This window comes from Streptomyces sp. NPDC041796 (genome assembly GCF_055590785.1).
This window is the reverse complement of the sequence record NZ_JBVJAH010000022.1, coordinates 1-55,631: the sequence shown is the minus strand read 5'-3', so window position 1 is coordinate 55,631 and position 55,631 is coordinate 1. Positions and strand designations below refer to the sequence as shown.

General features: G+C 72.4%; 52 protein-coding genes (1 of these 52 running past the window's edge). 25 read left to right on the top strand and 27 right to left on the bottom strand.

All coding sequences use genetic code 11. The features are described from left to right. A protein-coding gene (locus tag ACZ6C1_RS32275) for a hypothetical protein (protein ID WP_469245853.1) crosses the window boundary here: on the top strand, window positions 1-628 show its 3' portion. 365 nt of this gene lie to the left of the window's left edge; 628 of the gene's 993 nt are visible here — the last part of the coding sequence; its start codon lies beyond the left edge, outside the window; it ends in the stop codon at window positions 626-628. A 3-nt stretch (window positions 629-631) separates the two neighbouring features. Here the strand turns inward: ACZ6C1_RS32275 and ACZ6C1_RS32270 are convergent, their stop codons facing one another. Both ACZ6C1_RS32270 and ACZ6C1_RS32265 read right to left on the bottom strand, forming a co-directional pair. Further along, window positions 632-3,553, bottom strand: a complete 2,922-nt coding sequence (locus ACZ6C1_RS32270) for an FAD-binding and (Fe-S)-binding domain-containing protein (protein ID WP_469245851.1) — start codon at window positions 3,551-3,553, stop codon at window positions 632-634. 71 nt (window positions 3,554-3,624) lie between these two features. Beyond that, a complete protein-coding gene (locus ACZ6C1_RS32265; RefSeq protein ID WP_469245849.1) occupies window positions 3,625-4,098 on the bottom strand; it encodes a MarR family winged helix-turn-helix transcriptional regulator in 474 nt (157 codons plus the stop codon). A gap of 168 nt (window positions 4,099-4,266) precedes the next feature. Between ACZ6C1_RS32265 and ACZ6C1_RS32260 the strand changes: the two genes are divergently transcribed. Both ACZ6C1_RS32260 and mltG read left to right on the top strand, forming a co-directional pair. Further along, window positions 4,267-6,075, top strand: coding sequence for an ABC transporter ATP-binding protein (locus ACZ6C1_RS32260; protein ID WP_469245848.1), 1,809 nt, complete (start codon window positions 4,267-4,269; stop codon window positions 6,073-6,075). Between the two features lie 367 nt (window positions 6,076-6,442). After that, window positions 6,443-7,300, top strand: coding sequence for an endolytic transglycosylase MltG (gene mltG, locus ACZ6C1_RS32255; protein ID WP_469245846.1), 858 nt, complete (start codon window positions 6,443-6,445; stop codon window positions 7,298-7,300). A gap of 72 nt (window positions 7,301-7,372) precedes the next feature. Here the strand turns inward: mltG and ACZ6C1_RS32250 are convergent, their stop codons facing one another. From ACZ6C1_RS32250 to ACZ6C1_RS32240, 3 genes are read right to left on the bottom strand one after another with little or no spacing between them, the layout of a single operon-like run. Further along, on the bottom strand, window positions 7,373-8,449 hold the full coding sequence (locus ACZ6C1_RS32250) for an FAD-dependent oxidoreductase (RefSeq protein ID WP_469245844.1): 1,077 nt from the start codon (window positions 8,447-8,449) through the stop codon (window positions 7,373-7,375). Window positions 8,450-8,490: 41 nt separating this feature from the next. After that, window positions 8,491-10,020 (bottom strand): L-piperidine-6-carboxylate dehydrogenase, encoded by a 1,530-nt coding sequence (gene amaB, locus ACZ6C1_RS32245; protein WP_469245842.1) that lies wholly within the window; start codon window positions 10,018-10,020, stop codon window positions 8,491-8,493. A gap of 9 nt (window positions 10,021-10,029) precedes the next feature. After that, window positions 10,030-11,094 carry an NAD(P)/FAD-dependent oxidoreductase gene (locus ACZ6C1_RS32240; protein WP_469245840.1) on the bottom strand — a complete coding sequence of 355 codons (1,065 nt, stop codon included), beginning with the start codon at window positions 11,092-11,094 and terminating at the stop codon, window positions 10,030-10,032. A gap of 219 nt (window positions 11,095-11,313) precedes the next feature. On the opposite strand from ACZ6C1_RS32240, the gene ACZ6C1_RS32235 reads away from it, so the two are divergent. Then, window positions 11,314-11,736: a YjbQ family protein gene (locus ACZ6C1_RS32235; protein ID WP_469245838.1), complete on the top strand. Its 423-nt coding sequence runs from the start codon at window positions 11,314-11,316 to the stop codon at window positions 11,734-11,736. Between the two features lie 75 nt (window positions 11,737-11,811). After that, a complete protein-coding gene (locus tag ACZ6C1_RS32230) occupies window positions 11,812-13,032 on the top strand; it encodes a damage-control phosphatase ARMT1 family protein (protein WP_469245836.1) in 1,221 nt (406 codons plus the stop codon). 147 nt (window positions 13,033-13,179) lie between these two features. Here ACZ6C1_RS32230 and ACZ6C1_RS32225 read toward each other — a convergent pair whose 3' ends face one another. Further along, window positions 13,180-13,605, bottom strand: coding sequence for a DUF4259 domain-containing protein (locus ACZ6C1_RS32225; RefSeq protein WP_469245834.1), 426 nt, complete (start codon window positions 13,603-13,605; stop codon window positions 13,180-13,182). Between the two features lie 165 nt (window positions 13,606-13,770). Here ACZ6C1_RS32225 and ACZ6C1_RS32220 point away from each other — a divergent pair, with 165 nt between their 5' ends. After that, on the top strand, window positions 13,771-14,199 hold the full coding sequence (locus tag ACZ6C1_RS32220; RefSeq protein WP_469245832.1) for a VOC family protein: 429 nt from the start codon (window positions 13,771-13,773) through the stop codon (window positions 14,197-14,199). A gap of 47 nt (window positions 14,200-14,246) precedes the next feature. Here the strand turns inward: ACZ6C1_RS32220 and ACZ6C1_RS32215 are convergent, their stop codons facing one another. Further along, window positions 14,247-14,426, bottom strand: a complete 180-nt coding sequence (locus tag ACZ6C1_RS32215) for a hypothetical protein (protein WP_469245830.1) — start codon at window positions 14,424-14,426, stop codon at window positions 14,247-14,249. A 581-nt stretch (window positions 14,427-15,007) separates the two neighbouring features. Here ACZ6C1_RS32215 and ACZ6C1_RS32210 point away from each other — a divergent pair. Beyond that, entirely contained in the window at window positions 15,008-15,439 is a 432-nt protein-coding gene (locus ACZ6C1_RS32210) for a DUF3995 domain-containing protein (RefSeq protein WP_469245829.1), read from the top strand. Between the two features lie 69 nt (window positions 15,440-15,508). Here the strand turns inward: ACZ6C1_RS32210 and ACZ6C1_RS32205 are convergent, their stop codons facing one another. Both ACZ6C1_RS32205 and ACZ6C1_RS32200 read right to left on the bottom strand, forming a co-directional pair. Next, window positions 15,509-16,486 (bottom strand): 2-hydroxyacid dehydrogenase, encoded by a 978-nt coding sequence (locus ACZ6C1_RS32205; protein WP_469245827.1) that lies wholly within the window; start codon window positions 16,484-16,486, stop codon window positions 15,509-15,511. Beyond that, complete coding sequence (locus ACZ6C1_RS32200) at window positions 16,483-17,652, bottom strand: lactate 2-monooxygenase (protein WP_469245826.1); 1,170 nt, start codon at window positions 17,650-17,652, stop codon at window positions 16,483-16,485. Before ACZ6C1_RS32200 ends, ACZ6C1_RS32205 begins: the two co-directional genes overlap by 4 nt. Window positions 17,653-17,756: 104 nt before the next feature. On the opposite strand from ACZ6C1_RS32200, the gene ACZ6C1_RS32195 reads away from it, so the two are divergent. Next, the gene (locus ACZ6C1_RS32195) at window positions 17,757-17,885 is read left to right on the top strand and encodes a hypothetical protein (RefSeq protein WP_469245824.1); all 129 of its coding nucleotides are present in this window, start codon (window positions 17,757-17,759) and stop codon (window positions 17,883-17,885) included. A 34-nt stretch (window positions 17,886-17,919) separates the two neighbouring features. Beyond that, window positions 17,920-19,197 (top strand): GNAT family N-acetyltransferase, encoded by a 1,278-nt coding sequence (locus tag ACZ6C1_RS32190; RefSeq protein ID WP_469245822.1) that lies wholly within the window; start codon window positions 17,920-17,922, stop codon window positions 19,195-19,197. A 3-nt stretch (window positions 19,198-19,200) separates the two neighbouring features. On the opposite strand, the gene ACZ6C1_RS32185 is transcribed toward ACZ6C1_RS32190, so the two are convergent. From ACZ6C1_RS32185 to ACZ6C1_RS32170, 4 genes are all read right to left on the bottom strand, one after another. Continuing rightward, window positions 19,201-19,476, bottom strand: coding sequence for a DUF2087 domain-containing protein (locus ACZ6C1_RS32185; RefSeq protein ID WP_469245820.1), 276 nt, complete (start codon window positions 19,474-19,476; stop codon window positions 19,201-19,203). Between the two features lie 164 nt (window positions 19,477-19,640). Continuing rightward, on the bottom strand, window positions 19,641-20,339 hold the full coding sequence (locus tag ACZ6C1_RS32180; protein WP_469245819.1) for an HAD family hydrolase: 699 nt from the start codon (window positions 20,337-20,339) through the stop codon (window positions 19,641-19,643). Between the two features lie 25 nt (window positions 20,340-20,364). After that, the gene (locus ACZ6C1_RS32175) at window positions 20,365-20,847 is read right to left on the bottom strand and encodes an Lrp/AsnC family transcriptional regulator (RefSeq protein ID WP_469245817.1); all 483 of its coding nucleotides are present in this window, start codon (window positions 20,845-20,847) and stop codon (window positions 20,365-20,367) included. 38 nt (window positions 20,848-20,885) lie between these two features. Continuing rightward, a complete protein-coding gene (locus tag ACZ6C1_RS32170) occupies window positions 20,886-23,270 on the bottom strand; it encodes an MMPL family transporter (protein WP_469245816.1) in 2,385 nt (794 codons plus the stop codon). Between the two features lie 273 nt (window positions 23,271-23,543). On the opposite strand from ACZ6C1_RS32170, the gene ACZ6C1_RS32165 reads away from it, so the two are divergent. Both ACZ6C1_RS32165 and ACZ6C1_RS32160 read left to right on the top strand, forming a co-directional pair. Further along, window positions 23,544-25,061 carry an FUSC family protein gene (locus ACZ6C1_RS32165; protein ID WP_469245814.1) on the top strand — a complete coding sequence of 506 codons (1,518 nt, stop codon included), beginning with the start codon at window positions 23,544-23,546 and terminating at the stop codon, window positions 25,059-25,061. Between the two features lie 80 nt (window positions 25,062-25,141). Continuing rightward, window positions 25,142-26,188 (top strand): lactonase family protein, encoded by a 1,047-nt coding sequence (locus tag ACZ6C1_RS32160; RefSeq protein ID WP_469245812.1) that lies wholly within the window; start codon window positions 25,142-25,144, stop codon window positions 26,186-26,188. A gap of 212 nt (window positions 26,189-26,400) precedes the next feature. Here ACZ6C1_RS32160 and ACZ6C1_RS32155 read toward each other — a convergent pair whose 3' ends face one another. After that, the gene (locus tag ACZ6C1_RS32155; RefSeq protein WP_469245810.1) at window positions 26,401-27,321 is read right to left on the bottom strand and encodes a sirohydrochlorin chelatase; all 921 of its coding nucleotides are present in this window, start codon (window positions 27,319-27,321) and stop codon (window positions 26,401-26,403) included. A 70-nt stretch (window positions 27,322-27,391) separates the two neighbouring features. Next, window positions 27,392-28,393: an N-acetylglucosamine kinase gene (locus ACZ6C1_RS32150; RefSeq protein ID WP_469245808.1), complete on the bottom strand. Its 1,002-nt coding sequence runs from the start codon at window positions 28,391-28,393 to the stop codon at window positions 27,392-27,394. 182 nt (window positions 28,394-28,575) lie between these two features. Here ACZ6C1_RS32150 and ACZ6C1_RS32145 point away from each other — a divergent pair, with 182 nt between their 5' ends. After that, on the top strand, window positions 28,576-29,253 hold the full coding sequence (locus tag ACZ6C1_RS32145) for a uracil-DNA glycosylase (RefSeq protein WP_469245806.1): 678 nt from the start codon (window positions 28,576-28,578) through the stop codon (window positions 29,251-29,253). A 124-nt stretch (window positions 29,254-29,377) separates the two neighbouring features. Here ACZ6C1_RS32145 and ACZ6C1_RS32140 read toward each other — a convergent pair whose 3' ends face one another. After that, window positions 29,378-29,674 carry a hypothetical protein gene (locus tag ACZ6C1_RS32140; protein ID WP_469245804.1) on the bottom strand — a complete coding sequence of 99 codons (297 nt, stop codon included), beginning with the start codon at window positions 29,672-29,674 and terminating at the stop codon, window positions 29,378-29,380. Window positions 29,675-29,885: 211 nt separating this feature from the next. On the opposite strand from ACZ6C1_RS32140, the gene ACZ6C1_RS32135 reads away from it, so the two are divergent. Both ACZ6C1_RS32135 and polX read left to right on the top strand, forming a co-directional pair. Then, window positions 29,886-30,887, top strand: a complete 1,002-nt coding sequence (locus tag ACZ6C1_RS32135) for a M28 family peptidase (RefSeq protein WP_469245802.1) — start codon at window positions 29,886-29,888, stop codon at window positions 30,885-30,887. Between the two features lie 60 nt (window positions 30,888-30,947). Beyond that, window positions 30,948-32,684 (top strand): DNA polymerase/3'-5' exonuclease PolX, encoded by a 1,737-nt coding sequence (gene polX, locus ACZ6C1_RS32130; protein WP_469245800.1) that lies wholly within the window; start codon window positions 30,948-30,950, stop codon window positions 32,682-32,684. 6 nt (window positions 32,685-32,690) lie between these two features. Here polX and ACZ6C1_RS32125 read toward each other — a convergent pair whose 3' ends face one another. Both ACZ6C1_RS32125 and ACZ6C1_RS32120 read right to left on the bottom strand, forming a co-directional pair. Further along, window positions 32,691-33,776 (bottom strand): WD40/YVTN/BNR-like repeat-containing protein, encoded by a 1,086-nt coding sequence (locus ACZ6C1_RS32125; RefSeq protein ID WP_469245798.1) that lies wholly within the window; start codon window positions 33,774-33,776, stop codon window positions 32,691-32,693. A 90-nt stretch (window positions 33,777-33,866) separates the two neighbouring features. Further along, window positions 33,867-34,949 carry an NADH:flavin oxidoreductase/NADH oxidase gene (locus ACZ6C1_RS32120; protein WP_469245796.1) on the bottom strand — a complete coding sequence of 361 codons (1,083 nt, stop codon included), beginning with the start codon at window positions 34,947-34,949 and terminating at the stop codon, window positions 33,867-33,869. Window positions 34,950-35,068: 119 nt separating this feature from the next. On the opposite strand from ACZ6C1_RS32120, the gene ACZ6C1_RS32115 reads away from it, so the two are divergent. Then, window positions 35,069-35,419: an ArsR/SmtB family transcription factor gene (locus ACZ6C1_RS32115; RefSeq protein WP_469245794.1), complete on the top strand. Its 351-nt coding sequence runs from the start codon at window positions 35,069-35,071 to the stop codon at window positions 35,417-35,419. Between the two features lie 12 nt (window positions 35,420-35,431). On the opposite strand, the gene ACZ6C1_RS32110 is transcribed toward ACZ6C1_RS32115, so the two are convergent. Together ACZ6C1_RS32110 and ACZ6C1_RS32105 are read right to left on the bottom strand one after the other, a co-directional pair. After that, on the bottom strand, window positions 35,432-36,778 hold the full coding sequence (locus ACZ6C1_RS32110; protein ID WP_469245792.1) for an FAD-dependent oxidoreductase: 1,347 nt from the start codon (window positions 36,776-36,778) through the stop codon (window positions 35,432-35,434). A 252-nt stretch (window positions 36,779-37,030) separates the two neighbouring features. Next, entirely contained in the window at window positions 37,031-37,690 is a 660-nt protein-coding gene (locus ACZ6C1_RS32105; RefSeq protein ID WP_469245790.1) for a DUF305 domain-containing protein, read from the bottom strand. A gap of 160 nt (window positions 37,691-37,850) precedes the next feature. Here ACZ6C1_RS32105 and ACZ6C1_RS32100 point away from each other — a divergent pair, with 160 nt between their 5' ends. After that, window positions 37,851-39,374 (top strand): LVIVD repeat-containing protein, encoded by a 1,524-nt coding sequence (locus ACZ6C1_RS32100; protein WP_469245788.1) that lies wholly within the window; start codon window positions 37,851-37,853, stop codon window positions 39,372-39,374. On the opposite strand, the gene ACZ6C1_RS32095 is transcribed toward ACZ6C1_RS32100, so the two are convergent. From ACZ6C1_RS32095 to ACZ6C1_RS32080, 4 genes are all read right to left on the bottom strand, one after another. Continuing rightward, on the bottom strand, window positions 39,341-40,000 hold the full coding sequence (locus ACZ6C1_RS32095) for a TetR/AcrR family transcriptional regulator (protein ID WP_469245786.1): 660 nt from the start codon (window positions 39,998-40,000) through the stop codon (window positions 39,341-39,343). The two genes, ACZ6C1_RS32100 and ACZ6C1_RS32095, sit on opposite strands and share 34 nt — an antisense overlap. A 164-nt stretch (window positions 40,001-40,164) precedes the next feature. Further along, a complete protein-coding gene (locus ACZ6C1_RS32090) occupies window positions 40,165-40,857 on the bottom strand; it encodes a phosphatase PAP2 family protein (protein ID WP_469245784.1) in 693 nt (230 codons plus the stop codon). A 150-nt stretch (window positions 40,858-41,007) separates the two neighbouring features. Beyond that, on the bottom strand, window positions 41,008-41,943 hold the full coding sequence (locus ACZ6C1_RS32085) for a M56 family metallopeptidase (protein ID WP_469245782.1): 936 nt from the start codon (window positions 41,941-41,943) through the stop codon (window positions 41,008-41,010). A 117-nt stretch (window positions 41,944-42,060) separates the two neighbouring features. After that, entirely contained in the window at window positions 42,061-42,639 is a 579-nt protein-coding gene (locus ACZ6C1_RS32080) for a DUF5134 domain-containing protein (RefSeq protein ID WP_469245780.1), read from the bottom strand. A gap of 142 nt (window positions 42,640-42,781) precedes the next feature. Between ACZ6C1_RS32080 and ACZ6C1_RS32075 the strand changes: the two genes are divergently transcribed. Beyond that, window positions 42,782-43,348, top strand: a complete 567-nt coding sequence (locus ACZ6C1_RS32075) for a GNAT family N-acetyltransferase (RefSeq protein ID WP_469245778.1) — start codon at window positions 42,782-42,784, stop codon at window positions 43,346-43,348. On the opposite strand, the gene ACZ6C1_RS32070 is transcribed toward ACZ6C1_RS32075, so the two are convergent. Continuing rightward, the gene (locus ACZ6C1_RS32070) at window positions 43,345-46,053 is read right to left on the bottom strand and encodes an ATP-dependent Clp protease ATP-binding subunit (protein WP_469245776.1); all 2,709 of its coding nucleotides are present in this window, start codon (window positions 46,051-46,053) and stop codon (window positions 43,345-43,347) included. The genes ACZ6C1_RS32075 and ACZ6C1_RS32070 overlap by 4 nt on opposite strands. 205 nt (window positions 46,054-46,258) lie before the next feature. Further along, window positions 46,259-46,942: a glycerophosphodiester phosphodiesterase gene (locus ACZ6C1_RS32065; RefSeq protein ID WP_469245935.1), complete on the bottom strand. Its 684-nt coding sequence runs from the start codon at window positions 46,940-46,942 to the stop codon at window positions 46,259-46,261. 492 nt (window positions 46,943-47,434) lie between these two features. Between ACZ6C1_RS32065 and ACZ6C1_RS32060 the strand changes: the two genes are divergently transcribed. From ACZ6C1_RS32060 to ACZ6C1_RS32045, 4 genes are all read left to right on the top strand, one after another. After that, complete coding sequence (locus tag ACZ6C1_RS32060) at window positions 47,435-48,835, top strand: DUF6421 family protein (protein ID WP_469245774.1); 1,401 nt, start codon at window positions 47,435-47,437, stop codon at window positions 48,833-48,835. Window positions 48,836-48,861: 26 nt separating this feature from the next. After that, window positions 48,862-49,626 carry an SDR family NAD(P)-dependent oxidoreductase gene (locus tag ACZ6C1_RS32055; RefSeq protein ID WP_469245932.1) on the top strand — a complete coding sequence of 255 codons (765 nt, stop codon included), beginning with the start codon at window positions 48,862-48,864 and terminating at the stop codon, window positions 49,624-49,626. After that, entirely contained in the window at window positions 49,605-50,696 is a 1,092-nt protein-coding gene (locus tag ACZ6C1_RS32050; protein WP_469245772.1) for a threonine aldolase family protein, read from the top strand. The genes ACZ6C1_RS32055 and ACZ6C1_RS32050 overlap by 22 nt, the downstream gene beginning before the upstream one ends. Window positions 50,697-50,771: 75 nt before the next feature. Continuing rightward, a complete protein-coding gene (locus ACZ6C1_RS32045; RefSeq protein ID WP_469245770.1) occupies window positions 50,772-51,350 on the top strand; it encodes a transglutaminase-like domain-containing protein in 579 nt (192 codons plus the stop codon). A 68-nt stretch (window positions 51,351-51,418) separates the two neighbouring features. On the opposite strand, the gene ACZ6C1_RS32040 is transcribed toward ACZ6C1_RS32045, so the two are convergent. After that, window positions 51,419-52,141, bottom strand: a complete 723-nt coding sequence (locus tag ACZ6C1_RS32040; protein ID WP_469245768.1) for a lysophospholipid acyltransferase family protein — start codon at window positions 52,139-52,141, stop codon at window positions 51,419-51,421. 275 nt (window positions 52,142-52,416) lie between these two features. Here ACZ6C1_RS32040 and ACZ6C1_RS32035 point away from each other — a divergent pair, with 275 nt between their 5' ends. The 4 genes from ACZ6C1_RS32035 (at window position 52,417) to ACZ6C1_RS32020 (ending at window position 55,503) form a co-directional block, all read left to right on the top strand. After that, window positions 52,417-52,737, top strand: coding sequence for a TlpA family protein disulfide reductase (locus ACZ6C1_RS32035; protein ID WP_469245929.1), 321 nt, complete (start codon window positions 52,417-52,419; stop codon window positions 52,735-52,737). Between the two features lie 234 nt (window positions 52,738-52,971). Then, window positions 52,972-53,505: a flavin reductase family protein gene (locus ACZ6C1_RS32030; RefSeq protein WP_469245766.1), complete on the top strand. Its 534-nt coding sequence runs from the start codon at window positions 52,972-52,974 to the stop codon at window positions 53,503-53,505. Between the two features lie 189 nt (window positions 53,506-53,694). Continuing rightward, on the top strand, window positions 53,695-54,480 hold the full coding sequence (locus ACZ6C1_RS32025; RefSeq protein WP_189552074.1) for an electron transfer flavoprotein subunit beta/FixA family protein: 786 nt from the start codon (window positions 53,695-53,697) through the stop codon (window positions 54,478-54,480). A gap of 60 nt (window positions 54,481-54,540) precedes the next feature. After that, window positions 54,541-55,503, top strand: a complete 963-nt coding sequence (locus tag ACZ6C1_RS32020) for an electron transfer flavoprotein subunit alpha/FixB family protein (protein WP_469245764.1) — start codon at window positions 54,541-54,543, stop codon at window positions 55,501-55,503. Window positions 55,504-55,631: the final 128 nt, after the last annotated feature.

The window sequence follows — 55,631 nt, the reverse complement described above, 5'->3', positions numbered from 1 at the left end:
GGCAGACCGGCCCGGGGAGTTCCTCACCGCCTATCGCACCCTGGCGCTGTCCGTCTGGGACGCCTTCGCCCCGCTGTGGCACCAGGCGGACGCACTGCTGGGCCGTGAAGTGGAACGCGTCGGGGTCGCCTCCGTCACCGGCGCGCTCGACACGGTCGTCAACGACCTCGGCGCCCCCGTCCGGTACGCCGACGGCCGGGTCCACCTGCCGCACGCGTGCCCGCAGCACGCCACCGGCCCCGGGCGGCGCCGGTTCGTGCTCGTCCCGCTGGCGTCCGGGTTCGGCGCCTGCACCTACAGCGCCGAGGACCCCGGGCTGCTCTGGATCGGCTACCCGCTGCCGGGGCTGGGCCGGCTCGCGCACCGGTCCACGGAGGGGGACCCGCCGCCCGCACGGGACCGCCTGGACCTCGTGCTGGGCCCGGTCCGCGCCGCGCTCCTGCGCCACGCGCGCCGGCGGCCGTCCGTGTCGGAGGCCGCGCGGCACGCGCACATCACCGTCAGCACCGCCACCTACCACTGCGACCGGCTCGCCCGGTCGGGCCTGCTGCGGCGGCTGCGCCACGGCCGGGAGATCCGCCTGTGCCTCACGGACGACGGCGCGGCCCTGCTCGACCTGCTGGCGTGAGCGTCAGGGGCGCGTCGCGCGGTCCAGTTGCAGCAGCACCGAGTGGTACGGGCGGCCCGTCGCGTGGTGCATGCCGATCTCGCACATGCGGTTGGCGGAGAGGTACGCGTCGAAGGTCCGCGCCGTCACCTCGGCCGCCTCCCGGGCCGTCGCCGATTCCGTCAGCTCCGGGTGCAGCATCCCGCGGTCACCCGCGAAGGCGCAGCAGCCGGCGTCGTCCGGGACGACGACCTCCTCGGAGCACGCCGCCGCGATCAGGGGCAGCCGGTCCTCGTCGCCGAGGTGCCGCATCGCGCACGTGGGGTGGACGACCGCGGAGGCCGCCCTGCGCCGTACGGTCAGGTGCGGCAGGAGTTCGTCGCCGGCCCAGACGACCGAATCCAGCACGGTCAGCTCCGCGTGCAGCTCGCGGTTGCGGCCGCTCAGGTACGGCACCACTTCGCGGGCCAGGCCCAGCGCGCACGAGGAGGCGTCCACGACCAGCGGCAGCCGACCGCCCGCGGTCCAGCCCCAGGCGGCCTCGACGACCCGGTTCGCCATCACCCGGGCGCCCTCCTCGTACCCCTTGGAGTGCCAGATCGTGGCGCAGCACGTGCCCGCCACATCGGGCGGGATCCACACCGGCTTTCCCGCCCGCTCCGACAGTGCGACCACCGCTTGGGGCAGGGACGGCCCCTCGTACCCCTCCGGTTCGCCGAAGATCCGGTTCACACAGGCCGGGTAGTACACGGCGACCGCCCCTGGCCGCTCCGTCGCGGGCAGTTCGGCGGCCGCGCCGGGGATCTCCGGCAGCCACTCGGGCACCAGGTCCCGCCGCACCGTCGTGCGGAGCAGCCCCGTGACCGAGGCGGGCAGCCGGTCGCCGAGCCGACGCCCGGTGGCCACCGCGCGCCGCGCCGAGGCCTCCACCGCCGCGAACCGCCGCGCGGCCAGCGCCGCCATCCGCTCCTCCCGGGCCGAGTGGCGGGCGTGCCGCAGCCGCTTCATCAACGCGCCCGTGTCGATGCCCACCGGGCAGGCGAGCGCGCACGTCGAGTCGCCCGCGCACGTGTCGACCGCGGCGTAGCCGTACGTCGCGAGAAGACTGTCCTCGACGGGCGAACCGGGGCTCTGGCGCATCATCTCGCGGCGCAGCACGATCCGCTGACGGGGTGTCGTCGTCAGGTGCTGGCTGGGACAGGTCGGTTCACAGAAACCGCACTCGATGCACGCGTCGGTGATCGGCTCCACCCGGGGCACCGTCTTCAGGCCGCGCAGGTGGCCCCTCGGGTCGCGGTCGAGGACGATCCGCGGGGCGAGCACCCCCTCGGGGTCGAAGGCCCGCTTCGTTCGCCACATCAGCTCCGTGGCCTGCGGCCCCCACTCCAGCTCCAGGAAGGGCGCGATGTTCCGGCCGGTCGCGTGCTCGGCCTTGAGGGAGCCGTCGAACCGCTCGACGGTCAGCTTGCAGAAGTCGTCCATGAAGGCGGCGTACCGGTCGACGTCGGCCGGGTCGGCCGGGTCGAAGGCCAGCAGGAAGTGCAGGTTTCCGTGGGCCGCGTGCCCGGCGACGGCGGCGTCGAAGCCGTGCTCCGCCTGGAGCGCGAGCAGCGCCTCGCACGCCTCGGCGAGCCGCGACGGAGGCACCGCGAAGTCCTCGGTGATCAGCGTCGTACCCGACGGGCGGCTGCCACCCGCGGCGGCGACGAACGCCTTACGGGCCTTCCAGTAGCCGCCGACCGTGCCCGCGTCCCGGGTGAACTCATTGGTCACCGACGCCACCGGCGCCACCAGCTCGACGTCCCGCAGGACATCCGCCGCCGCCCGCTCGCGGGCCTCCAGCGCCGCCGTGTCGGGGGCCCGGAACTCCACCAGCAGGGCCGTGGTCGGGCCGGGCAGCCGCGCCCAGTCGGCGGGCACCCCGTCCACCCGCACCGAGGCCCGCAGCGTGTTGCCGTCCATCAGCTCGACGGCGACCGCGCCCGCCTCGGTGAAGCGCGGCACGGCGGCCGCGGCGGCCGGCAGCGACGGGAAGAACAGCAGCGCCGCCGCCACCTCGCGGTCCAGCGGCAGGGTGTCGAACACGACGTCCGAGATGAAGCCGAACGTGCCCTGGGAGCCGACCATCAGCCCGCGCAGGATCTCGGCGGGCGTCGCACCGTCCAGGTAGGCGTCCAGCCGGTAGCCGTTGGTGTTCTTGAGCTCGTACTTGGCGCGGATACGGGCCGCCAGTCCCGGGTCCGCCTCGATCTCCGCCTTGATGGCGAGCAGCTCCGCGCAGAGCCCGGGCTCGGCGCGCGCCAGTGCGTCGTCGGCGTCCGGGGCGCCCGTGTCGACGACCGTGCCGGAGGGCAGCACCACGGTGAGGGAGGCGACGGTGCGGTACGAATTGCGGGCCGTGCCGGCCGTCATCCCGGACGCGTTGTTGGCGACGACCCCGCCGATCGTGCAGGCCACTGCGCTCGCCGGGTCGGGGCCCAGCACCCGGCCGTACCGGGCGAGCGTCGCGTTGGCGCGGGCGACGGTGGTGCCGGGGCGAATGCGGGCACGGGCGCCGCCGTCCAGGACCTCGATCCCCGCCCAGTGCCTGCGCACGTCGACCAGGATGTCCTCGCCCTGTGCCTGGCCGTTGAGGCTCGTCCCGGCCGCCCGGAACACCACCTCGCGGCCCTTGGCGTGCGCGTACTCCAGGACGGCCGCGATGTCGTCGACGTCCTCCGGGACCACGACGACATGCGGGACGAAGCGGTAGGGGCTGGCGTCCGATGCGTAGGCGACCAGGTCGGAGAGCTGCCACAGCACCTTCTCGGCACCCAGGAGGGCCCGCAGCTCGTCGCGCAGCCGTCCGGGTGAGCCGTGTGCCAGGAGGTCGGGCACCCGGTCGGGGGAGGGGCCGCGGTGCGCGCCGGGGCGGAGGGCGTCGGGATTCGGCTCCAGCAGCGGCATGTCATGCTCCCCTCGACAGGCAACGCGGTCGTCACGGCACGGGCGTCACCGCCCGGTCGTCACGCGCGGCGTCAGCAGCGGCGCTCCTGACTCGCGTCGGCACTTCCGTCGGCGTTTCCGTCGACCAGGGCGGACAGCAGCCCGCCGAGCACCTCGCGCTGTTCGGCGGTCAATGGAGCCAGGATGTCCTCTGCGGCGGCCCGGCGCGCGACGCGCAGCTGCCGCAGCGTGTCCCGCCCGGCGTCGGTGAGCTCGATCCGCACCACGCGGCGGTTGGCCGGATCGGGGACGCGGCGCACCCGCCCGCTCGCCTCCAGTCCGTCCACGAGGCTGGTCACGGCGCGCGGTACGACCTCGAGGCGGGCGGCGAGATCGGCCATCCGGGGCGGGTGGTCCCAGTGCGCGACCGTGCGCAGCAGACGTGACTGGGCGGGCGTGATGGCTATGTCGGCCGACTCCAGTTGCCGCTTCTGACTGCGGTGGAGGCGCCGCGTCAGCCGGAGCAGTTGCTCGGCCAGCAGGCCGTCGCGGTCGGGGGAGTTCATGACCGGATCGTATCAGGACCATGTTCATTGTGAGGATAGGTAACAATGAGCTATCCTCTCAAAAGGCTCTCGGCGCCTCTCCATGCCTCCGCACACCCCCGAGCGCCTCTCCGGGCCTCCCCGGGCCTCTCCGAGTCGTCTATGTCCGCTGTACCTTCGAAGGAGCCCATGCGCATCCACACCGAGTCCACATGGACACCACCGCCACCCGATCCGGAGCAGCCGCCGGCCCAGATCCGCCGCATCCTCCGGCTCTTCCGTCCCTACCGCGGCCGGCTGGCCGTGGTCGGTCTGCTCGTCGCCGCCTCGTCACTGGTGTCCGTCGCCTCGCCGTTCCTCCTCCGCGAGATCCTCGACACCGCGATCCCGCAGGGGCGCACGGGGCTGCTCACACTGCTCGCCCTCGGCATGATCCTCACCGCCGTGGTGACCGGCGTCTTCGGTGTGCTGCAGACGCTGATCTCCACCACGGTCGGCCAGCGCGTCATGCACGACCTGCGCACCGCCGTCTACGGTCAGCTGCAGCGCATGCCGCTCGCCTTCTTCACCCGCACCCGCACCGGTGAGGTCCAGTCCCGCATCGCCAACGACATCGGCGGGATGCAGGCGACCGTCACCTCCACCGCGACGTCGCTGGTGTCCAACCTGACGGCCGTCGTGGCCACCGTCGTCGCCATGCTGGCGCTCGACTGGCGGCTGACCGTCGTCTCGCTGCTCCTGCTGCCGGTGTTCGTGTGGATCAGCCGCCGGGTCGGCCGGGAGCGCAAGAGGATCACCACGCAGCGGCAGAAGCAGATGGCCGCGATGGCCGCGACCGTCACCGAGTCGCTCTCGGTCAGCGGCATCCTGCTGGGCCGGACGATGGGCCGCGCGGACTCCCTCACCAGGTCCTTCGCCACCGAGTCCGAGCGCCTCGTCGACCTCGAAGTGCGCTCCTCGATGGCCGGCCGGTGGCGGATGTCGACGATAGGGATCGTCATGGCCGCGATGCCCGCCCTGCTCTACTGGGCGGCCGGTCTGGCGTTCCAGTCGGGCGGGCCCGCGATCTCCATCGGTACGCTCGTCGCGTTCGTCTCGCTCCAGCAGGGCCTGTTCCGGCCCGCAGTGAGCCTGCTCTCGACGGGCGTCGAGATCCAGACCTCCCTCGCGCTCTTCCAGCGGATCTTCGAATATCTGGATCTGCCGGTCGACATCACCGAGCCCGAGGAGCCGGTCCGGCTGGAGAAGATCCGTGGCGAAGTCCGCTTCGAGGGCGTCGACTTCCGGTACGACGCGAAGAGCGGCGAGACGCTGAGCGGAATCGACATCGGCGTACCGGCGGGCGGCAGCCTGGCCGTCGTCGGTCCCACCGGCTCCGGCAAGTCCACGCTCAGCTATCTCGTCCCCCGGTTGTACGACGTCACCGGCGGCCGTGTCACGCTCGACGGCGTCGACGTACGGGACCTGGACTTCGACAGCCTCGCCCGCGGGGTGGGGGTGGTCTCCCAGGAGACGTACCTGTTCCACGCCTCCGTCGCCGACAACCTGCGCTTCGCGCGGCCGGACGCCACCGACGAGGAGATCGAGGCGGCCGCGCGAGCGGCACAGATCCACGACCACATCGCCTCCCTGCCCGACGGATACGACACCCTCGTCGGCGAACGCGGCTACCGCTTCTCCGGCGGCGAGAAGCAGCGCCTGGCCATCGCCCGGACCATCCTGCGGGACCCGCCCGTGCTGATCCTGGACGAGGCGACCAGTGCCCTCGACACCCGCACCGAACAGGCCGTGCAGCAGGCGATCGACGCGCTCTCCGCCGGCCGCACCACCATCACCATCGCCCACCGGCTCTCCACCATCCGGGACGCCGACGAGATCGTCGTCCTCGACGCGGGGCGCATCGCCGAGCGCGGTACGCACGAGGAGCTGATGGAGCGGGACGGCCGCTATGCCGCGCTGGTGCGCGGTGACGCGGAGCTGGAGCCGGCCGCGTCCTGAGGGGTCCCGACGCGACGGCGCCGCCGCTCCCTGGGACGGGGGAGCGACGGTGCCGGGGTGGTGCTCGTCAGACGAGCCGGCCGACGAAGTGGAAGACGCCGGCGAGCAGGTCGGTGATGACGTTCATGTGGTGCGTTCTCCTTGTGCCTCCATGCGTGTGTGGGACTGCGCAATCGCGTTCTGTATCCCGTCGCTTGTGCACCGTAGGCATCATGCGCCGCAGCCGGACCGGTCGGCGAAACGGGTGGCGATCATGCGTTCGGGCGAACATCCGAGCCCCTGTTCGCTTGTTCCCCGGGGGTGCGCCCGCTGGTGGCGAATGTCTGAATTGCTGGGTTATGCCGGTGTCTCGGGTTAGCGTGCCCGCATGGTGAACGAGTCCCCGCAGGGCACGCCCCCGCGCAGGCGGCCCCGCATGACGCGCCGTGGCTGGGTGGCCCTGAGCGCAGGCCTGGCCGTCGTTGTGGCCGCAGCGGTACTGGTGCCGTTGCTGCTCCTCAAGGAGCCCCCGGCGCCGCCGCCCCCGGAGAAACCGACGATGCTGCTCATCCCCGAGGGCTGGCGGGCGAGCCAGGTGTACGAAGCGGCCGACAAGGCGCTCAAGGTGGCGCCGGGCACCACCCGGAAGGTCGCCGAGGGCGGCACGCTCAAGCTGCCGGCCGACGCGCTGGGGAACCCGGAGGGGTTCCTCTTCCCCGCCACCTACCCGGTGTACAAGAAGACGACGCCGCGCGGCTTGCTGGACTACATGGTCAGGACCGCCCACGAGCGGTTCGGGGCAAAACGCATCAGCGCCGGCGCCCAGCGCAACGGCGTGAGCCTCTACCAGATGGTGACCATCGCCAGCATCGTTCAGGCCGAGGCCGACACCCCGGAGGACATGGGCAAGGTCGCCCGGGTCGTCCACAACCGGCTCGCCCAGGGCATGGCGCTCCAGATGGACTCCACCCTCAACTACGGGCTCGGCCGCTCCACGATCGACACCTCGCACGCCGACACCCGGATGGACCACCCGTACAACTCGTACAACCGGCAGGGGCTGCCGCCCACGCCCATCGACAACCCCGGCGAGCAGGCCATGCACGCCGCGCTCGACCCCCCGGCCGGCGACTGGCTCTACTTCGTCACCGTGCAGCCCGGCGACACCCGCTTCACCGCCAGCTACGAGGAGCACCAGCGCAACGTCCAGGACTTCAACGCCCACCGGGCGAGCGCCCCGAACTGACCCGCTCCGCCGCCTCCGGGCGCCATCCGCTGAGCGGGCCCGGGCGTGACACCACCCGCCGCCGCCCCGGTGTCAGGCCGGCACCGGGTCCGGCCGGCGCTCCAGCAGCCGGGTGATGTCGCGTACCGCCGCGCGGCCCGCCCTGTTGGCGCCGATCGTGGACGCCGAGGGGCCGTACCCGACGAGGTGGACGCGCTCGTCGCGCACCGCGCGGGTGCCGTCCACACGGATGCCGCCGCCCGGCTCGCGCAGCCGCAGCGGGGCGAGGTGGTCGATGGCCGGGCGGAAGCCGGTCGCCCACAGGATGACGTCGGCGTCGACCGTCCCACGGTCGTCCCAGGCCACGCCCGTCGGGGTGATCCGGTCGAACATCGGCACCCGGTCCAGGATCCCCCGCTCGCGCGCCCGCCGGATCGCGTCGTTCACCGGCAGGCCGGTCACACTGACCACGCTCCTCGGCGGCAGCCCGCGCCGCACCCGCTCCTCCACCAGGGCCACCGCCGCCCGGCCCTCCGCCTCACCGAACGGGCCCTCACGCCAGACCGGCTCCCGGCGCGTCACCCACGTCGTGTCCGCCGCCACCTCGGCGATCTCCATCAGGTGCTGCGTCCCCGACGCCCCACCGCCCACCACGATCACCCGCTGCCCGGCGAAATCCGCGGGCCCCGGGTAGTCCGCCGTGTGCAGCTGCCGCCCGCGGAAGCTCTCCTGGCCCGGGTAGCGCGGCCAGAACGGCCGGTCCCAGGTGCCCGTCGCGTTGATCAGGGCGCGTGTCTCGTACGTCCCCTCCGAGGACTCCACCAGCAGGCGCCCGCCCTCCCCCTCCCGTACGGCCGCGACGTCGACGGGCCGGTGCACCCGCAGCCCGAACCGCTCCTCGTACCGCGCGAAGTACGCGCCGATCACCTCCGAGGACGGGCGGCCGTCGTCGGCGCCGGTCAGCTCCATACCGGGCAGCGCGTGCATCCCGTGGACCTTGCCGTACGTCAGGGACGGCCAGCGGAACTGCCAGGCGCCGCCGGGCCGTGGGGCGTGGTCCAGGACGACGAAGTCCCGGTCCGGCTCCAGCCCGGCGCGCCGCAGGTGGTACGCGGCGGACAGCCCCGCCTGGCCCGCACCGATGACGACCACGTCCACCATGTAGTTCATGTTTCTACTAACACGTGAGGGGTCGTGGATCTTCCCGGCGCCTAGAGGAAGTGCACTCCCTGCGCCAGCGGCAGATCGTTGCCGTAGTTCACCGTGTTCGTCGCCCGCCGCATGTACGCACGCCACGCGTCCGACCCCGACTCCCGGCCGCCGCCGGTCTCCTTCTCCCCGCCGAAAGCCCCACCGATCTCGGCCCCCGACGTGCCGATGTTGACGTTCGCGATACCGCAGTCCGAACCGTCGGCGGCCAGGAACCGCTCCGCCTCACGCTGGTCGCGCGTGAAGATGCTCGACGAAAGCCCCTGCGGGACACCGTTGTGCAGGGAGATCGCCTCCTCCAGAGTGCGGTACGTCAGCACGTACAGGATCGGCGCGAAGGTCTCCCGCCGTACCACCTCGGTCTGCCCCGGCATCCGCACCACCGCCGGCCGGACGTACGACGCCTCCGGCGCCTCGTCGGCCAGCACCCGCTCTCCGCCGGTCACCACCTTGCCGCCGTCCGCCTGCGCCTCCTCCAGCGCCTCCGCCATCGCCCGCCGCGCGCGTTCGCCGATCAGCGGCCCGACCAGGGTCCTGGGCTCGAACGGGTCGCCGACCGGAAGCTGCCCATAGGCGTGGACGACCTTCTCCACCAGGTGGTCGGCCACGTCCTCGTGGACGATCAGCCGGCGCAGCGTCGTGCACCGCTGCCCCGCCGTGCCCGCCGCCGAGAAGACGATGCCCCGCACCGCGAGGTCCAGGTCGGCGGACGGGGTGACCACCGCCGCGTTGTTGCCGCCCAGCTCCAGCAGGCACCGCCCGAACCGCGCGGCCACCCGCGGTGCCACCTCCCGCCCCATCCGTACCGAGCCGGTCGCGCTCACCAGCGCCACCCGAGGGTCGTCGACCAGACGCTCACCCGTCTCCCGCCCGCCGAGTACCAGCCGGTGCACGGCGGCGGGAGCGCCCGAGTCGGCGGCGGCCCGTGCCAGCAGGGCGTCGCACGCCAGCGCCGTGAGCGGCGTCAGCTCGGACGGCTTCCAGACCACGGGGTCGCCGCAGACCAGCGCGACGGCGGTGTTCCAGGCCCACACCGCGACGGGGAAGTTGAACGCCGAGACCACGCCCACCACACCCAGGGGGTGCCAGGTCTCCGACAGCCGGTGGCCGGGCCGCTCGGACGCCATCGTCCGTCCGTACAGCTGACGGGACAGGCCGACCGCGAAGTCGCAGATGTCGATCATCTCCCGCACCTCGCCGAGCGCCTCCGAGCGGATCTTGCCCGCCTCCACGGTGACCAGCTCGGCCAGGTCCTCCTGGTGCGCGGTCAGCAACTCACCCAGCCGTTTGATCAGCGCGCCGCGCACGGGCGCCGGGACCGTGCGCCAGGTCCGGAACGCCCCGGCGGCCGCGCCGACCGCCCGCTCCACGTCGTCGGGCGACGCGGCCGGCAGGCGGCGCAGGACGCCGCCCGTGACCGGCGTACGCGAGACCACCTCGCCCCCGGACGCGGGCGGTTCGGCGCCGCAGCGCAGTAGGGCACCATCGGCGCGGGCGCGGAGTTCGTCGGTGGTGGGCAGGAACGTGGTCATACGGCCTCCTCAGATGATGTGCGCCTCCGAGCACACGCCGGCGGGGTCCCCCTCGAAACGGCCCGCGGACAGCGGCCCCACGTCCACGAACGGCGTACGGCCGAGAAGCAGGTCCCGCACCACCTCGCCGACGGCCGGGGCCTGCAGGAAGCCGTGCCCGGAGAAGCCCGTCGCGTACAGGAACCGGCTGACATCCGGCGCCTCGCCGATCAGCGCGTTGCGGTCGGGCGTCATCTCGTACAGGCCCGCCCAGCCGCCGGTCACCGGCACGTCCACGAGCGCGGGCGCGCGCCGGGCGGCCGCCTCACGGAAGAGATCCAGCCACCCCTCGTCGAACTCCCGCCCGAAACCCGGCTCCTGGCGCGGGTCCGACAGCCCGAGGACGAGGCCACCGGCGCCGTCGCCGTGAAAGTACAGCGTGGAGCCGTAGTCGAGGGTGAACGGCACCCGTGGCGGCGCCGGATCCAGAGGACCGGTCAGGGCGATCTGCCGCCGCAGCGGTGTGACGGGCAGGTCCACCCCGGCCATCGCGCCGACCGCCCCCGACCAGGCGCCCGCCGCGCAGATCACCGCTCCGGTACGGACCGTCCCGGCGGTCGTCCGTACCGCGCGTACCGCACCGCCGGACGTCTCGATCCCGGTCACGGCGCACCGGGTCACGACGCACGCCCCCAACGCGGCGGCGGCCCGGAGGTATCCGTTCACGGCCGCGCCGGGCAGGGCGTACCCGTCGGCGGGGGAGTGGGCGGCGGCCACGATCGACGACGGGTCGACGTACGGGCACAGGGTGTGCGCCTCGTGGGGGCTCAGCAGGCGGCTGGGCACGCCGTACGCGTGCTGCACCTCCATGCCCCGCCGGAAGGTCGCCACCTCGGCCTCGTCCCCGAGGAGGAACAGATACCCGACGCTCTCCAGCCCCACGTCGGCACCGGGACGCTCGCGAAACGCCCGCCACGCCTCCAGGGCGCGCTGCCCCAGCCGTACGTTCACCGGATCCGAGAACTGCGCCCGCACCCCGCCGATCGGCTTCCCCGACGACCCGGACGCCGGCGTGTCCCGCTCGACCAGCAACACCCGTCCGGCCCCCGCCTCGGCGAGATGGAACGCGACGCTCGCCCGACGACACCTCCACCGACGACCACGACATCCACGGCACCGGGCAGCGACCCCCCTCCCGACGGGTCATCGATCACCATGCCCCCATCGTGACGCCGCGGATCCGTCACGTCCACGGCGCCTCGCCTGACACGCCGACTCAAGCAGCGGACACCGACACGGTGTCACCATGGAGGCATGAGCGACGCATTCACCACCCGCACGCTGCGCATCACCACCGGCACCAGGGAAACGGTCCACGACCTGACCGGCGCGTGCGCCTCCTTCCTCCGGGAGGTCGCGGCGGGCCGCGACGGCCTGCTGAACGTCTTTACGCCACACGCCACCACGGGCGTGGCCATCCTGGAGACCGGCGCCGGCAGCGACGACGACCTCCTGGCCGCCCTGCACACCCTGCTCCCCGCCGACGACCGCTGGCAGCACCGCCACGGCAGCCCCGGCCACGGCCGCGACCACGTCCTCCCCGCCCTGATCGCCCCACACGCCACGATCCCGGTCCTCGGCGGCGAGATGGCGCTGGGCACCTGGCAGTCGGTGTGCGTGGTCGACACCAACAAGGACAACCCGGACCGTCAGGTGCGGTTGAGTTTCCTGGGCTGATAGAGCCGGTCAGGCAGCGGGCATGCTCCTCGGGGATCATGGCCACGTGAGCGACATGCGAAGGGCCTGGACACGATGACAGAGAAGTCCTCCCGCGCTTCGGGTGAAGAGGCTGTGAGTGACGCCCGCCCAGTCGGTGCGCCGGTCATCCTGAGCAACGAGCCCGGCTCGTTCGCCTGGGGTGTGCTGGCCAAACGCCACCCTGCTCTCATCCGGCGGGTACGAGACGCCTTCCCGTACGGCCGCCGGCAGCACGAGGCCCTCGACGCCCTGCTGGACGAGATCACCAAGGGTGTGGTCGAGCCGCTCGCCCCCGGGGATCACGAACACGAGCGCTGGACGGACTGGGGGCGGGAGCACATCGGGTGCTCGTGGTACGACGCCCCGTTCCTGTGGGCGGAGAGCTACTTCTACCGCAGGCTCCTCGGCGCGGTCGGGTACTTCGGCACCGGCCCATGGCAGGGAGTGGACCCGTTCGCGCCGTTCAAGCAGGCCGAACTGCGAGGCGACGCGGTGGAGGAGGAGCTGCGGGCCCTCGACGCGCTCGCGAGCGCTCCGGCGGAGGAGCGGGCCACGGCCCTCCTGCACGCCTCGCTCTGGGGCAACCGTGCAGACCTCGGCTTCCGTCTCTCGGCGGGGGAGTCGGCAGTGGCTGACGCCGTGGTTTCGGCGCTGGTCGCCGACGACAGCGCCACGTTGTGGCAGCTCCTGCCCGCCGGTACCCCGGCCACCGTGGCCGTGGTGGCCGACAACGCGGGACGGGAGCTGATCCCCGACCTCGTCCTCATCGACCACCTCCTCGAGCACGGACATGCCGAGCGGGTCCTGCTTTACGTCAAGCCCTACCCGTACTACGTCTCCGACGCGATGACCGCGGACGTGGTCGACTGCCTCCGCCGTCTCATCGAGGCACCCGGCGAAGCGGGCCGGATCGGCGGCCGGCTCTGGAAGGCCATGGCCGAGGGAAGCCTGGAGGTCCGCACCCACCCGTTCTTCTGCGCCCCCCTACCGTACGAGGAGATGCCCGCCGACCTTCGCGCCGAGTTCGCGGGCGCCGCGCTCACCATCCTCAAGGGCGACCTCAACTACCGCCGCCTGGTGGGCGACCGGCTGTGGCACCCCACAACACCCTTCGCCGAACGCACCGCGTACTTCCCCGGGGCCGTCGCGGCGCTCCGAACCCTGAAGTCCGACGTCATCGTCGGCTTGGAGCCGGGAACGCTGGACGCCCTCGAACTGGCCGGGGCTGCTTGGCGTACGAGCGGCACGCACGCGCTGATCCACGTGCGACCGTAGATCCGCGGGGCAGATCCCGCGATCGCCGGGCCGCGCCTGGTCCGTGGTCCCCACGATGGGTGCGCACTGCCATCCCGAAGCCCCGGCCGCGGTGCTGCACTTGGCCGACCGTGATGTGGGCGACGTGGTTCAACAGCATCCTGAAGTTCAGATCAGGCTGAGCTGTTCTCCCGTGGGCGATGGCAGGAGCACGTTCTGCAGGCGCCGGATGTTCGCGCGCCAGGGGCCGCCGCTCGACTCGGCCCAGAGGTCCATCAGTTCGGAAGGCTCGGTCATGACGCGACCGAGGGCCTGGAAGGCGAGATCACGCAGGGCGGTGAGATCAGAAAGGGGCTTTTCCGGGCCGTAGACAGGATCGGCCGGCTCACCCCCGGGGCATTGCGCGGCGACAAGAGCGGCCGCGGCTACGGCTTCCTCGGATTCGGGTGCTTCGAGGTAGTCCGCGGTGTCGATCACACGTGTGAGGGTGCCGCGGATGATACCCACGCGTTCGGCCGGGGCCGCGTCGTCAAGATCGCCGCAATAGTCCGCCGCGGTGTCATTGTCGAAGGGGCCGACATCCCAGGTGCCCATGGTCTCTCCGGATCATGTTGGTGACCGGGACATCCTGACAGAGGCCACTGACAGCAGCGCCAAGTCGATTTCGTGGATGATCCCGGCGCCCTTCCCCTGTCAGTCACGGGAGGGTGGCTGATCAGGGCTGGATCGTGGGTGGAGCGCCGCTGGTAGGGTGCGCCGATGTCAGCGATCAAGCGGTTCCAAGTGACCTTTGACTGCGCCGAACCAGAGCGCCTCGCGCGTTTCTGGTGCGAGGTGCTCGGGTACGTCGTACCGCCGCCGCCGGAGGGGTTTGCCACGTGGGACGACTTCAGGCGTTCGCAGCCACCTGAGCAGCGGGATTCGTGGTTCGCCTGCACAGATCCCTCAGGTGTGGGCCCGCGCCTGTACTTCCAGCGCGTCCCCGAGGGGAAGGCCGCCAAGAACCGGCTGCACCTCGATGTGCGGGTCGGCACCGGACTCGTGGGCGAAGAGCGCCTCGCCGCGCTCGAGGCCGAATGCGCACGACTGGTCCCGCTCGGCGCGGTACACGTGCGAACGCTGTACGACGGGAACGACGCGTGCATCCCGATGCTGGACATCGAGGGCAACGAGTTCTGTATCGACTGAGCGTTCTCCGAGCCGGAGAGGTGGCGAGCCGCCTTCCTTGACAGTCCTCAGGGGGATTCTCGTAGTTCCCTCTCCAGTGCGGTCCAGCGTTCCGCGACCCCTCTGACGGCCGGGTACCTCTCCAGGAGCTCCTCGTCCGCGAGGGTCAGCTCGGTCGCCGCGGTCATCGTGCGGACAGGGGATCCGTCTGAGAGGGGCAGGGCCCTGGCGTGGTCCTCGTTCGGCATCAGACCTCCAGTCGCTCGGGGGCATGCGCCTGGCCTCCCGTGGGGAGCCGGGAGGCGGCGCGGCCCCGCCCAGGCGGGGACGCCGGGGCGGAGCCGAAACGGCTGCCCGTCGGGGGATTCGAGCGCCGCGGCCACAGCATGCACCCGAAATCGGCCACGGGGTAGAGGTCTGGCCGAAAAAGACGGGGGATGCGTTCTGTCACCAGCCGAGCACGGCCCTGGGTGCCCCGGAGACGGCCGTTCTCGGCGGTGCGGGACAGCCGCCGGTGCCCCGGTACCCGCCGTCGTCGGACCGGAAGCGGCATCCAGGTCGTCGTCCTCTCCGCCCTGCCGACCGCGCCCCGGCGCACTGCGCCCCCGAGCCCCTGCGACTGATCGCCGACCGCGTCAACTGCCCCCTGCAAGCCCCGGATTGCTCGCAGGCGCCCAGGCGCGTCACTGGGCACCCCGCATCCGTGTTCCTTTTGCCTGAGCGTAGGATCATGCAAAGGACGCGAAAGGCGAATGTTGCGACCTACCGCGTGTGGCGGGGGCCTTTCTGTACTGGTTCCGCGCACGCCATTGAGTTGAAGGAACCGGATATGGTCCGCACTGTGGCTCCCATGGCTTTAGCGGTTGTCCTCTCGGCAATCGGAGTGTTGCATTTCATTTGGGTGTTCTCCCCTTGGCCGTTCAAAGACGTGGTGACGTTCACCAAGACGATCGGTGGCAGCGACGACGGCGTGATGCCGCCCGGGCCGAGTACCTTCCTGGTGGGTCTGGCGCTGATCGGTGGCGCTGTGCTCACCCTCATGGTCAATGAATCCATCCCGGGGATCGGCCCCGCATGGCTGCGTCTGGTGGGTATGTACGGCCTGGTGGTTGTGCTGCTCGCACGTGGCGTGGGCGGGTACTTCATGAACTCCGGAGCCGCCGTCGAATTCCAGCGGCTGAACACTTACCTGTACTCGCCGTTGTGTGTGGCACTCGCCGCCCTCGGCGGCGTCGTCGCGGTGGCGGCGAGCAGACGTTAGCCCGTGGCCGAGCGGGCGGTTCTCACGTCCTGGTCGGCACGACCGGCCGGCCAGGACGGCTGAGGACCGTTACCCGACGACGTCCCGCGGCGGTTTACCGGCCAGGTGGTCGGCGACGTTCTGGACGGCGGCCAGCGCGATACGGACCACCGTCTCGCGGGTGACGCCCCCGACATGCGGGGACAGGACGACATTCGGGGCCTTGAGGAGGCGCAGCGAGGGCTGGGGCGGTTCGGGGTCGAAGACGTCGATGCCCGCGCCGGCCAGGGCACCGGATCCGAGGGCGTCGGCGAGGGCGTCCTGGTCGATGAGGGCGCCGCGGGCCGTGTTGATGACGAACGCGGTGGGTTTGAGGAGCGCCAGGCGCTCGGCGTCGAGGAGGTGGCGGGTGGCGTCGGTGAGCGGGACGTGGAGCGTGACGTAGTCCGACGTACGGAGCAGTTCGTCGAGCGGGACGTGACGGGCGCCGCCGAGGCGCGCCTCCGTCTCCGGGGAGACGCGCCGCCGTCCGGCGTACAGGACGTTCATGTCGAACGCGACCGCACGGCGGGCGACTTCCGTGCCGATGTGGCCGAGGCCGACGATCCCGAGTGTCTTGCCGGACAGTTCCGTGAGGGACTGCTGGAGGCGCGGCAGCGCCCAGTCGGCGTCGACCAGGGCCGCATGGGCGGGGATCAGCCGCTTGGCGAGGGCCAGCATGAGCGCGAACGTCTGCTCGGCCACGTTCTGCCGCTCCGCGCCGCTGGACCCGATCGTGCAGACGGGGACGCCCCGGTCGCGGGCCGCGTCCACGTCGACGTAGTCGTAACCGTGACTGGCGCACTGGACGAGTTCGAGGTCCGGGGCGGTGGCGATGTGGTCGGCGGTGACCGGTGAGAGGGCGGTGACGACGACGTGCGCCTCACGGAGCGCCGCCGGGTCCTCGTCGGCCGCCTCGACGACCGTGACGCGGGCGTTCTCGGGGAAGACCGAGGCGAGCGCGGCACCGGCGGTGCGGCCGCCGACATGGGGCGGCACGACGGCGAGCACGTTCTTCGGGGCGGTCACGCGGGCTCCTCCACGAGGTCGTCGCGGCTCGGCGTGCCGGGCGTGGAGTGCCCCGACAGGGCGAGCGTCAGGTCGAGTTCGGCGAGCAGGCAGCGGATGACGTGCTCCACGCCCGCCTGTCCGTCGAGGCCGAGCCCGTACGCGTACGGACGCCCCACCAGCACCGCCTCCGCGCCCAGCGCGAGCGCCTTGAAGATGTCGTCACCCGTGCGGATGCCGCTGTCGAACAGCACGGACAGCCGGCCACCGGCGGCCTCGGCGACGCGGGGCAGGGCGTCGGCGGCGGCGACCGAACCGGCCACCTGACGGCCGCCGTGGTTGGACACCACCACGCCGTCCATGCCCGCCTGCGCGGCGCGCCGGGCGTCGTCAGGGTGCAGGACGCCCTTGAGCACGATCGGCCCGTCCCAGTTCTCCCGCAGGAACTCCAGGTCCGGCCACGTCTTGGCCGGGTCCGCGAACATGCCGACGAAGTGCATCACCGCCGCGTTCGGGTCCTCGTGCACGGGCTTGGCCAGACCCGCCCGGAACGCCGGGTCGGTGAAGTAGTTGGCGGTGCCCACACCGTGCAGGAACGGTAGGTACGCCTGGTCCAGGTCGCGCGGCCGCCACGCCAGCAGGGGTGTGTCCAGCGTGACGAACAGCACGGTGAAACCGGCCGCCTTGGCCCGGGTCAGGAACGACCGGGTGACCTCGCGGTCCTTCGCCCAATACAACTGGAACCACCGCTCCGCGTCACCCATCGCCTCCGCGACGTCCTCCATGGGCGTGCTGGAGGCGGACGACAGGGTGAACGGGACGCCCTGCGCCGCGGCGGCCCGCGCGGCGGCCGTCTCCGCGTCCGGATGCATGATCGACAGCACCCCCACGGGTGCCAGCGCCAGCGGCGCGGGCAGCGCGCGGCCCAGCACCTCGACGGACAGGTCCCGCTCGTGCACGTCGCGCAGCATCCGCGGCACGATCCGCCGCCGCTCCAGCGCCGCCCGGTTGGCGGCCGCCGTGCTCCCGCTGCCCGCGCTGCCCGCCACGTACCCGACCGGGCCGGGCCCGAGGCGCCGCTCGGTGAGCTCCTCGAGGCGCGTGAGATCGGTGGGCAGCCGTGGTACGGCGCCGGTCATGCCGTTCAGGTAGATCTCGTACTGGAAGTCCGCCCAGTGTTTCGCCATGCGTGCCGTCACCCTTCGCCCGGAAACCGTGTGCCATCCGGGATCCTCGCGACCGCGCACCCGTCACGTCCACCGTCCTGACGTCCTCGTCTCATCCACGTCCCGTGCCCGTGCACGGTCCCGACGTCCTCGTCGTCATCCACGTCCCGGTCGCCGTCCACGTCCACAACGTCGTAGTCGGCGCCGCTCCCTTGTGCACGGCGGCACAGGACCGGGCACGCCGAGGCCCCTAGCCTCGCCGGAACAGCACAACGAGGGGTGGTACCGGTGAACTGGCTGATCCACGACTACCGCGAAAGCGATCTCGCGGCCGTCGTCCACTTGATCGACACCACGGCCGAGCTCGGGCAGGAGTCCGTGTTCTCACTCGCCGAGTGCATCGGCGCGCTGACGTCCCGACAGCCGGCGGTCGTCGCCGTCCACCAGGGCGCGCCCATCGGGGCGGCACTCGCGTGCGTGGCCGGGGAGCGCGCCTGGGTGATGCGTATCGCCATCTTGCCGGCCTGGCGCGGCAGGGGGCTGGCGAGCGCGCTGCTGGTCGAGCTGGAGCGGCGCCTCGTCGCCGCCCGGGTGGGGCGGATCGCCTACGTCCTGCCCGAGGAGGAACTCGTGGGCGAGGGCCTGCTCAACGCCGGTTACACCCGGCAGCCCGCGGTCGCGTACTTCGAGAAGGTGGAGCCGCTGCACGGGCCCGCCGCCAACCTCCTGGAGGACCTCGGCGGCAGCTTCCTGCCGGGTGACCTGTGGGCCAAGGTCGCCGGCATGGAGGCGGAGAAGGACCTGATCGAGCGGCGTGTGGTCCTGCCGCTCGCCCAGCCCGAACGGGCCGCCCGGCACGGTGTGCGGCCCCCGCGCGCCATCACCCTGTTCGGGCCGCCCGGCACCGGAAAGACCACCTTCGCCCGCGGCATCGCCTCCCGGCTCGGCTGGCCCTTCGTCGAACTGCTGCCGTCCCGGCTGGCCGACGAGGGGAACCTGGCGGCGGCGCTGCGCAGCGCGTTCGCCCGCATCTCGGAGCTGGAGCGGGTGCTCGTCTTCATCGACGAGGTGGAGGAGATCGCCCCCGTACGCACCGAGCCCGCGCAGCCCGGCGGAATGCACGGGGTCACCAACGAACTGCTCAAGCTGATACCCCGGTTCCGCGAGGGCGACGAACGCCTGCTGGTGTGTGCCACCAACTCCATCCGCTCGCTCGACCCGGCGTTCCTGCGCCCCGGCCGGTTCGACTACCTCATCCCGATCGGTACGCCGGACAAGGCGGCGCGCGCCGCGATCTGGTCCCGGTACACCGACGGCCGGTCCGACGTGGACGTGTCCGTCCTGGTGGCCGCCAGCGACCTGTTCACCCCGGCGGACATCGAGCACGCCGCCCGGATCGCCGCCCAGACCGCGTTCGAGCGGGACCTGGGCGACCAGGACCAGGTGCGGACGCCCGGGGCGAGCACCGACGACTACCTGGAGGCCATCGCGCAGTGCCGGCCGACGGTGACGCCGGCGATGATCGAACAGTTCGGCGCGGACATCACCGCGCACGCCCGGTTCTGACGGCTATCCCACCCGCCGGTAGCCGGCGCCGTCCCGCGTGCGGGTGAGCATCCCTCCGACCACCAGGTAGCGGCGCAGCGCGGCACAGTCCTCGTGCACGGTGCGCAGCGCCTCGTTGACCTCGGGCTCCGTATAGGACCGGTCCCGCTCGAACAGGGTCTCTGTGAGGTGGACCAGCAACTGCTCCCGCCGGGCCGGTCTGCGCGGAATGGCGGTCAGCCGCCCATGGGAGAAGAGGGCGGACACGTCGCGCGAGCCGCCCGTTCGGGTTTCAGACATGGCCCGAAGCCTGTCGTGTGCCGCCGACGCGGGCAAAGGGTTTTCGGGCCCCGGTGGGGGCAGGCCGGGCCGGGCCGGTGGAGGCGCAGCGTAGGGCCGGGCCGGGCGGGGCCGGTGGCGGCGGGCGCAGGCGGGGCCCCAGGGCCCGGGGCCCGGTCCGGCGGTCAACGGCTCGGGCCACGCCCTCCCGCCATCACGAAGGCGTACGCCGCCCCGGCCGTGAACTCCGCCTGGCCGCCGCGCACCAGCAGGCCCGCGCCCGCGAACGCGGGGTCGTCGACCGTTCCCGGCACGTACGGCACCGCGATGCACCGCATCCCGGCCGCCTCGGCCGCCGCCGCGCCGGGCGGGGCGTCCTCCAGTACGACGCAGTGCGCCGGCTCCACCCCGAGCCGGCGTGCCGCCTCCAGGAACACGTCGGGCGCGGGCTTGCCGCGTTCGACCTCCTCGGCCGAGACCGTCGTCGCGATGTACGCGTCCAGGCCCGTCCCGCCGAGGACCGCCTCGATCGCCGCCCGTGAGGAACCGGACGCCACGGCCATCGGCACCCCCGCGCGGTGCAGGCGCTCGACGAACGCCCGCATCTGCGGGAACACCTCGGTCGCGGCGCGCGCCAGCTCCAGGTAGTGCCGGTTCTTCCCGGCCAGCAACTCCTCGATCGGGGCGTCGATCCCGTACTCCTCCTTGAGGATCTCCAGCGTCTCGCGGGTCCCGATGCCGATGAAGTCGGTGTGGCGCTCCCATCCGAAGTCCGTGACGCCGTAACGCTCCAGGAGCCGTCGCCCCGCCTCGTAGTAGTTCGGCTCACTGTCGACCAGCGTACCGTCGAGATCGAAGATGACCGCGGCGCGAGAGGTGCTCATGACGCCCAGCATGCCAAGGGCGGGCTCACCGCTGCCCGGCGGAGGCCCGGCCCACCGCCTCCACCAGGGGCAGCAGCCGGTGCGGCACCCGCTCCCGCAGGGCCATCTCCGTACGCGTACGCACCACGCCCGGCAGCTGGATCAGCCGCTGGATGACGTCCTCCAGGTGTCCGTTGTCCCGCGCCACGACCCGGGTGAGGAGATCCCCGCCGCCGGTGATCGAGAACGCCTCGACGATCTCGGGGATGGCGGCGAGCGCGTCGCCCACCTCGTCCAAGTGCCCCTGGGTGACCTCGATGTGCACGAACGCCAGCACCGGATGCCCGAGCGCGGCGGGGGAGAGGGACGGTCCCGTACCGGTGATCACCCCGTCCCGCTCCAGCCGGTCCAGCCGCGCCTGCAGGGTGCCGCGCGCGATACCGAGGATCCGCGCGTACTCGCGCACGCTGGTGCGCGGCTGCTCGATCAGCAGCCGGAGGATGCGGGTGTCCAGCTCGTCCACGGCCATGGTGCCTCGACCCCCTTTTGGTACGGCACTTCCTGGGATCACCGTACCAATGGCTCAGCCTCGTCCCCCTTGCCGCGCAGCCACGCCGGCGACCACCAGTTGGCGGGCCCGGCCAGTTTCATCACGGCGGGCACGAGCAGGCCCCGGACGACGGTCGCGTCGAGGACGGCGGCCAGGGCGAGCCCCACGCCCACGGCCTTCAGGATCACCAGGCCCGAGGTCGCCAGCGCCACCATCACCACCGCCAGAATAGTGGCCGACCAGGTGAAGAGGCGTGCCGTACGGTCCAGCCCGCGGGCGACCGCCGTCACCGTGTCCGCGCCCGCCCGGCGCTCCTCCACGATGCGGGACAGCAGCATGCACTCGTAGTCCATGGACAGGCCGAAGGCGACGCAGAAGGCCACCACCGGGATCTGCACGTCGAGGGAGCCCGTGGTGACGAAGTCGCCCACGAGCCACCGCAGATGTCCCTGCTGGAAGACGAACACCAGCGCGCCGAAGGTCGCGCACAGGCTCAGCGTGTTGAGGACGAGGGCCTTGACGGCCAGGACGGGCCTCCGGGTCAGGCCCAGGACGAGGGCGACCATGGACGCGCCCACCAGGGTCAGGGCGAGGGGGAGCCGGTCGCCCACCGCGCCCCGCACATCGGCGACCTTGGCGCCGAAACCGCCCACCCAGGCGCGCACCGGCGCAGGTACGTCCCTGATGGCCTCGACCCGGTCGGCGTTCGCCGGATCACCGGGCTCGCCGACCGTGGTCACCGACAGGTACACGCCCCGCGGCGCGACCCCGGGCGCCGCGGGTCGCGGTGACGTGCCGTCCCCGGTGGTGCCGGGCGCCGCGGGCCGGGGTGACGTGCCGTCCCCGGTGGTGCCGGGCGGCGTCATGAAGCGGGCGGCCGACGGCGAGGGGCGGGCGACGAGGCGCCCCTCGTGGTAGGCGCCGGTGGCCGTGTCCACCCGTGCCACGCCGTCCACGGCGGAGACCAGGCGCGCGTAACGGTCCAACTGCGCCGCCTGGGACCGGGCGTCGAGGCCCGGCAGCGCGATGGTGGTCGCCCCGACCGGCGAGTGGGGAAAATCGTCCCGCAGCGCCGCGCCGACGCCCCCGGCCGCCGTGCTCGCGGGCAGCACCCGGTCGTCGGACATCGAGAAGCGCACGTCGGCGAACGGAAGGGCCAGCAGCACCAGCAGGCACGTGACCGGGATCCCCGTGAGCAGCGGCCGCCGCATCACCGCCAGAGCGACCCGCCCCCAGCGACCCCGGGTCGCCGCACGGCCGGCCACCGGGCGGCGGCGCCAGCGGGTGAACACGTCCAGACGGTCGAGCCGGTCGCCCAGCAGGGCGAGCACGGCCGGCAGCACGACCAGGCTCCCCACGGCGGCCATGACGGTGACGGCCACCCCCGCGTAGCCGAGGGAGCGCAGCAGCGGGTGCGGGAAGACGAGCAGGGCGGCCATGCTGCACGCGACGGTGCCGGCCGAGAACGCCACCGCCCGGCCGGCGGTGCGCAGCGCCGTCTGCAGGGCCCCGGCGGTCCCCGCGCCCTTCGTACGCTCCTCGCGGTAGCGGGTGACCAGGAAAAGGCTGTAGTCGATCGCCAGGGCGAAGGCCAGCGCGGTCCCGATGTTGAGCGCGTACACCGAGATCTCGGTGACATCGGTGAGCCTTCGCAGCAGGGCCGTGGTGCCGAGCGCGGCGAAGACCCCGACCAGGACGGGCAGCGCCGCGGCCACCAGCGAGCCGAACACCAGCAGAAGGAGGGTCACGGTGACCGGCAGGGCGACCAGCTCGCTCACGCGGGCGTCACGGGACGCCTGACGGGCCACCTCCACCCGCGTCGCCGCCTCGCCGCCGGCCGTCACCCCCAGCGGACCGAACCGGCCCGTCACTCCCGGCACCACCCGCTCGGCGGTTCTGCCGCGCTCGCGGTCACCCCCGCGCAGCCACGCCAGGACCAGCGCGCTCCGCCCGTCCCGCCCGCGCAACGTCGGCGCCGCGGGCCCCGCGGTCCAGTAGGACTGGACGCGTTCGACCCCGGGGTCGGCTGCCAGCCGCCGCTCCACCGCCCGGCCGGCAGCCACGGCGGCGGGGTCGTCCACCCCCCGGCCGGCGGGCGTGTCCGTACGGGCCAGGAGTACCAGCTCCGGCCTGCCGGCCCGGAGGTCGCCGCGGAGGATCTCCTCCGCGCGCATCGACTCCGCCTTGGGCGGCACGACGCCCCCCGAGGACAGCCGACCGGCCACATCGCGTCCCGCCGCCACGGAAAGGATCATCAGCAGCAGGGCGAGGACGGATACGAGACGCCGGTGCCGTAGCGCGAAGGGGACGGGGCCACCGGCGGATCCATGGCTCCCGTCCGGTGGGGACGAGGGGTCCGGGGCCGGGCTCGGGGCCGGGCCGGGTTTCGTCGTGGTCGGCATGTGCGCTCCCCTGACACGGGTTCTGGCGGTCGGCTTGTTTCCCTCTGTTCTTCGTCCTGGGCCGTGCCCCACCTTGAGCTGGCCCAATGGCCCGTCCCAGGCAGCATAGACCCGCGCCGGGCAGGGCCAATGGCCCAGTCTGGATGGGTTGAGTTGAGCCATCGGGCTGGAAAGTGGTGTCATGGGGGCGTCGATGGCGCTGCGGATCCCGCGGCGCCTTTTTCATGCCGGAACGTCGAAAGCGTCCGAAACGAGTGAAAGGGGCGGGAAACTGTGCTGAAGAGGATGTTCGTGGCTCCGGATCCGGGGCGGCTGCGCCTGCGCAGCGCCACCCGGGCCGTCCTCGGCATCAGCGTGGCGGTGGCCGCGTGCGGGCTCGCCGGACACTCCCTCGCGGCGGCCATCACCGGAGGGCTCGCCGCGCTCCTCGCGCTCTTCACCGTCACGGACACCACGGTCCGGGGACAGGCGGTCACCACCGCCCTGCTGCCCCTGGTCGGGTTCCCGGTGCTCGCTCTCGCCGCCGTCCTGCACGACCACCCCGTCGCGCGGGACGCCGCCTTCCTCGCCGTCATGGGAGCCGGCGTCTACGCCCGCCGCTGGGGGCCGCGCGGCCACTCCCTCGGCGTCTTCGCGTTCATGACGTTCTTCGTGACGCAGTTCCTCCACACCCTGCCCGGGCAGCTTCCCGAGCTGTACGCGGCCGTCGCCCTGTCGCTCCTCTCCTCGTCGGCGGTCCGCTTCGGTCTGTGGTGCTACGAGCGCCGCCTGCCTCCGCCCGCCCCCCAGGTACCGGCCGAGGGGCGGGGACTCGCCCGTACCACCACGCGTCAGGCGGTCCAGGCGACCGTCGGCGGCGCGGTGGCGCTGGTGATCGGCCAGATGCTCTCCGGGGAGCGCTGGTACTGGGCCGTCGGAGCCACCTGGTGGATCTTCGTCAACACGGCCTCGCGCGGCGAGACGCTGGTGCGCGGCTTCCGCAGGGTCCTCGGCACGCTGATCGGCATCGTCGTCGGCCTCGTGATCGTCGTCCCGCTGGGCGGCGCGGCCGTCCCCACGGCCGTCCTGGTCGCGGTCTGCGTGTTCGGCATCTTCTACACGGCCGCCGTCTCCTACACCTGGATGATGCTGTCGGTGACGCTCATGGCCGGGGCGCTGTACGGGCTCCTGGGGGTGCTGGACCCGGCCCTGCTGGCGCTGCGGGCCATGGAGACCGGTGTCGGGGCCCTCGGCGCGGTGCTGGCGGTGCTCTTCGTGCTGCCCATCACCACCCATGCCACGACGGACGCCTGGATCCAGCGCGCCCTGCGCTGCGTGCACGTCTGCACCGCCGAGGCCGCCGCGCGGCTGTCCGGCACTCCGGGCGCCGACCCCTCCCCGCACGTCGCCGAACTCGAATCCCTGCTCGGCCGGGTACGGCTCTCCCTGGCCCCGCTCGTGCACCCGCTGAGCCCGCTGCGCGCCCGCAAGGCCCGGGCCCGGCAGGTCCTCGCCCTGCTCGACGCGTGCGCCCGCGAAGTGCGCGGCCTGGCCTCCATCGCGGCGGACCCGGAGGCGTCCCACGACGCCCGCCTGGCCGCCGCGTGCTGGCGCGTGGAAACGGCCGTCGAAGCGCTCACCACCCCGGAGAGGGCCAGGGAGGCCCGCACCGCTCCCGCCGACGCCTCGCCCCACGCCTCGGCCGCCTTGACCGAACCGGCGTTGGCGCACCTCCACAGCCTGGAACGCGCGCTCACCGAGCTCGCCACCCCGCTGCGCACCTCCCCTCGGGAGCCGCTCATCGGCGCGTAACGCCGAACCCCGCGACCATTTGGTCTAGACCTGCTAGCGTCGGGGGCGCATCGAGGTCGGCGGGCGGGGAGGGCAGCGCGGTGGCGGACGCATCACAGCGGGGCGGGCGGCGGGCATACATCGGGTCGTTCACCTCGGCGGGGGGAGCCGGGGTCGTCGCGGCCGCCGTGGACCGGCGTACGGGCGCGATGACGGTGACGGGCGCCTCCGACGAGGTCGCGGACCCCTCCTTCCTGGTGCCCGCACCCGGGGGCGACGTGCTGTACGCGGTCAGCGAGACCGAGGAGGGCGCGGTCGCCGTCTTCGACGTCACGGGCCCCGCGCCCCGGCTGCTCGGCGAACCGGCGCCGGTACGCGGCACGCACCCGACACATCTCGCGCTCGTCCAGCGGCACGTGCTCACCGCCAACTACGGTTCCGGCAGCGTGAGCGCCCTGCCGCTGGGCCCCGGCGGCCTCCCGGGACCCGCCTCGAGCGTGCTGCGGCACCACGGCAACGGCCCGCTTCATGACCGGCAGGCCGGGCCGCACGCCCACCAGGTGGTCCCGGCCCCGGGCGGCCGCTGGGCGCTGAGCGTGGACCTCGGCACCGACTCCGTACGCGTCCTCGCCCTCGACCCCGCGACGGGCGAGCCGGCGCCGCACCGCGAGACGGCACTGAGCCCGGGCAGCGGCCCCCGCCACCTGGTCTTCCACCCCTCGGGCAGCCACGTCTACGTCCTGGCCGAACTGGCCCCCCTGCTCACCGTCTGCCGATGGGACCCGGGCGCGGGCACTCTCGCGCCCGTCGGCGAGACGGCCGTCCCGGCGGCGGAGAGCGTGAACCACCCCTCCGGCATCGCCGCCGCCCCCGACGGGCGGTTCCTGTGGGTGGCGGTGCGCGGTGACGACACCATCGCGGTCCTGGCCCTCGACGAGACCCGCGAACGGCTCCGGGCGGTGACGGCCGTCCCGTGCGGCGGGCACTGGCCCCGAGCCCTCACCCTGGACCCGGAGGGGCGGCGCCTGTACGTGGCCAACGAGCGTTCCGGTGACGTCACCTGGTTCGACATCGACCCGGTGACGGGTGTGCCGAGCCGGTCGGGCGCCATCGAGGCCCCGGCGGCGAGCTGCGTGGCCTTCGGCTGAGGCCCCACTGGAGGGGCGGGCGGCGCACGGGGCCTGTCAGGCCTACCGGGAACGGCCCCGGAAGGGCCCGCGGAACGACCCCCGAACGCCCCCCCGAACGCCCCGCCGAATCGCCTCGGACGGATCAGGACCTACGCGGAAGGGCCCGCGCCGGACGAATCCGGTGCGGGCCCTGCTTCACGTCTCCTCGCGTCACGTCTCCTCGCGTCGCGTCAGCGGACAGGAGCCCCCTGCGGCTGCGGCGCGATGCCCAGCGCCGTCGTGTACTGCGACAGCACCAGCTTGCCGACCGCCGGGTAGGCGCCCAGCGCCTCGGCCACCGGGCAGTCCGCCGCCTTCACGGCGTGGTCCAGCAGACCCTCGGGCAGCTCCGGCCCGATGAGGTACGGCGCCAGCGCGAGCTGCATCGAGCCCGAGCCGCGGAGCTGCTCGGCGACCGCCGCCACCGAACCCTCCTGGTCCAGCGCGGCCGCCATCACCGGCACGGCGAGGCGCGCGGCCAGCAGCATGCCGGTGATCCCGGCCGCCTGCACGGCCTCCTCGCCGCCGACCGTCGCCAGCACGATGCCGTCGGCCGCCGTGGCGACCGTGAACAGCCGCGCCCGGTCCGCACGGGCCAGCCCCGCCTCCGACAGCCGCACGTGCAGCGCCTCCGCGAGCAGCGGGTGGGGGCCCAGGACGTCGGTCAGTTCGGCGGCCGCGCCGCTGTCCGCGACGGCCTGCCGTATCCGGTCCGTCAGGGCGCTGTTCGGCCCGGCCAGGAGCGGCACGACCACGGCGGCCGGGCCCTGGGGCTCGGCGACCTCGCGTCCGGCGGCCCTGGCCAGCTCGTACCGCTCGACACGCAGTGCGGCGGCCCGCTCCAGGACGGCCGACAGCGTGGGGTACTCGGACTCGTCGCCGTCCAGGAAGCCGATCGCGGCCTCCAGGCCGGGCAGCTCGGAACGAGCGATGCTCACGACCTCTTCGGCCAGGCTGCGCACAGCGGCGGAAGGGGCGCCGGGAACGGCGAGAACGAGCGCGGGCGCGCCCTCGGGGGCCGCCACGGGTTCAGGGCGACGGTGCCGCCCGGACTGTCGGGGTCGCGGCATTCGTACAGGCAGGCCGGAAGCGGGCCCAGTGGGGGAGCTCATGGCGCCGCATGCTACTGGCTTTACCTGCTCCGACGCTTGGGTAGGGGGCGGTCAGGCGTCCTCTGTCCGGCTATGTCCGATCAGTCTGCTGCGGGGTGGTTGTCTCCAGCATGCCCGGCTCACGAGGCAGCCGGAGCGTGTCCGTGGCGAGGGCCGCCGCGACGACGAGCGCGCCGTCGACCGGGTCTCCGGCGGCGGCTGTCGTACGGGCGTGCGGCAGGTGCTCCGCCAACTCGGCCCGCAGCGGTACGAGGAGCGGGTCGCCCATCGTGAACAGGCCGCCGGTCAGCGCCACTTCCCGGCCCCCACCCGGGGGACAGACGGCGGCCGCCGCCTCCGCGATGTGCCCGGCCGCCCGCGCCAGGATGCCCGCCGACACCGGGTCGCCCTCCGTACCGCACCGGGCCACCTCGGGGGCGAACGAGGCGAGCACCGCCGGCCGGTCGGCGCGCGGGTAGAGCCGCCCCGGCAGTGTCTCCGGAGGCCCGAACACCGCCTCGACGCGCGCCAGCAGGGCCGCCGAACCGCCGCGCCGCCCGTCATGGGCCCGCAGGGCCGCCTCCAGCCCCGCGCGGCCGATCCACGCTCCGCTGCCGCAGTCCCCCAGGAGGTGCCCCCAGCCGTCCGCGCGGCGCCAGCCGGACAGGTCCGTGCCCAGCGCGATCAGACCGGTGCCCGCCGCGACCACCGCCCCGGGCCGTTGCCCGAGCGCCCCGGCGTACGCGGTGACGGCGTCGGCGGCCAGCGCCAGCCGGCCCACCCTCAGCGAACGGCGCAGCGCCCCCGGCAGCGTGGTGCGCAGGTCGTCGCCGAGCGTCGCCATCCCGGCCGCCCCGACCGCCACCGCCGCGAGCCCGCCGGCACCGGCCCGCCCGAGCAGCTCTTCGGCGGCGGGGACGAGCCGCTCCAGCAGATGCCCCGCGTCGATCCCGCCCGCCCCGGTACGCACCGGATCCCCGAACGCCACGCTGTCGACGACCCGTACGCCGCCCCCGGCCGCGGTCGTCGCGAGTGCGACCCGCAGCCCGGACCCGCCGGAGTCGACACCGAGCACCCACGCTCCGGTGCTCATACGGCACTTCCGGGCCGCACACCCGCTCGGGAACGCCCGCGCGACCTCATACCGGCCTCCAGGGGAAGGGGAGTGACGACGGCGGCAGCCTAGCGGCCGGGATCATGTCGCCGGTGGGCGGACGAGGGGCGCGTCCCACGGGCGTTCGGCGGGCTCCCGATGGGCCGGTAGGGTGACATCCCGTGGCAGCACGACCGTTGAAAGAAATCGTCGAGCCGGGGTGGGCGGACGCCCTGGCCCCGGTGGCCGAACGCATCGCCGGGATGGGCGACTTCCTCCGTACGGAGATCGCCGCCGGGCGCACCTACCTGCCGGCCGGACCGCATGTGCTGCGGGCGTTCCAGCAGCCGTTCCACGAGGTGCGGGTCCTGATCGTCGGACAGGACCCGTACCCGACGCCGGGACATGCGGTGGGGCTGAGCTTCTCCGTGGCGCCCGACGTGCGTCCGCTGCCCGGCAGCCTGGAGAACATCTTCCGGGAGCTGAACTCCGACCTGGGGCTGCCCCGGCCGTCCAACGGGGACCTGACTCCCTGGACGGAGCAGGGGGTGCTGCTGCTCAACAGGGCGCTCACCACCGCGCCGCGCCGGCCGGCCGCGCACCGCGGCAAGGGGTGGGAGGAAGTGACCGAGCAGGCGATCAAGGCCCTGGTGGCACGGGGCAAGCCCTTGGTGTCCGTGCTGTGGGGGCGCGACGCCCGCAACCTCCGTCCGCTGCTCGGTGACCTCCCCGCCATCGAGTCGGCCCACCCGTCCCCCATGTCCGCCGACCGGGGCTTCTTCGGCTCGCGGCCGTTCAGCCGGACGAACGAGCTCCTGGTCCGGCAGGGCTCGCAGCCCATCGACTGGCGGCTGCCGTAACGCGACGCGGGGAACGCGGTTGCCGTAACGCCACGCGACGCGATGCGACCCGACGCGGGGAACCCGCCGTGCCGTAGCGCGACGAGACGCGAGGGTTGCCGTGACGCCACGCGAGGAACGGCTCCTACCGTTCCGGGATGCTCAGCTCGCCGCCGCGGAGGAAGGCCTCCCGCTCCTCGACGACGAACGGGGCCATGGCCTCGCGCCGCCGCATTTCCGCGTCGGACTGCCGCCAGCTGTCGCACGCTTCCCTGGAGTCCCAGAACGACACTCCGGTGACCTCCAGTCCGTCCTCGGACCAGTACGCGAACGCACGGCTCATGCCGTCCGGGTGTGCACCCGGCCGCCAGGCCCGTTCGAACTCCTCCAGGGTGCCCGGCTTGATACGACGGGTCGTCGTCCAGACGAAGTAATCCTCCATCGCAGCGACCTCCTCGGCCTGCTCAGCGGCGCGGCGCTTCGGTGCCGGCGGCCTCCCCCACCACCGTAGGTCCGTGGCGCCGCATCCGCCTGCGTGACCACCGGGGGGAGACATCGGTGAGGAGACATCGGCGGGAAGGGGGGAACCCGGGACAGGGAAGCCGGGAGCGGGAGGCGGTGACGGCGTGCCCCAGGCCCATGGACCCGAGCTCGTGCGCGAGCTGACCCGGCGTGCCGACCCGCAGCGCCTGCGACGGGACGTCGAGTTCCTCGCCGACCGCCCGCGCAGCCGGACCCGCGCCCCCGAGGCCATGCTGCGGGCCGAGGCCCATGTGACGGCCGCACTGGCCGCGGCGGGCTGGCGGACCTCGCGCCGGCCGTTCGACGTGCGGTGGCGGCTGGGCTCCACCGACCGCGGCGGTCACCGTGCGCTACCGCTCGAGTTCCGGCTGCATCCGCGACTGGCCGGCGCGAATCTGCTGGCCGAACCACCCGGGGGCGTGCGCCGCCCCACCGTGGTCGTGGGGGCCCACCTGGACACCGTCGACGGCAGTCCGGGGGCCGATGACAACGCCTCGGGGGTGGCCGCGCTGCTGGAGGTCGCGCGGCTCCTGGGCGGGCTGCCCGAGTCGTCCGCTGTCACCCTCATGGTCTTCGACATGGAGGAACCGGGCTTGATCGGCTCCCGGGTCGCGGCCCGGTGGCTGCGACGCAACCGGAGCGTCGCGGGCATGATCTGCTTGGAGTCGGTCGGCTACTTCACGACGGCGCCCGGGAGTCAGCAGATGCCGGCCGGCTTCGAGCGGGCCTTTCCCCGCGTGGCCGGCGAGGTCCGCTCGGCCGGGCTGCGCGGCGACTTCGCCCTCGTGGTGCACCGGCGCTCGACGCGGGAGGCGGCCGATCTCTGGCGTGCGGCGGCGCGGGCCACACGGCCCGGGCTGTCCTGCGTCACGGTGTGCGACCCGCGTCCCGAGGGCCCACTGGGCGCGCTCGCGGGACTCGTGGTGCCCCCGCTGACCCACCTGGACCGCAGCGACCACGCGGCCTTCTGGAACCTCGGCATTCCGGCCCTGATGGTCACCGATACGGCGAACTTCCGTAACCCCCACTACCACCTGCCGACCGACACCCCGCACACCGTCGACCACCGGCGGCTCGCGGCGGTCGCCGTCGCCACGGCCGCCACCGCCGTGACCTGGCCCGGGCCGCGATGATCCGCCCGCACCGAGGGGTACCGGCGTGCCCGGCCCGCCGCGCCGGAGCACCCTGGAGGTATGCCCCGAACCAACGAAGAGGTCGAAGCGCTGCTCCAGGAGTACGCCGACCTCATCGCCATCACCGGAGGCGACGCCTTCAAGGCGCGCGCGTACGAAAAGGCGGCCCGTGCCATCGGTGGCCACCACGCCGACGTCGCCAAGCTGGACGCCAGGGGCCTCAGGGACATCCCCAATGTCGGCAAGTCGATCGCGGACAAGGTCGTCGAGTACCTCCACTCCGGCCAGGTCTCCACGATCGAGGAGACCAGGGCGTCGATCCCCGCCGGGGTCCGGGAGCTGATCACCATCCCCACGCTCGGGCCCAAGAAGGCCATGGTGCTCCATGAGGAACTGGGCATCACCTCCGTCGACCAGTTGCTCGACGCCATCCACCAGGAGCGGCTCCGTGACCTGAAGGGCTTCGGCGAGAAGACCGAAAAGAACATCCTCCACGGCATCGCGCTGATGCAGAAGGCAGGCGAGGGCCGGATCCTCATCAGCGCCGCCATGGACGTCGCCGAACAGATCGTCGCCGAACTGTCCGCCCTGCCCGGCTGCGCGCGGTGCGCCTACGCCGGGTCGCTGCGCCGCATGAAGGAGACCATCGGGGACATCGACATCCTCGTCGCGGCGGAGAAGTCGGCGCCGTTCATGGCGGCCCTCGGCGCCCTCCCGCACACCGCCGAAGTCATCGCGCACGGCGAGAAGAAGACATCGATCCGCACCACCAAGGGCCTCCAGGTGGATCTGCGGGTCCTGCCGCCCGCCTCCTGGGGAGCGGGACTGCAGTACTTCACCGGCTCCAAGGCGCACAACATCCGCACCCGTGAGATCGCCGTGCGCCACAAGCTCAAACTCTCCGAGTACGGACTCTTCGACGCCGAGAGCGGCGACATGATCACCTCCGAGACCGAGGAGGAGATCTACGCCAGGCTGGGCCTGCCCTGGATCCCGCCCCCGCTGCGCGAGGACCGGGGCGAAATCGCGGCAGGGCTTCGGGACGAGGTTCCCGACCTGATCCAGGAGGCGGACATCAGGGGCGACCTGCACACCCACACCGACCTCACGGACGGCCTGGCCCCGCTGGAGGACATGGTCGCCGCCGCGGCCGCGCGCGGTTACGCCTACTACGCGATCACCGACCACGCCCCCAACCTGTACATGCAGCGCATGACCGACGAGAAGATGCTCGCGCAGCGAGAGCGCGTGCGGGAACTGGACCGCAAACACGGGGGGATGCGCCTGCTGCACGGCACGGAGCTGAACATCGACCCCGACGGCGAGGTCGACTGGCCTCCCGGCTTCCTGGCGGAGTTCGACCTGTGCGTGGCCTCCGTCCACTCGCACTTCAACCAGAGCAGGCAGGCCCTGACGCGCCGGCTCGTCCGGGCCTGCGAGAACCCGTACGTCGCCGTCATCGGCCACCCCACCACCCGCCGGATCGGCAAACGCCCCGGGCTGGACGCCGACTTCGACGAGGTCTTCGAAGCCTGCGCCAGAACGGGCACCGCGCTGGAGATCAACGCCCATCCGGAACGGCTCGACCTGCGCGACGAGGACATCCTGCGCGCCAAGCGGTACGGAGTGAAGTTCGCGGTGAACTCCGACGCCCACTCCGTCACGCACCTGCCGTACATGCGTTACGGGGTGGGAACCGCACAGCGCGGATGGCTCACGAAGGACGACGTCATCAACGCCTGGCCTCTGACGCGGCTGCGCCGCTTCCTGCGCAAGGGCGGTTCCCGGACGCCTTAGGCCCCCTCAGCCGATCACCGCCGCCCGTACGCACAGCACGTCCGGCAGGTGCGACGCCAGGAGCTGCCAGCTGTCGCCCTCGTCGGCGCTCGCGTACAACTCGCCGTTGCGGTTGCCGAAGTAGACACCGGCCGGATCCGCGTCGTCGGTGCACATCGCGTCGCGCAGCACCGTGCCGTAGTGGTCGCCCTCCGGCAGACCGGCCGACAGGGCCTCCCAGCTACCGCCTGCGTCACTCGTCCGGTAGACGCGGCACCGCCGCTCGGCCGGGACCCGGTCGGAGTCGGCCGTGATGGGGAAGACGTACGCCACATCGGCGCGGTGGGGATGCGCCACGGCCGCGAAGCCGAAGTCCGAGGGCAGCCCCGCGCCGATGTCGGTCCACTTGGCGCCCGCGTCGTCGCTGCGGTACACCCCCCAGTGGTTCTGCAGGTACAGCCGATCGGGGTCGCCCGCGTCCTGGGCGATCTTGTGCACGCACTGTCCGAAGACGGGGTTCGGGTCCGGCAGAAAGACGGCGGACACGCCCTGGTTGGACGGTGACCAGCTCTCGCCGCCGTCCCGGGTGCGGAACACCCCGGCCGTCGACACGGCGACCGTCACGGCGTCCGGGTCCCTCGGGTCCGTGACGACCGTGTGCAGCCCTTCACCGCCCCCGCCCGGCACCCATTGCGACCGGGTCGGGTGCTCCCACAGCGGCCGGACGAGCTCGAACGTCTCCCCGCCGTCCTCGGACCGGAACAGCGCGGCGGGCTCGGTGCCCGCGTACACCACACCGGGCGCGGCCGGCCCGGCCGGGTGGAGCTGCCACACCCGCTCCAGCGAAGCCCCGGTGTCCTTGGGGAACTTGACGGCCGGCTGCACCGGCTCCGTCCACGTCGCCCCCAGGTCGTCGGAGTGGAACACCGAGGGACCCCAGTGCGAGCTGTCCCCGCCGACCAGCAGCCGGGGTGTGGTCCGGCGCATGTCGATGCCGATCGCGTACACGGCCTGCGCGTTGAAGTGCGGGCCCTCGAACTCCCACCGGCCGCCACGCCTGCGGCCGATGAACAGCCCCTTGCGGGTGCCTACGGTCAGTAGTACGTCGGTCATCACCGACACCTCCTGGACGCCTATGTCGCGGATACGGGCCAGTCTGCACCCACCCACCGACAGTGGCCCGGAAGACGGCGTTTCCCCAGGTCAGACCGAGCGGTGGTACTGGTCCGGCACGTGTACGTCACCGCCGAGCTCACGGGCGGCGTGCCGTGCCCAGGACGGGTTGCGCAGCAGCTCGCGGCCCAGCAGCACCGCGTCCGCCTCACCGTTCGCGACGATCTTCTCGGCCTGCTCCGCCTCGGTGATCAGCCCGACGGCGGCGACCGGCAGCCCGGTCTCCTCCTTCACCCGCGCCGCGAACGGCACCTGGTAGCCCGGGCCGACGGGGATGTGGACGCGCGGCGCGTTGCCGCCGGTCGACACGTCGAGCAGGTCGACGCCGTGCTCCTTGAGCAGGGCGGCGAACCGGACCGTGTCGTCGGCCGTCCAGCCCGCCGTGCCCTCCAGCCAGTCGGTGGCGGAGATCCGGAAGAACAGCGGCAGCTCCTCGGGCCACACCCGGCGCACCGCGTCGACGACCTCCAGGGCGAAGCGCGTGCGGTTCTCGAAGGAGCCGCCGTACTCGTCGGTGCGGTGGTTGCTGTGCGGGGAGAGGAACTCGCCGATCAGGTAACCGTGCGCCCCATGGATCTCGACGACCTCGAAACCCGCGTCCAGGGCGCGCCGGGCGGCCGCCGCGAACAGCCCGGCGACGTCCCGGATCCGCTCCCGGCTCAGCTCGTCCGGCACCGCGTGGCCGTCGTCGAAGGGCACCGGGCTCGGGGCGACCGGCTGCCAGCCGTGCGCGTCCGCGCCCACGGGGGCGCCGCCCCTCCAGGGCTGGTCGGTGGAGGCCTTGCGTCCGGCGTGGCCGATCTGGATGCCGGGGACGGTGCCCTGGCTCTTGAGGAAGCCGACGATCCGCCGCAGCGCCTCGACCTGTGTGTCGTTCCAGATGCCGAGGTCGTACGGGCTGATGCGGCCCTCGGGGGCCACCGCGGTCGCCTCCAGGAGGATCAGGCCGGTGCCGCCGGCGGCGCGGGCCGCGTAGTGGGCGAAGTGCCAGTCGTTCGCCACACCCGCGTTCGGCCCGAAGGCCTCGGCGCTGTACTGGCACATCGGCGCCATCCAGACACGGTTGGGGATGGTCAGCGACCGCAGGGTGCGGGGCTCGAACAGTGCGCTCACGGCGGACTCCATTCAGGGCGGGGCCGGTTACGGCTCGTACGATAACCATCGTAGTACGGCGTCTGTCAAACTACGAGGGTTCTCGTACAATGGAGGCACCCGACGAATCTGGAGCAGCCGTGACCACCGCGACCAGCCCGCGCGAGCTCGCGCACCCCGCGCGCGAGGAGATCCGCCTCGAAGACGTGCTCCACGCGCTCGCCGACCCCATGCGGCTGCGCGTCGTCCGGGAACTGGCAGCCGCCGGTACGGAGGTGGCCTGCTCGTACATCGAGCTGCCGGTCACCAAGTCGACCACCACGCACCACTTCCGCGTCCTGCGCGAGAGCGGCGTCATCCGCCAGACCTACCGCGGCACGGCGAAGATGAACGGCCTGCGCCACGACGACCTGGACGCGCTCTTCCCGGGCCTCCTGGAGACCGTCCTGGCCGCCGCCGAGAACCAGGCCGCCCGCCTCGGCCCCGTGTGACGCCGGTCCGCGTCAGTCCTGGCCGGCGGCGGCGAGCAGGCCCTGCCAGTCGGGGATCTTGACCGAGCCACGGCCCAGGGTGCGCCCGAGAGCCGCCTCCGCCTGTTCGATGGACAGCCAGCCGGGCCACTCCACCGGCCGGTGGCCCCACGTCCGCAAGGTGGCGAGCGGGTCGTCCGCCACCGCGCGCCGCGCCAGCGCCGGGGCGTCCGCCAGGAGGGAGCCCGCCGTCTCCTTGGCGCACGGCCGGTTGGTGCCGATCACGCCGGTCGGGCCGCGCTTGATCCAGCCCGCGACGTACTCGCCCGCCGACGGCACCCCGTCACGCAGCACCCGCCCCGCCGCGTGGGGCACCGTCCCGCGCGACGCGTCGAACGGCAGGCCCTCCAGCGGCACCCCGCGGTAGCCGACCGCCCGCAGCACCAGCTCGGCCTCGATGTCCTCGTACGCCCCCGTCCCGCGCACACCGCCCGCACCGTCCGGAACGGTGCGCTCGAAACGGACTCCGGCCGCCCGGCCGCCCCGCTCCAGCACCTCCACCGGCCGCAGGAAGAACCGCACCCGGATGACCCGTTCGCGTGGCTCCCAGCCGGTCGCGTCCGCCCAGGCGCGCACCACCTCCACGTTCCGCCGGTTGACCGCCGGAAGGCCGGCCGGATCGGCGTACGCCGGGTCGAGCGCCAGGTCCGCTGGCTCCACCTCGACCCGCGCCTGCGGCATCGCACCCAGTTCGCGCAGCTCCTTGGTGGTGAACTTGGCCTGCGACGGTCCCCGTCGGCCCACCATGTGCACCTCCCGGACCCGGCTCGCGGCCAGCGCGCCCAGCGCCGTCTCCGGTACGTCGGTGGGATGCAGCTCCTCGGGCCCGCGCGCCAGGATGCGGGCGACGTCGACGGCGACGTTGCCGACACCGATGACCACCGCCGACCGGGCGCCCAGGACGAAACCGTCCGCGGCGGCGTCCGGGTGGGCGCTGTACCAGGAGACGAAATCGGTCGCCGAGCAGCTTCCGGGCAGGTCCTCGCCGGGTACGCCCAGGCGGCGGTCCCGTGCCGCGCCCACGCAGTAGACGACCGCGTGGTACAGCTCCAGCAGCCGCTGGGGCGTCAGCCCGTGCGTCCCGACCTCGACGTTGCCGACGAACCCGACCCGCTCGTGCTCCAGCACCGTGCGCAGGTTGTTCTGCAGGGACTTGATCTTCTCGTGGTCCGGGGCGACCCCGTAGCGCACCAGCCCGTACGGGCACGGCAGCCGGTCCAGGACGTGCACGCGCACATCCGGCACCGCGGTCTGCTCGACGAGTGACTGGGCGGTGTAGACCCCGCTGGGTCCGGAACCGACGACGGCGACACGAAGCACGGTTGCGCTCCTTCCCGCAGGGACTCCCAGCATCGCACCGCCGCGCCGACTGCGGGAGGTGTGCGCGCGGACATGCGCTGACGGGGCATCGCGTGCGCGTGCCGCGACAAAGGCGTGGAGCCCGTTATCCATAGGGCCGAAATATGCAGGATCATGCTTTTCTGCCGTAAATGATGATCTTAACGGCCGGTGTGCCGTACGGCCACCGGGTGGTGCCCGGCCAGGGGTCACCGCCCGGTGAGCGGGTCACGGTCACATGGAGCGCATGCGGCTGATCTCGGCCGTCTGCTGGGCGACCACGTCGGTGGCCATCTCCTCCACCTGGACGTTGTTCCCCTCCGAGAGCACCTCGCCGGCCATGGTGACCGCCCCCTGATGGTGCGTGATCATCAGCTTCAGGAACAGTTCGTCGAACGCGGCGCCGCGCGCGCCCCGCAACTGCTCCAACTGGGCCTCGGTGGCCATACCGGGCATCGCGCCGTGGTCATGGCCCGTGTGGGGCCGGGGTCCACCGTTGTTTTCCAGCCATCCCTGCATCGCGCCGATCTCCGGCCGCTGTGCCGCCGCGATGCGCGCGGCGACCCGCTTCACCTGCGTGGACGTCGCGTGTTGTGCCGCCAGCGCGGTCATCTCCAGCGCCTGGCCGTGGTGGACGATCATCATCTGCGCGTAGGTGAAGTCCGCCGAGTTCGGCGTGTCCGGCGGCACCGCCCGGCGCGCCTCCTCCGGCGACAGGGTCCTCGCGGGCTCGCCCGGCTTCCCGGGTGCCACCACCGCCGGTCCGCCGGTCCCGCCGTCCGCCTTGGTCTGCGGTTCGGTCCCCGCATCCGAGGGGTTCGGCTCGCATGCCGACAGGGTGAGTACGAGGGTCAGGACGGCCGCTGCCGCGACGCTAGCGCTGCGCTTGAACACGAAGACCTCCAGAGGCACGTGGATTGGCTGGGACCGCCGCTGCGCTCGAGCACCTTCATTAAGTCTCTGTAGCCATCTATTGAGATGAGCATGCAAAGGAAGATACTGCCGGGGTCCGAGACCCGTTCAACTCCGAACGGAGACAAGGGAGGACGACGCAGTGACCCCGTTGCGCACCACTCACGTGCGACGCAGACGTCTGGGCGTGGCCACCGCCGCGGCCGGGCTCCTCGCGGCACTCCTCACGGCCGGCCCCGCGGCCGCCGTACCCGACCCCGGAGACGCTCCCGCCCCACAGGGCACGGTCTCCTCGCAGGAACAGGCCGAAGCCCGCGCGGCGATCCGGTCCGGCGACATACCCGGTGTGGACGAGATCGTCCACAGCGACAACATCACCCACCTCGCCAACGTCCCGCGCGAAGCGTTCCCCGGCATCAACTCGGACCTGGCCTTCCAGGGCAGGTACGCCTTCGCGGGCAACTACGACGGCTTCCGGATCTTCGACATCAGCAACCCCGCAGCACCGAAGACCGTCGCCCAGGTCCTCTGCCCCGGCTCGCAGAACGACATATCCGTCTCCGGCAACCTCCTCTTCCTCTCCACCGACTCCTCTCGCAGCGACAACTCCTGCAACAGCACCACGCAGCCCGCGACGGAGAAGTCCTCCTGGGAGGGCATGAAGATCTTCGACATCAGCGACAAGCGGAACCCCAAGTACGTCGCCGCCGTCGAGACCGCCTGCGGATCGCACACGCACACCCTCGTGCCGGAGCGCAGGAACGTCTACGTCTACGTCTCCTCGTACTCGCCCAACACCGCCTTTCCCGACTGCCGGCCGCCGCACGACGGCATCTCGGTCATCAAGGTGCCGCGCAAGGCGCCCGAAAAGGCCGCCATCGTGAACTTCCCCGTGCTCTTCCCGGGCGAAGGCCCCGACGGCGGTGGCAACCCGGGCGCGCCCACCAACCCCGGCGTCTCCAAGACCACCGGCTGCCACGACATCACCGTGCTGCCGTCCAAGGACCTGGCGGCCGGCGCCTGCCTGGGCGACGGCATCCTGTTCTCCATCGAGGACCCGGAGAACCCGAAGGTCATCGACCAGGTGCAGGACAACGTCAACTTCGCGTTCTGGCACTCCGCGACCTTCAACCAGAAGGCGAACAAGGTCGTCTTCACCGACGAGCTGGGCGGCGGGGGCGCCGCCACCTGCAACGAGGCCACCGGACCCCACCGCGGTGCCGACGGCATCTACGACATCGTCGGCAAAGGCGACAAGCGCAAGCTCGTCTTCCGCAGCTACTACAAGATCGACCGCCACCAGGCGGACACCGAGAACTGCGTCGCGCACAACGGCTCGATCATCCCGGTCAAGGGCAGGGACCTCATGGTCCAGGCCTGGTACCAGGGCGGCGTCTCGGTGTGGGACTTCACGGACTCCGCGAGGCCCGAGGAGATCGCCCACTTCGAGCGCGGCCCGCTCAGCACCGAGAAGCTGGTCGGCGGCGGCTCCTGGTCGGCGTACTACTACAACGGCCACATCTACTCGAACGACATGGTCAAGGGCTTCGACGTGCTCAGGCTCGACGACCGTCGCACCGACCCGGCGAAGCGGGTGCGGATGCACGAGCTGAACGTGCAGACGCAGCCGGACTACTTCGACGATTTCGCCGACTTCGACGACTGACCCGGCGCGACGGATGTGGCGCCGGACGGCTCCCCGTCCGGCGGCACGCCGAGCTCCCAGTCCAGCCCGTACCGCTGGAACAACTCCGCACGCAGCCGCGCCGGCGCCATCGGCGCCCCCGGCAGCAGCACGGCGAAGACGGCACCCATCAGCAGCGCCCGCAGCAGCGGATAGTCGGCCTCCACGTCCCGCGACCCGTACCGGTCCACCGTGTCCCGCAGCAGGGACGCCAGCCGCTGCTGCTCCGGACCCTGGACGAACCCCTCCGCCTGGAGGATCCCGGCCATGTGCGTGCGCATCAGCAGAGGCTGCTCCACCGCGAGTCCCAGGATCGCGTCGATGGCCCGCGCCAGCCGCTCCCGTCCGTCCTCGCTGCGCGGCTCGCGCTCCAGCGCCGACTCCAGGGTCCGGTGCATCAGCCGGTGCACCGCCGACTGGAGGAGCTGCCGCTTGCCCGGGAAGTAGTACGACACCAGTCCGCGCGCCGACCCGGCCCGGTCCGCGATGTCGGCGAGCGTCGTCGCCTCGTACCCCCGTTCGGCGACCAGCTCCACCGTCGCCTGCAGCAGCCGCTCCCGCGACCGCCGCCGCAGCTCTTCATTGACCGATGCGCTGCGCGGGGACATGCTTTAACTCCTGCGTTGACTGGCTCACAGCCAATATACTCAGAGGTGTGCCGGCCGGACCGGGCGACGCGGGGGATCGTCCGGTCCGGCGGACACGTACTGACGTGCGGGCAAGGCCCGACTGTCCGGATTCCGGACGTGGTGTTCCGTAGCGTGGGCGCTGATCAGCCCTGGCGCATCAGACCCCTCCGTGACTCTTCGGCCGACTCCTTCCGCGCGGCCGTCCGCTCGTACGTCAGGACGGCGACGGCCACGAGGCACGCACCCAGCAGCCAGCCGGCCACCACGTCCGACGTCCAGTGCACGCCCAGGTACAGCCGGGTCAGCCCCACGCCCACCACGGAAACGACACTGAGGAGCAGGGCGGCGGCCCTCACCCGCGGTCCCGCGCCGAACCGGGCCAGCAGCCACAGCAGCAGCCCGCAGGTGACCGCCGCCGTCATCGCGTGGCCCGACGGGAACGCCGCGTAGTGCGCCCAGTCCACCGGGTCCGACCACCGCGGACGCTCCCGGCCCACCGCCGCCTTGAGCAGCTGCTGCACGGCCGAGCCGAGCGCGCTCACCGCCCCCGCCCACACGGCCAGGAGCCGCTCCCCGCGCCACCACAGCCACACCACCCCGGCCACGACCACCGCCCGCATCGCCCACGGATCCCACACCCAGTCGCTGAGGATCCGGTTGGTGTCGGTGAAGGCCGGACTGCGGACGGCGGAGTCGTGCATCCCGTCCGCCACCGCCCGGTCGAACGAGACCAGCGGTCCCCACTCGGCGGAGACGAGGGCCAGCAGTACGGCCGAGAGGGCGCCCGTCCACAGGGCGACGGCCGAGGCGGAACGGGAATGTGTGGGGGAGTGCATGGGGTGATCCTCCCCGACCTTCGCCCGGGTATCCCCGCGTGACCGGCCCCCGGCACCGGATCCGGCCAGTCGCGCGCCCTGCCCCGGCCCCCTGAACCGGCCGGAGCGCCCAGGGGTCCGGAACGGGCGGCGCCCGCCGCGTACCTCTGGCTACCGGAGCGTTCCCAGGGCCGGCACGAACGCCACCAGGAGCGGCACCACCGGTACCAGGGCGGCGGCGGCCGTCAGCCGCAGGCGCCGCCCGGCCGTGAGGCGGGGCTCGGCGGTCAGCAGGCGGTTGACCCGGTGCGGTAGCTGGGCGTCCGGCGTGGGGCACGGACCGAAGACCCCACGGTGCTCGTTCAGTTCCACCAGCGCGAGGGCGATCGTGAGCCGCCCGTACCGCTTCGACGCCACATCGTCCGCGGCCAGTTCCACCAGCCGGTGCATCTCGTCCCGGAACGCGGCGAAGACCGGGATCTGCGGGAAGCCCGTGGCCAGCGCCGTCGAACAGTGCAGCAGCCAGTCGTGCCGCGCCCGCGCGTGCCCCTGCTCATGGGCGAGCACCGCGTCGAGCTGATGACCCTTCAGGCGACGCAGCGCGGCCGTGGTGACGACGAGCCGTGGCACCGAGCCGGGCAGCCACCAGGCGTCCGGCCGCTCGCCCTCCAGCAGCACCAGCGGCTCCGCGCCGGGCTCCTCACCCGGCAACAGCGGTGACTGTACGAGGAGTTCGGCACGCCTCCGCCGGTGCCGGGCCCTTGCCCGGCGCACCTCCCGGGTGAGCATCGCGCCGGTCCACAGCCCGCCGCACGCCAGCAGCACCGCGAGAACGGCCGACCACGGCCGGTGGGCGCCCAGTTCGTACGCCTCGACCACCGCGCGCGGAGCCGGTGCGAACACATGGCCCCGGACCGCCTGCCAGGCGGCCGCCGCGCTGAACGTCATCGACAGCGCGAAACACAGCAGCACCGCCGCCACCACGCACTGCCACACCCACAGCGCCACGACCGGCTCGCGCTCCGGCCAGTCGACCCGCGCCAGCAGGCGCGGAGCCGCCACGGCGGTGAGAAGGCCGAGCCCGAGCAGCGCGAGGGAGACCAGCATGCAGTCACCATATGAGCGGCGGACTACCCACCGGTATGGGCTGGGACGTCAAGTGACGCACACCACGGAATCCGAAGCGCGGGTGCCGCGGATTTCCGAAGCCGTCGGACATGGCCGTCACAGGGCCACCAGCATCGCCAGCATGGCCAGGCCCATCGACACCCGGCAGGCGAGTGCGATCTCGGACCACGGCCGGCCACGGCCGGGCGGACCGGCCGCACCGGCCACGGGCCCGGCCGGCCCCACCGGCACCAGGCGCCGGCCCGTCGCCAGCACATAGACGGTGTAGTAGGCGAGCAGCGCCCCCGTCACCAGCGGCATCCCGCCGGCCGCCCCGTGCGCCCCGTGTGCCCCGTGTGCCCCCGCGCCGCTCCCCGCCATCGCCACCGCCATGTACACCATGGACAGTGACCCCACCAGGTGGTGCAGATGGTGACCCGCGCCGCCCCTGGCCGACCACAGCGCGCGCAGCGACGCGGCACCGAACACCACCGCGTACACCGCCCACGCCCACTCCGGCGGCGCCACCACAGCCGCGGGCACCGCCATCGCGGCCATCCCGAAACCCATCAGCGCCTCGTCCAGCGCCGCCCGGCGCTCGGGGCCCGTACAGCTCCTCGTGCGCGCCAGGCAGTAGGCACCCGCCCCCACGCACAGGGCCACCAGCAGCCAGCCGGACATCGCGGGTCCGTGCACGACGTACCTCCCCCTCGACGGCGCGCCTCCTGGGACGATGCCCGGGCCGGCGAGGCCGCACGCGAGCGCAGGGGCGTACAGGAGGAGCGCGAACAGGGCGCGTTACCCTGCACAGCGGGATCGACAGCCGTGAGGGAGAGCCATGGACACCGCACCGCCCAGGGCCGCGGACGAACTGACCTACCGCGACGCCACCGACGCCGACGTCCCCGCACTCGTCGAGCTCGTCGAGTCGGCGTACCGGGGCGACTCGAGCCGGGCCGGCTGGACGACCGAGGCGGACATCCTGGAGGGGCAGCGCACGGATCCCGAGGGCGTCCGCGAGGTCATCGCCACGCCCGGCTCGCGCCTCCTCGTCGTCGAGCGCGACGGCGACCTGATCGCCTGCTGCCAGCTGGAACACCGCGGTGAAGCCGCGTACTTCGGCATGTTCGCCGTACGCCCCGGCCTCCAGGGCGGGGGCCTGGGCAGGCGCGTCATCGCGGAGGCGGAGCGGCTCGCCGCCGCCGAGTGGGGCGCGCGCGAGATGCACATGACGGTGATCTCGGTCCGGGACGAGCTGATCGCCTGGTACGAGCGGCGGGGCTACCGCCGTACGGGACGGATGACCCCGTTCCCGTACGGCGACGAGCGGTTCGGCCTGCCGCGGCGCGACGACCTCCGGTTCGAACTCCTGGTGAAGGACCTCGCCCAGGGCCCGGCCGCCTAGGCGGCGGGCGCGGGGCCGCCCGCGTCGCCCAGGGACGGACCCGGCTCACCCCGCGTGCCGGGCGGCCGGTCCATGGCCCCCGGCTTGCCCAGCGACCCCGACCCGGCGGGACGCTCCCGCGGCGTTCCGGAGTCGCCCGGCTCCCGCGGTTCCTCGGTGTGGAACGCCAACTGACCGTCCCCGACGGTCACCCGCACCCGCGCGCCCGCCGGAAGCCGTCCGTCCAGCAGGAGCCGGGACATCCGGTTGTCCACCTCCCGCTGGATCGTGCGCCGCAGGGGACGCGCCCCGTACTCGGGCTGGTGGCCGCGCCGCGCGATCCAGTCGACGGCCTCCGGGTCGAACTCGACCGTGACGTCCTGCGCGCGCATCCGGCGCCGGGTCTCCTCCAGCAGCAGATCGGTGATCCGGCGCAACTGGTCCTCGTCGAGGCGGCGGAAGAGGACGATCTCGTCGATCCGGTTGAGGAACTCGGGACGGAAGTGCTCACGCAGCGGCCGCAGCGCCCGCTCCCGCATCGCCTCGCCCTCCGCCCCGCTCTCCGCCGAACCGAAACCGAGCATGCCGCGGCCGGTGCCGATCGCCTCGGAGCCGAGGTTGCTGGTCATCACGATGACCGTGTTCTTGAAGTCCACCGTGCGGCCCTGCGAGTCGGTCAGCCGCCCGTCGTCCAGCACCTGCAGCAGGATGTTGAAGACGTCCGGGTGGGCCTTCTCCACCTCGTCCAGCAGGAGCAGCGAGTACGGGTGACGGCGCACCGCCTCGGTGAGCTGCCCGGCCTCCTCGTGCCCCACGTACCCGGGAGGGGCACCGACCAGCCGGCTGACGGTGTGCCGCTCCTGGAACTCGCTCATGTCCAGGCGCACCATCCGCTCGTCGCTGCCGAACAGCGCGTCCGCGAGCGCCCGGGCCAGCTCCGTCTTGCCCACCCCGGTGGGGCCGAGGAAGAGGAAACTGCCGATCGGGCGCCGTGGGTCGGCGAGGCCCGCGCGGGAGCGCAGCACCGCTTCGGACACGGCCTGGACGGCCTCGTCCTGCCCGATGACCCGCTGCCGCAGATGCCCCTCCAGCCCCAGCAGGCGCTCCTTCTCCTCCTGGGTGAGGCTGCTGACGGGGATGCCGGTCTGCCTGCTGACCACCTCGGCGATGTCCTCGGCCGTGACCTCGACGGACGGTCCGTCACCGGCCGGCTGGGCGACGCGCCCTTCCTTGATCCGCCCGGTGACCTCCTGGATGCGGTCGCGCAGCTCCATGGCCCGCTCGTACTGTTCGGCGGCGACCGCCTGGTCCTTGTCCCGGGCAAGCTGCTCCGCCTGCCGTTCCAGCGCCCGTACGTCGGTGTTCGCGTGGGTGCGCAGCCGCACCCGGGCACCCGCCTGGTCGATCAGGTCGATGGCCTTGTCGGGCAGGAACCGTTCGGTGAGGTACCGGTCGGACAGCTCGACGGCGGCGTGCAGCGCCTCGTCGGTGTAGCGGACCTGGTGGTGGGCCTCGTAGCGGTCCTGGAGGCCGCGCAGGATCTCCAGCGCGTCCTCGGGGCTCGGTTCCGGCACCAGGATCGGCTGGAACCGGCGGGCGAGCGCCGCGTCCTTCTCGATGTAGCGGCGGTACTCCTCCATCGTCGTCGCGCCGATGACGTGCAGCTCGCCGCGGGCCAGCGCGGGCTTGAGCATGTTGCCCGCGTCCATGGAGCCGCTGTCGCCGCCGCCACTGCCGGCGCCTGCGCCGACGACCGTGTGCAGCTCGTCGATGAAGACGATCAGCTCCCCGGAGTGGGTGCGGATCTCCTCGATGATGTTGTTCAGCCGCTCCTCGAAGTCGCCCCGGTAGCGGGTGCCGGCGACCACTCCGGAGAGGTCCAGCGCGACGACCCTGCGGTCGCGCAGCGTGTCCGGTACGTCGTGCTCGGCGATGCGCTGGGCCAGGCCCTCGACGATGGCCGTCTTGCCGACACCGGCGTCACCGATCAGGACGGGGTTGTTCTTGCCGCGCCGGGACAGCACCTCCACGGTCTGCTCGATCTCCAGCTCCCGGCCGATCACCGGGTCGATCCGTCCCGCCTTGGCCATGTCGGTGAGGTCCCGGCCGTACTTGTCCAGCGTCGGCGTGCCGCGCTGGGGCGCCGGCCGCTGGTCGGCGTCGCCCACCCACGGGCCCGGCCCGCCGCGCGCGGCGCCGGTGCCCTGCACGGAGCCCGGGTCGAACTTGGCCGCGTTCAGGATCCGCCCCGCCGCAGAATCCGGGTTCGAGGCGAGCGCCGCGAGGACGTGCTCGGGACCGATGTACGAGGCGCCCGTGTGCCGCGCCAGGTCATGGGCGTCGAGGAGCGCCCGCTTGACGGCGGGCGTGACGGCGATCCGGGACTGCGGGGGGCCCTCGCCCGCCGTCCGGTCGATCTCCTCGGCCAGGGCGTCCGGATCCGCGCCCGCGCGGGCGATCAGGTCACGTGTGGGCTCGGTGGCGAGGGCGGCCCGCAGCAGGTGTTCGGTCTCCAGGTCGGTGCTGCCGTGTTCGGCCGCGTAGGAGGCGGCGTCGCCGACCATCCGGCGTGCGGGCTCGCTCATCAGGCGCCCAATGTCGATGTACCGGGGGATGGGCCGCCCGCCCGCGGGTGCCGATCCGGACCCGCCCCCGAAGAAGCGGGCCAGAAACTCGCTGAACGGGTCGGAGCCGTAACCCTCCGGACCCATGAAACCGCTGCTCATATGCGTCCGTTCCGGTGTCCGGTAATGGCCGGGACACGCTGTACGAGAAGACCTGACTGGATCCAGGTCGCGGGTTCCCGAGCGCATTCCGGTTACACCTGTGACGGACGGGGCTTGCACCTCTGACGAACGGGGCGGAGCGGGCTCCGGCCCGGAGGGGCTTTCCGGGCCGGTGCCGGGGCGAGCGATCGGCCGGGGCCGGCCGTCAGGCCGTGAAGCGGCCCGTACGCCTGATCTCGGGGTGGTCGGTGGTCGCGCCGTCGAGCTCCAGGGCGCGGACGAGCCGCAGGTGCTGTGGTGTGTTGACCACCCAGGCGATGACTCCCAGCCCCGCCGCCCGGGCCCGCTCCGTGGTCTCCAGGGTGAGGCGGCGGATGTTCAGCGCCAGTGTCGCGGCGCCCACGGCCCGGGCCCGTGCCACGATGTCGTCGCCCCAATGGCTGGCGATCAGGACCGTGCGTACCCCCGGCACCAGCCGGGCGATCTCGGCGACCGCCTCGTCGTGGAACGACGACACCTCCACCCGGTCGGCCAGATCGCGCCGGTGCAGCACCTCGGCCAGCGCCCGGGCGGCCGCCACGTCCTTGATCTCGGCCTGGAGCGGTGTCCGCACGGCGTCCAGGACCTCTTCGAACACCGGGATCCGCTCGCCCAGCCCGGCGTCGAGCTCCCTCAGCTCCGCGAGGGTCTTGTCGGCGATGGGTCCGGTGCCGTCGGTCGTCCGGTCCACTTCGGCGTCGTGCATGACGACGAGCGCGCCGTCCTTGCTCAGGTGCAGGTCCAGTTCGATGACGTCCATGCCCGCGTGCTCCGCGCGGACGAAGGACCGCAGGGTGTTCTCCGGTTCGACACCCATGACTCCGCGATGACCGATGGTGAGGAAACTCAAGATCTTCTCGCTTCCGTCGACGGCGGTTGCCGCGCGGTGCCGTGCCACACGCGGCACCGTCGCAGCCTAACGATCCGAGCCCGGGACGGAACCCGTCCCGCGCGGGGAAGCGGAGTGTTCCGCCCCGGGCACGGCGACGCCCAGGAGGAATCCGGTCAGGAGGGCGGCGACCAGAACGGCTCGGATGCTCATGGCGTACGGCTCTCGGAACGGGGAACGAGGGACCCGTCCGTCCTACCGGTCCCGCCCGGCGTGCCGCGATCCTCTTCACCCGTGCGTGGGCGCGTCGTCGGTGCCCTGGCGGCGCCGTCCGTACCGCCGCCCGACCGACGGCGCATCTCCGTGGATGCCGCTGCATCGCTCGCTCACGACAGGAAAAACAGCGGCTTCAATGGGGGGTCGGCAGGATATTTTCTTCCTGCTCCCCTTGTGGCGGAGAACCACCCATGGATACGGTGCCTTGACGCGAGGTTCTCCCGTGGAGGAAGTGTGATGACGGAAATTCTTGTGCAGGATGTTGCCGGCGGGGACGTGTCCGCCGACGCCAGGGTGATCGAGCACCCGGCCTGGCCCGAGCTCAAGAATGCCGTGGAAGAGATCCGCCCCTGGCAGTCGGCGGACGGTTCCATCGACTTCGAGGCCGAGGGCGCGCCCTCCCGTGCCCTCGTCGACGCCACCCTCGACCGTGTCATCGCCGCCGTCGAGCAGCTCTCCCCGCTGCTCCCGCACGACGCCGCGTACCACCGTGCGCTCGTCGCGGACCTGCGCAAGTGGGCCGACAGCGGCTTCGCCGTGCCGGACTTCCTGGACTCGCTGCTGGCCTTCCAGCCGGCCGCGAACCGGATGGACGGCCTCCAGCACCTGGTGCTGTTCCCGATGTACACGCAGAACGGCAACCCGGACCGCAACCTGGAAGCCGTCGTGCTGCGCATGGTCTGGCCGGAGTGGCTCGCCGAGCTGGAGGCCACCCGCTACGACAACCCGCTCTTCTGCGGCATCACCTTCGAGGACTTCACCACCGGGTACGACACCAACTCGGCCGTCCTCTTCCCCGAGACCATCGCCGTGCGCGAGGCCCCCGAGCGCTTCAGCTGGGGCGGCATCTTCTGCGACCGCGAGGCGGCCCGCTTCCGCCGCGTCACCGAGGCGGCCGTGGACATCCTCGGCCTCGACCTGCCCGACGACATCCGCGAGATGCTCGGCGACCAGGGCCGCTGCGAGAAGGCCTTCGTGCTCTGGGACATGGTCCACGACCGCACCCACAGCCACGGCGACCTGCCGTTCGACCCCTTCATGATCAAGCAGCGTCAGCCGTTCTGGATGTACGGCCTGGAGGAGCTGCGCTGCGACCTCACCGCCTTCAAGGAGGCCGTGAAGCTGGAGGCCGAGGGCAACCCGCACGGCCGCGACGTCCAGTACGCGGTGCTGTTCGACCGGATGTTCCGCTTCCCGGTGACCGGCGACCGCAACCGGAACTACGACGGCCTCGGCGGCCAGCTGCTCTTCGCGTACCTGCACAAGCACGACGTGCTGCGCTGGACCGACAACACACTGAAGATCGACTGGCAGCGGGCCCCCGAGGTCACCAACCAGCTCTGCGGCGAGATCGAGCAGCTCTACCGCGACGGCATCGACCGTCCGAAGCTGGTCCACTGGTTCGCCGCGTACGACCTGGTCTCCACCTACCTCGCCCCGCACCCCGGCTCCCGCTGGGCCAAGGGCCCCGACGCCCTCGACCTGAGCCTGCCGCCGCGCAAGCTCGTCGACGACGTGCTTCCGGACGAGTTTCCGCTGAGCATGTTCTATGAGGCCCTCTCCAAGAAGCTGAAGAACGTGATTGCCTCCACCAAGGGCATCACCGCCGAGAAGGCCACCGAGAAGGTTGCCGCGTGAGCTCTCGTACGGAGGAGACGACGACCATGAACGGCAAGGGCAACGGAAACGGCGGCCCGCTCGAGGGCGCTGTCGTCGCGGTGGCCGGAGCGGCGGGTGCGGCCGGCCGCGCCGCCCTGCTGCGGCTCGCGGAGGCCGGTGCGACCGTGGTCGCCTCCGACGCGGACCCGCAGCGGCTCGCCGAGGCGGTCGACGCCGCCCGGTACGCCCACGGCGGGGCGACCGTCATCGGTGACACCGTCGACCTGCTCGACCTGGGCGCCGCCCGGGAGTGGGCCGACAAGACCGAGAAGGAGTTCGGGCGGATCGACGGCCTGGTCCACCTGGTCGGCGGCTGGCGCGGCAGCGCCACCTTCGCCGAGACGGACCTCGCCGACTGGACCCTCCTGGAGAAGCTGCTGATCCGGACGGTCCAGCACACCTCCCTCGCCTTCCACGACGGCCTGCTGCGCAGCGACCGGGGCCGTTACGTCCTGGTGAGCGCCTCCGGTGCCAGCAAGCCGACCGCCGGCAACGCCGCGTACGCCGCCTCCAAGGCAGCGGCCGAGGCGTGGACGCTCGCCCTGGGCGACGCCTTCCGCAAGGCGGGCGGTGAGGACGGCCCGAAGGCCGCGGCTACGATCTTGATCGTGAAGGCTCTGGTGCACGACGCCATGCGCGCCGAGCGCCCGAACGCGAAGTTCGCGGGCTTCACGGACGTCAAGGATCTGGCCGACGAGATCGCCGCCGTCTGGGACAAGCCCGCCCGGGAAGTGAATGGACAGCGCCTGTGGCTGACCCCCAAGCCGTGACCCCCGCCGCCAAGACCGATGCCCGGCGTCGTCACGACCCCACCGTGCGGGGTTTCGCCAGTGACAATTACGCCGGCGTCCACCCCGAGATCCTCGCTGCCATCTCCCTCGCCAACGGCGGCCACCAGGTGGCCTACGGCGAGGACGTGTACACCGAGCACCTCCAGCGGGTGATGCACAGCCACTTCGGCCCGACCGCCGAGGCGTACCCGGTGTTCAACGGCACCGGGGCCAACGTCACCGCCCTCCAGGCGCTCACCGACCGCTGGGGCGCGGTCATCTGCGCCGAGAGCGCCCACATCAACGTGGACGAGGGCGGCGCGCCGGAGCGCATGGCCGGGCTGAAGCTGCTGACCGTCCCCACCCCGGACGGCAAGCTGACACCCGAGCTGATCGACCGGCAGGCGTTCGGCTGGGACGACGAGCACCGTGCCATGCCGCAGGTCGTGTCGATCACCCAGAACACCGAACTGGGCACCGTCTACACGGTGGACGAGATCCGCGCCATCGTCGAGCACGCCCACGGCCTGGGCATGAAGGTGCACCTCGACGGCGCCCGGATAGCCAACGCGGCCGCCTCGCTGAACGTACCGATGCGGGCGTTCACCAACGCGGTCGGCGTGGACGTCCTCTCGTTCGGCGGGACCAAGAACGGCATGCTCGCGGGGGAGTGCGTCGTCGTGCTCAACCCGGACGCGGTGCGTCAGATGAAGCACCTGCGCAAGATGTCGATGCAGCTCGCGTCCAAGATGCGTTTCGTGTCGGTGCAGTTCGAGGCGCTGCTCGCCAAGGACCTGTGGCTGCGCAACGCCCGGCACGCCAACGCGATGGCGCAGCGCCTCGCCGAGGGCGTGCGGGCGGTGGGTGGAGTGGAGATCCTCTACCCCGTGCAGGCGAACGCGGTGTTCGCGCGGCTGCCGCAGGAGGTGACCCGGCGGCTGCAGGAGCGGTTCCGCTTCTACTTCTGGGACGAGGCGGCCGGCGACGTGCGCTGGATGTGCTCCTTCGACACCACCGAGGACGACGTCGACGCGTTCGTCATGGCGCTGAAGGAAGAGCTGGCTCGCTGACAGCTTCTGTATAGGTATGCGGTCGACCGGAAAGTGATTGACTTCCGGTCGGCCGCTTCCCTATGGTCGGCGGGCATGGAACTGATCCAGCACGTGCCCCAGATATCGGCGTATCTCGCCGCCGATGAGGTCATCGACCATCAGCACCCGCAGGTGCGCGAGGTCGTGAACCGACTCGCTGCCGAGCATGGCGACGCATACTCATACGCCAAGGGCGCTTTCGAGTTCGTACGCGACACGATCGCGCACTCGATGGACGCCGACGATCCGCGCGTCACCTGGCGCGCCTCCGACGTGCTGGAGCAGCGCACCGGGATCTGTTACGCCAAGGCCCACGCGCTGGTGGCGCTGTTGCGCGCCCGATCCATCCCCGCCGCCCTGTGCTACCAGCGGTTCGAGGTGGTGCACGGACTGGTGGCGGTGCGGCTGCCGGAGGGCGCGGGGTGGGTACGACAGGACCCGCGCGGCAACAAGCCGGGTGTCGACGCGCAGTTCGGTGCGGACCGTGAGCGACTGGCGTTCACCGTGCGGCCCGAGGCCGGTGAGGCGGACCACCCGGTCCTCTACGCGGCACCGCATCCGGCGGTCCTGGGCGCCCTGAAGGCGGCCCGGGACCGGGCCCACCTGGACAGGACGCTCCCCACCGAGCTGTAGCTACCAGCCGCGCGGCGCTCTCGTCGGACCCGTGGCTCCCAGCCGGGCGGCGCTCTCCCCGGCTCGCCTCAGCCCGCTTCGCGGACCTCGGCCGGGGTCGGCGCCGTGCCCCCGAGGTGTGCGGGCACCCACCAGGTGTCGCCGGCGTCCTTGGGGCGCACCGGGTACGCGCGCTGTGCCGCTTCGAGCAGTTCCTGCACCCGCTCGCGCAGCCGGCGGGTGATCGCGCCCGCGTACTGGTCGGCCGGCGCCTCCACCGGCTCGCCCACCCGGATCGTGACCGGGATGTGGCTGCGCCTGAAGTTGCGCGGCCGCCCCTTGGTCCACAGCCGCTGGGTGCCCCACAGGGCCATCGGGATCAGCGGTACGCCGGCCTCCTGGGCGAGGCGGGCCGCGCCCGACTTGAAGCTCTTGAGCGTGAACGACTGCGAGATGGTCGCCTCGGGGAAGACCCCGATGATCTCACCCGCGCGCAGCGACTCCAGGGCGTGGCGGTAGGCCGCCTCACCCTGTGTGCGGTCGACCGGGATGTGCTTCATCCCGCGCATCAGCGGCCCGGAGATCCGGTGCCGGAACACCGAGTCCTTGGCCATGAACCGCACCAGGCGATTCTGCGGCAGCGCCGCCAGCCCGGAGAAGATGAAGTCCAGATAGCTGATGTGGTTGCTGACCAGCACGGCCCCGCCGGTGCGGGGGATGTTCTCCGAACCCTGAGTGTCGATCTTCAGGTCGAGCGCCTTGAACATCGTGAGAGCGGCGCCGATGACCGGCCGATAGACGAGTTCTGCCATCTGGAGAAGACCCCTTCTTCAGCGCCTGGGGAGGGTTCTCCCGGCGGAAGTTACGCAGCCGTAGGTATCCGGCATTGGGCCGATCGTGCACCATGTGCGCCGTACAGGCCAGTCCTGACGACTCCGGACAGCGAGATTCTCGTCACGTCATGTCCGCTCAGGCAGGGTTTCATGCCCGTGTCGGGAATCCTTCGACCCCCCGCCGTGCTGCCGTGAGTGGCGTCACCGGCGTCACCACACAGGACGAGCGGTCACGGGAGAGGTGGGAGGCAGGGGTGCGGGTGCACGGGAGAGCGCTGGGTAGGGACGACCTGGGCGCGGAGCTGGGGGAGCGGGCGACACTCGTGCAGTTCTCCAGCGCCTTCTGCCAGCCGTGCCGGGCGACCCGGCGCACCCTGGCCGAGGTGGCGGGGATGATCGACGGCGTCGCCCACGTCGAGATCGACGCCGAACGGCACCTCGCCCTCGTGCGCGAGCTGGAGATCGTCAGGACCCCCACCGTGCTGGTGCTCGACGGAGAGGGCCGGATCGTCCGCAAGGCGGCGGGACAGCCCCGTAAGGCCGATGTGATCGGCGCGCTCGGGCAGGTTCTCTGACCTGCCGTGACGCGCACCGTGCCGCCCGGGCCCGACCTGCCGTGACGCACGTCGCACATCCCGGGACGCCCTTGACTGTGCATGCCATCCATCGTCAGGCTGGCGCCGTGCCCCAGGAACTCCTTCTCCACGGGCGGGCCGACGTCGACCTGGCCCGCAACGCGAGCGCGCGCTGTCCGGGTGTCTGAGCAGCCACGGACCCCCTCCCCGCGCCATCCGCAGAAGGACCACTCCATGACGGTCTCGCCCGACCTCGCCGCCCCCGCCCCGGCCTCCCGGCGCGTCGCACACCGGCCCGCCACGCCCGACCTGCTCCGCTCCGCCTTCCGGCGGCACGCGGCGGGCGTCGCGGTGATCACGGCCCAGGGGGAGAGGCCCGTCGGCTTCACCGCCACCTCGCTCACCTCGGTCTCGGCCGAACCGCCGATGATCTCGTTCGGCGTAGGTACCTCGTCCTCCAGCTGGCCCGTCCTCGCCGAGGCCGAGCACATCGGCGTCCACGTCCTGGGCGAGCACCAGCGGGAGCTGGCGGCCACCTTCGCGCGCAGCGGCGCCGACCGTTTCGGCGCGCCGACGCGCTGGCGTACGGGACCCGAGGGCGTACCGCTGCTCGACGGCGTGCTGGCCTGGCTGGTGTGCCGCGTCGTGGCCCGTGTCCCGGCCGGGGATCACCGTCTCGTGGTGGCCGAGGTCGTCGCCGGGGACCCGGACGGCGCGGGGCGTCCGCTGCTGTACCACGAAGGGCGCTTCAACGCTCTGCGGGACTGAGAGATCCCGGTTACGGAGCGTTGGCAAGGTCACAGTTCAAAGCGCTTGCTTACCGGGAAAGCAATCGGTGTACTGACGAGTAATATTTCGGTAGGGGCGTCCACCGCCCCGAGCGGAAACCGTCCCATCAGGCGCCTATGCTGCGTGCAACAAGGCAGCCCAGTTATGACGATGTGTAGGAGAGCCGGCGTGAGCTTGAGGATCGTTGTCTGTGTGAAGTACGTGCCCGACGCCACCGGCGACCGGCACTTCGCCGATGACCTGACCGTCGACCGCGACGACGTCGACGGCCTGCTGTCGGAGCTGGATGAGTACGCGGTCGAGCAGGCGCTGCAGATCGCCGAGGAAGCGGACGACGCGGAGATCACCGTGCTGACCGTCGGCCCCGAGGACGCCAAGGACGCGCTGCGCAAGGCGCTGTCCATGGGCGCCGACAAGGCCGTCCACGTCGAGGACGACGACCTGCACGGCTCCGACGTCATGGCCACCTCGCTGGTGCTCGCCAAGGCCGTCGAGAAGACCGGTTACGACCTGGTCATCTGCGGCATGGCCTCCACCGACGGCACCATGGGTGTCCTGCCGGCGATCCTCGCCGAGCGCCTGGGCGTCCCGCAGGTCACCCTGCTCTCCGAGGTCTCCGTGGAGGACGGCACCGTCAAGGGCCGCCGTGACGGCGACACCGCGTCCGAGCAGCTGGAGGCGTCCCTGCCGGCCGTCGTGTCCGTGACGGACCAGTCGGGCGAGGCCCGCTACCCGTCCTTCAAGGGCATCATGGCCGCCAAGAAGAAGCCGGTGGAGTCCCTGGAGCTCGACGACCTCGACATCGACGCCGACGAGGTCGGCCTCGAGGGCTCCTGGACCAAGGTCGACTCGGCGGCGGAGCGTCCGGCCCGCACGGCCGGCACGATCGTCAAGGACGAGGGCGAGGGCGGCAAGCAGCTGGCCGAGTTCCTCGCGAGCCAGAAGTTCATCTAAGGGCTCGCGCGAGCCACTCACCGCCCCCAGACTCTTCGCATCGCAGGAGATTGAAGTCCCATGGCTGAAGTTCTCGTCTACGTCGACCACGTGGACGGCGCCGTCCGCAAGCCCACGCTGGAGCTGCTGACCCTCGCCCGCCGCATCGGCGAGCCGGTCGCCGTCGCCCTCGGCTCCGGCGCCGAGGCCACCGCCGCCACGCTCGCCGAGCACGGCGCGGTGAAGGTCCTCACCGCCGACGCCCCCGAGTTCGCCGAGTACCTCGTCGTACCGAAGGTGGACGCGCTCCAGGCCGCGTACGAGGCCGTCTCCCCGGCCGCCGTGCTCGTCCCGTCCGCCGCCGAGGGCAAGGAGATCGCGGCCCGCCTCGCGGTCCGTATCGGCTCCGGCATCATCACCGACGCCGTCGACCTCGAGGCCGGCGACGAGGGCCCGGTGGCCACGCAGTCCGCGTTCGCCGCCTCCTTCACCACCAAGTCCCGCGTCTCCAAGGGCACGCCGGTCATCACGGTCAAGCCGAACTCGGCCCCCGTCGAGGCCGCCCCGGCCGCGGGCGCCGTCGAGGCCCTGTCCGTCTCCTTCTCCGAGAAGGCCACCGGCACCAAGGTCGTCTCCCGCACCCCGCGCGAGTCGACCGGCCGCCCCGAGCTGACCGAGGCCGCGATCGTGGTCTCCGGCGGCCGTGGCGTCAACGGCGCCGAGAACTTCTCGATCATCGAGGAGCTCGCCGACTCCCTCGGTGCCGCCGTCGGCGCCTCCCGCGCCGCCGTCGACGCCGGCTGGTACCCGCACTCCAACCAGGTCGGCCAGACCGGCAAGTCGGTCTCCCCGCAGCTCTACATCGCCTCCGGCATCTCCGGCGCGATCCAGCACCGCGCGGGCATGCAGACCTCGAAGACCATCGTGGCCATCAACAAGGACGCCGAGGCCCCGATCTTCGACCTGGTCGACTACGGCGTGGTCGGCGACCTCTTCCAGGTCGTCCCGCAGCTGACCGAGGAGATCAAGTCCCGCAAGGGCTGACCTGCGGCATCTGACCGGCTCCGGGGGGGGGGGGGGGGGGGGGGGGGGGATGGGGGGGGGGGGGGGGGGGGGGGGGGGGGGGGGGGGAGGGGGGCACCGGGCCGCTCTACCGTCGTGGGTGGGTTTTG

What these genes read in the sequence shown, in the direction of transcription:
- ACZ6C1_RS32270 (WP_469245851.1), bottom strand. Translation starts at nt 3,553, where the DNA reads ATGCCGCTGCTGGAGCCGAATCCCGACGCCCTCCGCCCCGGCGCGCAC.
- ACZ6C1_RS32265 (WP_469245849.1), bottom strand. Translation starts at nt 4,098, where the DNA reads ATGAACTCCCCCGACCGCGACGGCCTGCTGGCCGAGCAACTGCTCCGG.
- ACZ6C1_RS32260 (WP_469245848.1), top strand. Translation starts at nt 4,267, where the DNA reads ATGCGCATCCACACCGAGTCCACATGGACACCACCGCCACCCGATCCG.
- mltG (WP_469245846.1), top strand. Translation starts at nt 6,443, where the DNA reads ATGGTGAACGAGTCCCCGCAGGGCACGCCCCCGCGCAGGCGGCCCCGC.
- ACZ6C1_RS32250 (WP_469245844.1), bottom strand. Translation starts at nt 8,449, where the DNA reads ATGAACTACATGGTGGACGTGGTCGTCATCGGTGCGGGCCAGGCGGGG.
- amaB (WP_469245842.1), bottom strand. Translation starts at nt 10,020, where the DNA reads ATGACCACGTTCCTGCCCACCACCGACGAACTCCGCGCCCGCGCCGAT.
- ACZ6C1_RS32235 (WP_469245838.1), top strand. Translation starts at nt 11,314, where the DNA reads ATGAGCGACGCATTCACCACCCGCACGCTGCGCATCACCACCGGCACC.
- ACZ6C1_RS32230 (WP_469245836.1), top strand. Translation starts at nt 11,812, where the DNA reads ATGACAGAGAAGTCCTCCCGCGCTTCGGGTGAAGAGGCTGTGAGTGAC.
- ACZ6C1_RS32225 (WP_469245834.1), bottom strand. Translation starts at nt 13,605, where the DNA reads ATGGGCACCTGGGATGTCGGCCCCTTCGACAATGACACCGCGGCGGAC.
- ACZ6C1_RS32220 (WP_469245832.1), top strand. Translation starts at nt 13,771, where the DNA reads ATGTCAGCGATCAAGCGGTTCCAAGTGACCTTTGACTGCGCCGAACCA.
- ACZ6C1_RS32215 (WP_469245830.1), bottom strand. Translation starts at nt 14,426, where the DNA reads ATGCCGAACGAGGACCACGCCAGGGCCCTGCCCCTCTCAGACGGATCC.
- ACZ6C1_RS32210 (WP_469245829.1), top strand. Translation starts at nt 15,008, where the DNA reads ATGGTCCGCACTGTGGCTCCCATGGCTTTAGCGGTTGTCCTCTCGGCA.
- ACZ6C1_RS32200 (WP_469245826.1), bottom strand. Translation starts at nt 17,652, where the DNA reads ATGGCGAAACACTGGGCGGACTTCCAGTACGAGATCTACCTGAACGGC.
- ACZ6C1_RS32185 (WP_469245820.1), bottom strand. Translation starts at nt 19,476, where the DNA reads ATGTCTGAAACCCGAACGGGCGGCTCGCGCGACGTGTCCGCCCTCTTC.
- ACZ6C1_RS32180 (WP_469245819.1), bottom strand. Translation starts at nt 20,339, where the DNA reads ATGAGCACCTCTCGCGCCGCGGTCATCTTCGATCTCGACGGTACGCTG.
- ACZ6C1_RS32175 (WP_469245817.1), bottom strand. Translation starts at nt 20,847, where the DNA reads ATGGCCGTGGACGAGCTGGACACCCGCATCCTCCGGCTGCTGATCGAG.
- ACZ6C1_RS32170 (WP_469245816.1), bottom strand. Translation starts at nt 23,270, where the DNA reads ATGCCGACCACGACGAAACCCGGCCCGGCCCCGAGCCCGGCCCCGGAC.
- ACZ6C1_RS32155 (WP_469245810.1), bottom strand. Translation starts at nt 27,321, where the DNA reads ATGAGCTCCCCCACTGGGCCCGCTTCCGGCCTGCCTGTACGAATGCCG.
- ACZ6C1_RS32150 (WP_469245808.1), bottom strand. Translation starts at nt 28,393, where the DNA reads ATGAGCACCGGAGCGTGGGTGCTCGGTGTCGACTCCGGCGGGTCCGGG.
- ACZ6C1_RS32140 (WP_469245804.1), bottom strand. Translation starts at nt 29,674, where the DNA reads ATGGAGGATTACTTCGTCTGGACGACGACCCGTCGTATCAAGCCGGGC.
- polX (WP_469245800.1), top strand. Translation starts at nt 30,948, where the DNA reads ATGCCCCGAACCAACGAAGAGGTCGAAGCGCTGCTCCAGGAGTACGCC.
- ACZ6C1_RS32125 (WP_469245798.1), bottom strand. Translation starts at nt 33,776, where the DNA reads ATGACCGACGTACTACTGACCGTAGGCACCCGCAAGGGGCTGTTCATC.
- ACZ6C1_RS32095 (WP_469245786.1), bottom strand. Translation starts at nt 40,000, where the DNA reads ATGTCCCCGCGCAGCGCATCGGTCAATGAAGAGCTGCGGCGGCGGTCG.
- ACZ6C1_RS32090 (WP_469245784.1), bottom strand. Translation starts at nt 40,857, where the DNA reads ATGCACTCCCCCACACATTCCCGTTCCGCCTCGGCCGTCGCCCTGTGG.
- ACZ6C1_RS32085 (WP_469245782.1), bottom strand. Translation starts at nt 41,943, where the DNA reads ATGCTGGTCTCCCTCGCGCTGCTCGGGCTCGGCCTTCTCACCGCCGTG.
- ACZ6C1_RS32075 (WP_469245778.1), top strand. Translation starts at nt 42,782, where the DNA reads ATGGACACCGCACCGCCCAGGGCCGCGGACGAACTGACCTACCGCGAC.
- ACZ6C1_RS32070 (WP_469245776.1), bottom strand. Translation starts at nt 46,053, where the DNA reads ATGAGCAGCGGTTTCATGGGTCCGGAGGGTTACGGCTCCGACCCGTTC.
- ACZ6C1_RS32060 (WP_469245774.1), top strand. Translation starts at nt 47,435, where the DNA reads ATGACGGAAATTCTTGTGCAGGATGTTGCCGGCGGGGACGTGTCCGCC.
- ACZ6C1_RS32055 (WP_469245932.1), top strand. Translation starts at nt 48,862, where the DNA reads ATGAACGGCAAGGGCAACGGAAACGGCGGCCCGCTCGAGGGCGCTGTC.
- ACZ6C1_RS32045 (WP_469245770.1), top strand. Translation starts at nt 50,772, where the DNA reads ATGGAACTGATCCAGCACGTGCCCCAGATATCGGCGTATCTCGCCGCC.
- ACZ6C1_RS32040 (WP_469245768.1), bottom strand. Translation starts at nt 52,141, where the DNA reads ATGGCAGAACTCGTCTATCGGCCGGTCATCGGCGCCGCTCTCACGATG.
- ACZ6C1_RS32030 (WP_469245766.1), top strand. Translation starts at nt 52,972, where the DNA reads ATGACGGTCTCGCCCGACCTCGCCGCCCCCGCCCCGGCCTCCCGGCGC.
- ACZ6C1_RS32020 (WP_469245764.1), top strand. Translation starts at nt 54,541, where the DNA reads ATGGCTGAAGTTCTCGTCTACGTCGACCACGTGGACGGCGCCGTCCGC.